This window comes from Paenibacillus kobensis NBRC 15729 (genome assembly GCF_004000825.1).
In the GTDB taxonomy this organism is placed as follows: domain Bacteria; phylum Bacillota; class Bacilli; order Paenibacillales; family Paenibacillaceae; genus Paenibacillus_T; species Paenibacillus_T kobensis.
Map to the genome: position 1 here is coordinate 1 of NZ_BILZ01000011.1, position 57,671 is coordinate 57,671.

The window sequence follows — 57,671 nt, forward strand, 5'->3', positions numbered from 1 at the left end:
CTCGGGGCAGCTCGCCGATGGTTCGGCGGCGCTGACGAGCGGCGTCGGCCAATTGGCCGACGGGTCGGCTGAGCTGGCCGACAAGCTGGGCGAAGCGTCCCGCGAATCGAACGTAAGCGGAGATAAGAACCAGCAGGCGGATATGTTCGCTGCGCCGGTCGAAGTGAGCGAGAAGAAGTTGACGACAGTGCCGAACTACGGCACGGGCTTCGCGCCTTACAGCTTGTCGCTCGGCCTGTTCGTCGGAGCGCTGCTCTCGACGATCGTGCTGCCGATGCGCGGCAGCGCGGGACGTCCGAGGGGAGGCGGCAGTTGGTTCACCAGCAAAGCGCTCCTGTTCGTACTCGTCGGCATCATTCAGACGCTTATAGCGGATGCCATTCTGTTGTACGGCATCGGGCTTGAAGTTCAAAGCACCGGCTTGTTCATCGCACTATCGGTCGTAACGAGCTTGACCTTCATGATGATCATTCAGTTCATCGTAACGATGCTCGACCAACCGGGACGATTCGTCGCGATCATCATTCTGATCCTGCAGCTGACGAGCAGCTCCGGCACGTATCCGAAGGAGCTCGTACCGGTATGGTTGCAGCATGTCGGCGATTGGATGCCGATGACCTACGCCGTATCCGGCTTCAAAGCGGTCATCTCGAGTGGAGATTTCGGCGTCGTCCGCAGCAGCATCGGTACGCTTAGCATTTACGCGATCGCGTTCGCCGTATTGTCGCTCGTGTTGTTCATGGTCATGCATAAGCGGCAGCCGAAAGATACAGCAGGCGGCGGTATGACTGCTGATACGTCAACTGCAACTACAACCGCGTAAAATAAAATAGCGCCCAGACGTCTCCGACAGGAACCGGCTGGGCGCTTTTGCATTATTTATTAATGAAGGCCGTTTTGATCGTACCGCGATACACCACTTGGAACCCGAGCCCGTCGGACAGCGCCGCGAGCGGAAGATACGTCTTGCTCTCCTTGCCAACCTTCTGCAGGTAAGCAGGCGTTTCGACTGGAACGGCTTTGCCGTCCACCGTCATCGTTTTTGCACCGATTGTGAATGCGACGACTTTGCCGTCTAGCGTAACCGTGGCGGTCTGAGTCGCGTTATTCCATTTCAAGTCGGCGCCCATCGCATCGGTAATGTCGCGCATCGGTACGTACGTCTTATTATTTTTCAACACGGGCTTGTTTGCCGTAACGAGTTCCTTGCCTGCAACGACGACGGAGATCGGCACGCTGGCTTCGCGCTGGGCGACTGTGCGGTAATCGCCCCAGACCGCTTGCGCGAACGATTGGCCCATCGCTTCATAGCCTTGTGCGTTCGGATGGAAGTCGCCGGATATAATAGTTGTATAAGAAAGCTCTTTACCGACAAATTTATTACCAACATAGGCAACTTGCACGTTATAGCCTTCGCCCTTCAGCTTGCCGGCAACCGTTTCGATTTTGCCGCGGACAGCGGCGCTGGCGTCCGACAGCTTCTTATAGCCTGCCTCGGTGATGACCAGCTTATTGTTCGGCACCGGATTGTACAGGTCAGCGACGACGATTTCCGCTTGCGGATTGACGGCGATGATGGCGCGCAGCGAAGCTTCGAGTTGCTGCTCGTAGACCGGCAGCATGTCGGTTACGATCTGGTCGGCCTCGCCTTTGACCAACTGGTCGAATACGGACAGAAAATCATTCGAGCCGATCGTCACCGTCACAAGATCAGCTGCCTTGAGATCGGCGAGCAGCTGCGGAGTGGCGGCAGCAAGCTGTGCAATGCGGGGTTCCTTCGTTGTTCCGTACGGAAGATCGTCCGGCGTGACTTGTTCACCCTTCTGGGCGGCCTCCACATAATGTTGAAGGCCTTCGGTCGTTAAGCCGAGAATGCCGTAATTCGATACGGATGCTCTCTCGCCATGGAACAGCGCTTGCTCATAGACACGTTCGACATAGCCGTAAGGCACCGGATTCTTCTGCATTTCCAAACCTTTCGTATAGCCGACGGTCAGCGAATCGCCTACACTGACGATATGATAGTCTTCGACCGCTGGCGACACGGCTGCGCCAGAGTCGGAATTGGAAGCCGCATAGGAGACCGATTGGGCGGGCGCAGCATACACCGACGGCGCAGCTGTCAAAATCAGTAAAGAAGCAAGCGCAGCCGGAATTGCAGAATAACGCGTTTTTTCCATGAACTTTTTGTACAAAACTTTTCACTCCTCCGTATAATGTTAAAAAAATTGAACTTAAAAACACGAACATAATAATGTACTATGTAGTTAATGTTCGGATTTAAGGCGAAGAATCGTTTATCAGGGCTATTAAAATAAATAAATTGCGTCTAATTTGCTTCAATGATAAAATAATTAAATAATCGTCGAAATCGACAAGTTGTCGGAAGTTGCAAAATCCAAGATGGGAAAAACAATCGCGATTCATTTCCATTCTATGATAAAACCAACCGGAATTGAAGTGCTTAATGTCTCAAGTCCGACTTGCCGACACGTTCAATTAAATCTTCTATATAGAAAGGGTGCGTTGCGATGAACGAGAACATCATGGGCTTGCCGCCGAAGCAAGGTCTGTATAGTCCGCAATACGAGAAAGATGCCTGCGGCATGGGCTTTGTTGCGAACATTAAAGGCCGGAAGTCACACACCATCATTCGCCAGGCGCTGACACTGCTGGAGAACATGGAGCATCGCGGCGGACAAGGCAGCGAGCCGAATACGGGAGACGGCGCAGGCATTATGCTGCAAATCCCGCATGACTTCTTCAAGCTGGAGATGAAGGCGCAAGGAATCGAGCTGCCGCAAGAGGACGAATACGCAGTCGGCATGCTGTTCCTTCCACTGGAGGACGATATTCGTGCGGAGCAGGAGAAGAAGCTGGAGGCCATCATTCGTGAGGAAGGCCAGACTTTAATCGGTTGGCGTACGGTTCCGACGAATGACAGCAAGCTTGGCCAATCGGCGCTCAAGGTGAAGCCTTATGTCCGCCAAGTGTTCATCGGCCGCAATGCCGCATTGAACGGCGAACTCGCTTTCGAACGGAAACTGTATGTCATTCGCAAACGCGCTGAGCTTGCGATCCGTTTCGGCGGCGGCGAGGGCGCGGACAAGTTCTATTTCTCGAGCTTGTCGACGAAGAAGATCGTATACAAAGGGATGCTCACGACGGAGCAGGTTCGCTCCTTCTATATTGAGCTGAATAACGAAGAAGTCGTAACGGCAATGGCTCTCGTTCACTCGCGCTTCAGTACGAATACGTTCCCAAGCTGGGAGCGCGCGCATCCTTTCCATTATATGATTCACAACGGCGAGATCAATACGCTGCGCGGCAACGTGAACTGGATGCACGCACGCCAGTCGCTGTTCGCATCGGAATTGTTCGGAGACGATCTGGACAAAATCAAACCGATCATCAATCCGGACGGCTCGGATACGGCAATGTTCGATAACGTGCTTGAATTTATGTACTTGTCGGGCCGCTCGCTGCCGCACGCTATGATGATGATGGTGCCGGAGCCATGGGCAGCGCATGAGACGATGAGCGACGAGAAGAAAGCATTCTATGAATATCATGCATGCCTGATGGAGCCGTGGGACGGACCTGCCGCTATGGCATTCACGGACGGCAGCATGATCGGCGCAACGCTCGACCGCAACGGTCTGCGCCCTGCCCGTTACTATGTAACGAAGGACGATCACATTATTCTCGGCTCTGAGGCGGGAACGGTCGAAATCCCGGCAGAAGATATCGTGTATAAGGACCGTCTGCGTCCAGGCCGCATGCTTATCGTGGATACGAAGGCTGGCCGAATCCTGACCGATGAAGAAGTGAAAGCGGCAATCGCTAACGAGAATCCTTACCGCGAGTGGCTGAACGAGCATCTCGTGGGCTTGGACGACTTGCCTGTAGCGCCGGAGCTGCCAGAACCTGATCACGAGACGGTTGAGCAGCGCCAGCAGGCGTTCGGCTTCACGTTCGAAGATATCCGCAAAATTATTGAACCGATGGCGACGACAGGCCAAGAGCCGATCGGCTCCATGGGCTACGACGCGCCGCTGGCCGTTCTGTCGGAACGTCCTCAACGACTGTACAACTACTTCAAGCAGCTGTTCGCGCAAGTAACGAACCCGCCGATCGACGCGATCCGCGAGGAGCTTGTTACGTCGACCATTACGACGATCGGCACAGAGCGCAACCTGCTGAACCCAGAGCCGGAGAGCGCGCGCCACGTGACGCTTGAGACGCCAATCCTGAGCAACGAAGAGTTCGCGAAGCTGCGCCATATTCGCCGTCCAGGCTTCAAGGCGATTACGCTGCCGATCTTCTTCGAAGCAGCGAAGGGCGAAGAAGGACTGCGCGAAGCGGTGCAATTGCTCTGCGAAGCGGCTGACCGCGTCATTGCGAAAGGCCATAATATTCTTATTCTGTCCGACCGCGGCATCGACAAGGACAATGCAGCGATTCCGGCATTGCTGGCCGTATCGGCACTTCATCACCATCTGATTCGCGAAGGCACGAGAACGCGCGCGAGCATTCTGCTCGAGTCCGGCGAGCCGCGTGAAGTGCATCACTATGCGCTGCTGCTCGGCTATGGCGTCAGTGCGGTGAACCCATACCTCGTGTTCGAGACGCTCGACGACATGATCCGCGAAGGCATGATGCGCGGCGTGAAGCATGAGAAAGCCGTGAAGAACTACATCAAGGCAGCTACGAAAGGCGTAGTCAAAGTACTGTCGAAGATGGGGATCTCAACGATTCAGTCGTACCGCGGCGCACAAATTTTCGAAGCGGTCGGCTTGAAGAAAGATCTGATCGACCAATACTTCACGTGGACGGAATCCCGCATCGGCGGCATCGGCCTCGACGTCATTGCCGAAGAGACGCTGAAGCATCATGCCCGCGCATTCTCGAAGCAAGAAGGCGCTGAGAGCGAGCTTGACTCCGGCGGCGAATATCAATGGCGCAAAGACGGCGAAGACCATCTCTATACGCCGCAGACGATTCATACGCTGCAGATGGCTTCACGCAAGAACGACTACAAGCTGTACAAGAAGTTCTCCGAACTCGTTCAAGGCGAGAACAAGAAGCATCTGACGCTTCGTTCGCTGTTGACGTTCAAGCAAGGCCGCACGCCGGTTGCGCTTGAAGAGGTTGAATCGGTTGATTCGATCGTGAAACGGTTCAAGACGGGCGCTATGTCGTTCGGCTCGATCAGTAAGGAAGCGCATGAGAGCCTCGCAATCGCGATGAACCGCCTCGGCGGCAAATCGAATACGGGTGAGGGCGGCGAAGATCCGGCGCGCTACATTCCGGATGCGAACGGCGACTCCCGCCGCAGCGCGATCAAGCAGGTAGCATCGGGACGCTTCGGCGTAACGAGCCAATACTTGGTCAATGCGGACGAAATTCAAATTAAAATGGCACAAGGCGCGAAGCCAGGTGAAGGCGGCCAGCTGCCAGGCCTTAAAGTATATCCATGGGTTGCGGAAGTGCGCGGCTCGACGCCAGGCGTCGGTCTGATCTCGCCTCCGCCGCATCATGACATCTATTCGATCGAAGACTTGGCAGAGCTCATTCACGATCTGAAGAATGCGAACCCTCGCGCTCGCATTAACGTGAAGCTCGTATCCGAAGTCGGTGTCGGCACAATTGCAGCAGGCGTTGCCAAAGGACGCGCTGACGTCATTATGGTCAGCGGCTATGACGGCGGTACCGGCGCATCGCCGATCAACTCGCTCCGTCATGCGGGTCTGCCATGGGAGCTCGGTCTTGCGGAGACGCATCAGACGCTCATCATGAACAACCTGCGCGACCGTACGATTCTCGAGACGGACGGCAAGATGATGAACGGCCGCGACGTTGCGATCGCTGCGCTGCTCGGTGCAGAAGAATACGGCTTCTCGACTGCACCATTGGTCGTTCTCGGTTGCGTTATGATGCGCGTTTGCCAACTCGATACGTGTCCGGTCGGCGTAGCGACGCAGAACCCTGAGCTTCGCAAGAAGTTCATGGGCGATCCGAGCCATGTCGTCAACTACTTGCGCTTCATCGCGGAAGAGCTGCGTGAAATTATGGCAGAGCTCGGCTTCCGTACGATCAACGAAATGATCGGCCGCGTCGACATTCTCGAGTCGAAGCTGGTGGTTGATCATTACAAAGCAAAAGGCATCGATCTGTCTTCGCTGCTGTATCAGATGGAACTGCCTGAAGGCTCCGCACGTTATAACGTACAAGAGCAGAATCACGGCTTGGAACTGTCGCTCGACATGCAGCAGCTCGTTCCGGCGGCATTGCCTGCGCTGGAGAACGGCACGGCTGTTACCGGCACGTTCCCGATTCTGAACACGAACCGCGTTGTCGGTACGATTCTCGGAAGCGAAGTGACGTCGCGCTACGGCGCGAAAGGACTGCCTGCGGATACGATCAAGTTCCACTTTGTTGGTACGGCAGGACAAAGCTTCGGCGCATTCGTACCGAAGGGCATTACGCTCTCGATCGAAGGCGACTCGAACGACTATGTCGGCAAAGGTCTGTCCGGCGGCAAAATTATCGTCGCTCCGTCGCCGAAAGCGACGTTCGAAGCAGAGAACAACGTCATTATCGGCAACACGGCATTCTACGGCGCGACGAGCGGCGAAGCTTATATCCGTGGTATTGCCGGCGAACGGTTCGCGGTGCGTAACTCGGGCGTTAACGTCGTCGTAGAAGGCGTAGGCGACCACGGCTGCGAATATATGACGGGCGGACGCGTCGTTGTACTCGGCGGCACGGGACGCAACTTCGCGGCTGGTATGTCTGGCGGCATCGCGTATGTACTCGATGAGAACCGCGAGTTCTACAGCAACTGCAACCTCGAGATGGTGCTTCTGGAGCCTGTAGAGGAAGCAGGCGACCAAGCTGAGCTTCGCGGCATGATTGAGCGCCACGTTGAGCTGACGGGCAGCGCACCAGGACAGCGCGTTCTGAGCGACTGGGAAGGCTCGCTTAGCAAGTTCGTGAAGGTTATTCCGAAGGACTACAAGAAGATGCTGGAGCAAATCCGCAAAGCCGAGAACAAAGGCTACAAAGGCGAAGAGGCGCTTCTGGAAGCATTCGAAGCGAACAAGCGCGAATTGGCCCGCGTGTAAGCATAAGATAAGCAATGCAACAGCCCAGTACCGATCCGGTACTGGGCTGTTAGTGTTGTGTTGAAGCCGGCTTATTAGGATATCGAAGACTACTATTTAAATGAGAAGCCGGCCTGTAACGAAATATGACCCTTAGAATGGACACTTCCGGCTAAGTGTCTATTCTAAGGGTCATATTTTCCAGGTTATTCGCAATTTTTATCTGTAACCTCTGGCTGGCTTTCATCCTGCTCCGCCTGTTGGTTAAAGTCATGCCACTTGGATTCATCGATTCCGAGTTGGGATAGAATGTCGCGAATGTCCAATGTGATGACTGGTTTCGTCAGCTTCGTATCCATTTCGCTCTCCTTTTTCATCTCATTCTCTCCGCTCCATTAGATTCTCTATCTTATTCTTATGTATTTCATGTGTCATGTTATCTTGCACATACTGATCAGTATAGTCTATTCGACATGAGAAGTATGTCATAAAGTGCGGTGATTAAGTTCTATTTATGGTAAATCTTGTCGAAAATCTTAATTAAAGCCTACTTCCGATGAACTATTGGATAGAGTCTGAGTAGAGTGGGGGAGAAACGATAAAATGCAGTCTGCCCGTTAGAGGGAGACTGCATTTTATATAAGGGATCTGATATCCTGCTGTATGGTCTAGTTGAAGTATAGTCTGGGGTCAATATTGCTACAAATCGGATATTAACGCATGGAACGCTCGGCACGAATGAAAGCGATAAACCGCTTGGCTTCTTCCGGCGTCAATTCCATTCCGTCAATCGTAAAGGCGAATTTCTCCGTAATATCTTCCTCTGAGAGCTCAACTTGATCGGCTTGTTGGACGAAGTCGCGAACTTCCGGATCGAGTAGTTGCTCCGGACTGTTCGTACGTCCAACCAAATAATCGATGGATACATGAAACAAATCCGCGAATTTCGTAAGTGTCTCCGTATCCGGCTCACGCCGATTCTTCTCGTAATGGGACAAGGCAGCCCGCGAAATTCCGAGTAGGTGCGAGGTCTGCTCCTGCGTCCAACCACGCTGCTCTCGCAGGTGTGCGATGCGCGTTCCGATGTCCATCATTCTCCTCCTAACGCTCTATAATCTCATATTAATACTTAATGAAGAGAATTGCATCGCTTGCAACAAATCGTCGCAATTATTGAAAATAATTATGAAAACCGCTTGACATGTTACGTTTCGTATCGTAAAGTTGGAGATAAGCTTGATACGAATTGTATCTAACGTTTCGTCAAAATTATGCCCCTTATTCGATTCCTTTATACATAATTTGCCGCTCTTAAACAAAATACAACAGTAAGGTGAAGAAATATGATCGAAATTCATTCCCATATACTGCCAGGTTTTGACGATGGTGCACAGAGTAGGGATGAAGCACTAGAGATGGCTCACCAAGCTGCTCAGCAGGGGATCACGGATATCATCGCGACTCCGCACCACGGCAATGGCGTGTATATGGCACCGAAAGAATTGGTTGTTCAGGCAGTTGAAGAAATGAACCGGGTTTTTGAGTCATATGAGTTGCCGATTAAGCTGCACACCGGTCAGGAGATTCGGGTATACGACGGATTAATAGACGACTGGGAGAACGATAAGCTGCTGACGCTTGCCAAGAGCAGGTACATTCTGTTGGAGCTGCCGCATAGCCATGTGCCGGGTTACTTTGACGAAATGGTGTATGAACTATCGATACGCGATCTGATTCCGGTGATTGCCCATCCCGAACGTAATAAAGAAATTATAGAATCACCTGAGCTTCTGGAAGGGTGGATCGAGAATGGAGTGCTATGTCAAGTAACATCACATTCCTTGATTGGCTTATTCGGCCGGAAGATACAGAAAGCTACTATTCAACTATGCAAAAGTAGGTTGAATCACTTCGTTTCATCCGATGCCCATAACTGTAAGGAGCGTGCATTTGCACTTAGAGAGGCTTACCGGATGGTCGACCGCTCGCTGGGCAGGGGGATTATGAACCGTTACAAAGAGAACAGCAGGCGGTTGCTAAGTAACGAAGATGCCTTATCAGATGAGCCTGTAAGGGCGAAGCGCAAACTTTTATTTTGGTAAACATTTAGGAGGCTGGAACAGTGGAGTTGAAACACTACTTTCGCATTATTCGTAAAAGGCTGTTGCTCATATCGTCTATCGTGTTGGTTGTGTGTGTGTTAGCCGGAATAAGAAGCTTTGTGTATACAAGTGACATTTATCAGGCCAACGCCAAGTTAATCGTGAATCAGTCCGTTAACGTTAATGGCGTCCAGAGGTTGGACTGGTCGAGCATTCAGAGCAATATCATGCTCATTAATTCATATAAAGAAATTGTTCACTCTTCGGCAATCTTAAATAAAGTTGTCGATCAATATCCGGAGCTTAACATGACGCCGGTGCAACTAAACGGGATCATCTCCGTCAGCGCGGCGAATGATTCGCAAGTGATGAATATTACGGCAGTGGACAGTTCTTATGAACGTGCAGTCGATATTGCTAACGCTGTGTCCACCGTCTTCAAGAAAGAGATTCCTTCTATTATGCACGTCGACAACGTCACGATTCTGTCAGAAGCGGATGCATCCGTAGGCGGCGCACCGATTAACAGCAGCCCAATAGTAGCAATAATTATTAGTTTCATCGTGTCTCTCATGCTGGCAGTTGGATTAGCGTTTCTGCTCGATTATTTGGACGATACGGTCAAGAGCGAAGAGGACATTGTTCAAACGCTTGAGCTTCCGATGTTGTCCTATATTTCGAAAATTAATAAATCAGACATGAAAGTACGCCGGTCACGCAGTGTCCAGCAGAAAGCAGGTGAAGGCGCATATGCGGCAGCCAAGCAGTGAGCATAATCTCGTTACTCATGTAAATCCGAAATCTCCCATATCCGAAGCATACCGTTCACTACGCACGAACATTCAGTTTTCGACCCTCGATCATCAAATTCGAGTATTAATGGTAGCATCGGCGAAGTCCGGTGAAGGCAAAACGACGACGATTACGAATCTTGCCGTCACGTATGCACAAGAGGGCAAAAAGGTGCTGCTAATCGATGCTGACCTTCGGAAGCCGTCGCTTCACCATTTGTTCCAGCAATCGAACCGCGTCGGCTTGACGAGCTTGCTCTTTGGACAGCATGCCTTGTCTGAAGTGATTAAAGATACGAATGTCGATAACTTGTCGATACTCCCTTCCGGTCCTATTCCTCCGAATCCTTCCGAAATATTAGGCTCTCAGCGTATGCAGACGCTTCTTGAAGAGCTGAAGGATATGTTCGATATCATTCTGTTCGATACGCCTCCGATTCTAGCGGTGACCGATAGTGCAATCGTTTCTTCCTATTGCGATGGCGTCATCCTTGTCGTTCATGCTGGAAAAGTGAAGAAGAGCCTAGTAGCGAAAGCGAAGTCGAATTTGGATCATGTCAAAGCCAAGCTGTTGGGCGTGGTGCTTAATAACAACAGCAGAACGAGATCAAACGATCATTATCACTATTATTACGGCGGTAACGAATAGATAGATAAGCGTAAATGTGCTTAAGGTAATGTCTACTGGACCTTTATCACTGTAGGCACTCGGTCACGCTGTGGGTCATCGACCTTAGACATGAATTGTCAAAGGCGTGATGTGAGGCGGGGTTTGATGCCCCTTCATAATTAGTCAGAACGCATAGAAACGCGAGTTAGACCGCTTTCATGGAAAGTGGTTTAACTCGTCTTTTTATACATGGAATAAAAGAGAAAGATAGGGTGAGGAATGATGAAGAAGGTTCGCAAAGCAATTATTCCGGCAGCAGGTCTTGGAACAAGATTCCTCCCTGCCACGAAGGCGATGCCCAAAGAAATGCTTCCGATTGTCGACAAGCCAACCATTCAGTACATCGTAGAAGAAGCCATCGCATCGGGTATCGAAGACATCATCATTGTGACCGGCAAAGGCAAGAGGGCGATTGAGGATCACTTCGACACCGCATTCGAGCTCGAACACAATCTGCAAGAAAAAGGAAAGCTTGACCTTCTGAATGAGGTCCGCAAATCGTCCAACGTTGAAATTCATTACATTAGACAGAAGGAAGCAAGAGGACTAGGCCATGCAGTCTGGTGTGCGCGCAATTTTATCGGGGATGAGCCGTTCGCGGTGCTGCTGGGGGATGATATCGTCGTTGCGGAGGTCCCAAGCACGAAGCAACTGATTGAACAATACGAAACGACGGGCAAATCGGTCATTGGCGTTCAAGCCGTATCGATTGAACAAACCGATCGTTATGGAATCGTTGATCCGATTGATGAGTCGGGCAGGCTGGTAAAGGTAAAAAGATTCGTCGAGAAGCCGCCGCTGGGCAGTGCACCTTCAAATCTGGCCATAATGGGCAGATACGTGCTGGCACCGAAAATCTTCGAGTACTTAGAGAAGCATGAGCTAGGAGCCGGTGGAGAGATTCAACTAACTGACGCCATTCAAAGATTGAATGAAGATGAGGGCGTCTTTGCGTATGACTTTGATGGCAAACGATATGATGTAGGCGAAAAACTAGGTTTTATTACGACCGTACTCGAATTTGCTCTTCAGAATAGTGAATTAAGGTCGCCGCTGCTAAGTGTTCTGGACGGAATTATCCAGCGTGAACAGGCTGACAAACTAATTCTTGATCGGTAAGAAAGGGGAAAGGCGAATGACACCGCAAAGGAATGAGGCCGAAGTCGCGTTGGAAGGGACAGCGTACTATACGCTGCATGCTCTGGAACGGAACAAAAATATCCGGACGTATCTGATCTTGAAGAGGGCCATGGACATTATCGGTGCAGCAGTCGGAATTCTCATTCTTTCCCCCGTATTCATTAGTGTTGCCATTCTGATTAAGTTAGAGGATCCGCGCGGTCCGATCTTCTTCCACCAGAGTCGGGTTGGGAAGAATGAAACCGGATTTCGAATGTACAAATTCAGATCGATGGTATCGAATGCCGAGGAGTTGCTAGAAGGCCTGCTCAGCCAGAATGAGATCGAAGGCGCTATGTTCAAGATGAAAGAAGACCCTCGCATAACCCGAATCGGCCGGTTCATCCGGCGAACGAGCATTGATGAGCTTCCGCAGTTATGGAATGTCATTCGCGGAGACATGTCGCTTGTAGGTCCACGGCCGCCGATTCCGCGCGAAGTAGCGGAGTATACCAATCATGACAAGATCCGGTTGAAAGTGACGCCAGGCTGCACAGGCTTATGGCAGGTCAGCGGGAGAAATGAATTGACCTTCAAGCAGATGGTTGAACTCGACATCGAGTACATACAAAATCGGACCATACTATTTGATATTAAGATCATGCTGCGGACAGTGAAAGTGTTGTTCGGGTCAAAAAATGCATTCTAATGCAATAAAGGAGATATAGAGAGATGAGAATCGGAGTGGATGCGCACGTACTGGCCGGTAAGTTCCAAGGAAGCAGAACCTATCTGTTGAATTTGTACCAGCAGGTGCTTGAGAAGCAAAGCAATGATGAGTATCTCTTCTTTGGTCACTGGGACAGTGAGCGTCCATACGGTGATCAGGTGGAATATGTAAATTTCAAATCATCTTCGCGACTCAAGAGATTGACTTATGAAACGAATCCGTTGCTAAGAGACCACAATATTGAACTGTATCATAGCACTTATATTTCCCCATTAAGAATGAATTGTGATTCGATTGTCACGATTCACGATATTTTATTCGAGACCCACCCTCAATTCTTCACCCCGCAAGAGGTGTGGCGCAACAAGCTGCTCGTCAGACGCTCTGCCAAGAAGGCGAAACAAATCCATACCGTATCAGAGTTCTCTAGGCAGGCACTGATCGAATTGTACGATGTACCGGAACATAAAATTTTTGTCGTGCCTAATGGGGTAGATCTTAGCCGTTTCACTTCAGGCAACAAGGAGGCGGCACAGCGTAATATCTCCGATAAGTATGGCGTTCAAGATTATATCTTAACAGTTGGACGGATTGAGCCAAGAAAGAACCATATTGCTTTGCTGGAGGCTTATAAGCAGCTAAGGGAGCGAGCCGGAATCCAGCAAAAACTCGTCATAGTAGGCAAGCCCGACTTCGGATTCAAAAGTTTCTTCGAACGAATGGAGCAGCTTCAGCTGCAGGATGATGTACAAATTATAGATTCGGTAGACGATGCCACGTTGCCTGATATTTATCGGGCTGCGCGGCTTTTTGTTTACCCTTCTTTCGCAGAAGGCTTCGGTATTCCTCCGCTGGAGGCGATGGCATGCGGTGTTCCCGTTGTTTCTTCTAATCGTACTGCAATCCCGGAGGTCATTGGTGAATCTGGTATGTTAGTCGATCCGACTAACATAAATGACCTTTCCTCCGCCATGGAGAGAATGTTATCGGATGAAGAGCTTCGAGCGGCTTCTATAATTCGGGGATTAGAACAGTCGACACGTTGGACTTGGGAGAGCGCAGCTGAGAAATTCATAAATGCTCTTGATGCAATTTAGACCATAAATGCTTGAATGGGGCGGGAGAGTTTATGAAGAAAACAATCGCTTTCTGTGGAACGAGAGGAATTCCGGCGAATTACGGCGGCTTTGAAACGGCTGTAGATGAGATTACAGCTAAGTTAGTGGATCAAGATGTAGAATGCCATGTATTCTGCAGAACGGATCAGAAGCAGCAGCCGTCGTCCACTGTTGATGGGCGAAAGACAATCTATATTAAAGGCAGCGCCTCCCGTAAGCTAGATACTTTTGTATCTGCGATTAACACCGGCTTGTATTTATTGAAGCATCGCAAAGAATACGATTATGTATTCTGGTTCAATAATGCGAATTTGCCTGGGATACTATTAACGCTGTTAGCAGGAATACCGACGGCTGTGAACACAGACGGATTGGAGTGGAGACGGGCCAAGTGGTCATGGCCCTTCAAGCTTTACTACTTTTTGTCATCATGGATGGTTACTGTTCTGTGCAAGACGCTTGTCTCTGACTCTTCCGCGATTCAACGCTATTATTGGGACACGTTCGGTACAAGGACGGAGATGGTTCCATACGGCATTCCAAAGGAAAGACAGATTGACGATGACTTAAAGCGTCAGGTACTGGAGAAGTATGACCTGCAGGAAAATAAATTTTTCCTGCAGATTACAAGGTTCGAACCGGACAATCTGCCGCTCGATATCATTAAAGGATTTATTCAGTCCGGTATTTGGGAGCAAGGGTATAAGTACGTACTGATCGGATATAAAGATGATACCCCGTATTCACTAAGCATAAAACAATTGTCAGGTGAACATGGAGTTTGTGTGCATCCGGCTAACTACAACGCATTAGAATTGGCGACCTTACGTAAAGCGGCTTTCGGTTATGTACATGGGAACTCTGTTGGCGGAACGAATCCTGCTCTAATTGAGGCGATGCAAAGCTGCAAGCGGATCATGGCGATTAAGGGACCATTCAGTGACGAGGTACTTCATGGATCGGGTTTACAGTTTACGGTACAGTCGCTCGCAGAGGATTTTAAGAACGTGTTATCCATGCCCGAGCAATCGGCAGCCATGCAGCAACGCGTCAACAGCTACTACAATTGGAGCGAGGTCGCTTCATCCTATTTGAGAATTGCAAATGGTGAACGTGCAAATTACAATCGTCGAATTATTCGAACAGGTGTGAATACAGCCCAGGTTGGCAGCATTCTTGTGAATTACAACGGATATCAAGATTCTGTGGAATGTATACAATCGTTGATTCGGCTGAATTACAATAACCAGAAGATTTATGTTGTCGACAATGCATCGCCAGATAGCTCTGGTACATTACTCGAAAGCTACATTCGGGAGTTGGGGATGGAGCAAATCGAGTTCTTTCAGCTGAAGGAGAATTTAGGGTTCTCAGGCGGAAATAATGTTGCAATAAGGAAAGCGATTCAAGACGGTTGCGATTATATTTGGCTCATCAATAATGACACAGTTGTGCATGAGGATGCATTGACTCATCTCGTTCATGCTGCCGAGTCTGATCCTAATGCTGGTATTGTGGGGTCCAAGATTTATTTCTACAAATCGCCTCGGCTATGGTTCGCTGGTGGACGTGTAAACAAGATGGGGATCTGTGGTCATATTGGAGACTCCGTCGAGGATCCTGATAACAAGTTGTATGCGGAGAGTAAAGAGGTCGACTTTATTACGGGGTGCAGTCTTCTTGCTAGGGTAGACATGGTCAATCAGATCGGCTTGTTGGATGAGGAGTTCTTTCTATACTTTGAGGACGTAGAGTTCAACATCCGAGCAAAAAGGTCAGGATGGAAGCTTCTATATGAGCCAGCTTCATTAATCTGGCACAAGGTGAGTGCTTCAACTAAAGGCCAATACCGAGATCATGCACCTATCGTAGATTACTACGACACTCGGAACTATTTGATCTTTATTAATAAGTGTTACTCCAAATTTAATAGACTGCTGCCTTATGCCGGGTTTGTGTATAAATTTATAAAGAAGCATGCTCGATTAATGTTGAGAAAAGAATCAAACAAGTTCAAGAAAATACAATTGATTTATGCTGCACTCCTGCATGTAGTCACAAATAAAAAAGGAAAATTGAGTGGTTGAAAAAAACGTATTAATTCATTCATCTATTCAAATCATTAGTAAGTGTTTCTGGAGGAATGTAAATGTATATAATGTACCGGACTATCCGAGGTGATAAGTGTAATGAGAGCACATAGTTTACAGACTAATATATTATATCTTCTGATCGCCATAATACTCTCGTCACTCATTACACTTACCAGACTGGACATAGTCACCCAGCTTCTAATAAGTCTTGTTCTAGTGAGTGTAATCATCTACCTCATGAATCCTCAAAAGATATTTTGGTACTTTATCGTGCTGATGCCTTTACTTCCTCCATATTTAGCGTATAAAGCAGGAGGAGCTCCTTTTGTTAATGGGTTTCGGATACTATTGCTGATATTTATATTCGATCAGTTGATACTTAAAAGACGAGTATCTGAATTCATTAGTTCAATAAGAAGTGACAAATTTAAAGTGGTCGTTTTGATCTATGCATTCGGAATAATAATTTCAGGCCTTGTCAGAGCGTCAATGTTTGATATGTCTTCAAATCTCATCAGTTCGACAGCTATTATTGTCGAAAAGGTAGTGTTTTATTATTTAATACTTATGAACATTAATATAGAAGTCCAAAAGGGAGGGCATAGAGAGTTTATTAATAAGTTTTTACATCGAATAAGTGTAGTAGCATTTATACTTGCGATCTTGGGGATACTTGAATATTTTTCCCAGTTCAATATATTTAGTCTATTGGATGTCTCAAACTATGAGGGATTAAAATACCATCCTTTTATTCGTTCCGGACAGCTTCGAGTTAGCAGTAGCTTCTCACACACGCTAGGATATGTAATGTACTTACTCATAATGATACCGATCGTTTTTTATCAAGCTACGTGGGCAGCAAAAGAGGGGAAGAAAAAGAGGGTATTTTATTTTTCTTTGATTTTACTTTTGATTCTAAATTTGTTTATGACACTTTCAAGATCTGCTATGCTTGCGGCTACCGTGGCGGTGGTAACATATGCAGTTTTTTCTGTTGCAAAGAGTAGGATGAAATTCATATTTGCTGTTTTTTATATTGTGTTCCCATTGCTCTTTTTAAGTTTAACGCCGGTTGGAAAAGATATTCCTGGCGTATCCACGATCGGATCCAATATTAATGCACTTTCAGATGCGCTCTTAGGAACTCAAAAGGTAGAGAACTTTGGCAATAATGAGGACCCGTTCGTTTACCGGAATGCCCTTATTAAATACTCTTTTCAACTAAAAGGAAATGAGGCTATCTGGGGAAAAGGTATTGGGTTCATCGAAAATGAACCCCTAGAATTCTACCTTCCTGAAATAGCTCCTTTTGTGGCAACAATATCCAGGTCAATAGATAACTACTACATTTTAACTAAGTTGGAACAAGGATGGGTCGGTCTTGTTGTAACGTTAATTTTATTCATCACCGTAGTATTTACAGCAATCAGGTATAGAAGAAAAAATAACCTAAACTTAATGATATTAGTATCTTTTTTAGCGTATTTTGTGCAGTTATTTATGGTAGCAGATTTAGATACAATTAAATACTTTTGGATGTTTTTGGCGGTCTTATCAGTGTTTCATTCTTATAATGCTAATGAAGAGCTTCCTAAACGGGAGAGTAGGAATACAATATGTAATCAAATGAAAAACAAGGAAGGAGGTAATATGAATGACTCGTCTGTATATCATACATGAGAATGGGGCTCCACGTCATTTTGAAGCTTTGTACCACATGAATAATGATACACAAATGTATGATTCAATAATATCACTTGAGTTCACCTTCTTAAGGCAATTTGTGAAGGGAATCACTAGAAGAAAACCTGATCTAATCTTGAGAGCTATCAGGAATGCTTGTCTAATGGTTTATTTATTATTCAGTCGAAATAAGACAGTCATTGTAGGAGCTGCACCATTTGATTCATTCATTTACTACTTATATTTTATGAAAATAGGAAATGAAATTATCTACTACTCTTCTTGGCCATACTGGGATTTATCCAAGTATCCAAAGAAGTTACGGTATTGGGGTCAATTGAGGTTGTGGCAAAAATTTTTGCATAATGTGCAAGTTGTAGGGGTTACGGAGAAGGTGACGGAAGGGCTTAGACAATACACACCGTATTCGACGGTTATTCCGCACTGCATTAATGAAGTCTTTGCTCCCGATACAATACGAGAAAATGAACCATTTCGTATCATTTATGTAGGACGATTAATTGAGGAGAAAGGCATGAAGACAATTCTTCAGTTAATGAGCGAATTGCAGAATGACACAAGATTCGAATGGTGGATTGTTGGTGATGGTCCTTACCGAGATACGATCCAAGACAGAGTGAATCAATATAATAACGTGCAGTATTTCGGTCAAGTTAAGGATCAGAAGAAACTGGCGAATCTTTATAATCAAAGTCATGTGCTACTGCTTCCTTCGCAGACGATAACAATATGGGAGGAATTGTTCGGCATCGTAATAATTGAAGCTATGGCATGTGGAGTTATTCCAATATCGTCAGATGCAATTGGACCTAAAACCATTATCGAACAAGATAGCGACGGCTACTTGGTGAAACCGGATGATATAAATTCGATGAAAGAAAAATTAACTCAGCTAGCTGACAATCGGTTGAAGTTTCAGTCGATGTCCAGCAAAGCAATTGAGAAAGCCCAACAGCGATATTCCATTACAACTACTTCTCGATTATGGGAAAGGGTAATGAGTGAATCGTTATCAAAAAAACATGAAATGCAGAATGTAGACCGAATGCCAATGGGTGGTTAAACATGTCATTAAAACAAAAGGGAGCAGCTGCGTCGAAATGGACTTCATTATCGACAATCGTCGTAACGTTGATCCAATTTGGGCAGTTAGCTATACTGTCTCGATTGCTGCAGCCATCCGATTATGGATTAATGGGTATGATCACTGTTGTGGTAGGGTTTGCACAAATCTACAGCGATGTTGGCATATCCAATGCGATTATTTATCGCCAGCATATTAGTAAGCAACAATTGTCTAGTCTTTATTATCTTAATGTCCTTTCAGGAGTATTTGTATTTATTCTCGTGATAGGCATATCTCCATTAATCGCGATGTTCTATAATGAGCCAAGACTATTGATACCGTTGTGCGTTATTTCACTGATGTTCGTAATAATCCCAATTGGTCAGCAATATCAAGTACTGAGCCAAAAAGAGCTTAGGTTTAATCAGTTAGCGAAATTCGATATGCTGTCTTATACTTTGGGTTTAATTGTTGCAATAACTTCAGCATGGTTGAATGCTGGTGTTATGTCGCTTGTACTTGGTCAACTTACGACATCTACTGTAAAGACGGTTTGCCTTGTTCTCGTGGGCATGCGATTATGGAGGCCCGGATTCCATTTCAAGTTTCATGAAGTTCGTGAATTTATTGCTTTCGGGGCATACCAGATGGGCGAGAAGACGATTCATTTTTTTAGTACGAATGTGGATTATATCATAATTGGAAAATTTTTTGGTGCGCAAGTGCTGGGCTATTATACCTTCGCTTATCAAATTGCAACCATCCCGGTTATGAAGATCAATCCGATGGTAACACAAGTATCACTGCCGATTTTTGCTCGAATTCAGAATGAGAAGAAGCGGTTGAGAGAAGGGTATCTTACCATCATTCGATACTTAAACATGATCAATTACCCGCTTTATGTGGGGCTAATTGTAACAGCGCCATTACTTATACCTCTGGTCTTCGGTGATAAATGGCAAGGCGGGATACTATTTCTTCAGATCTTATCTGGTATGGGGCTTATTCGATCAACAATTCAACCGAATACCTCACTATTAATCTCGATTGGGCGTGCGGATTTGAGTTTCAAATGGACGATATTATCGATGTCGATATTGCTTCCTTCAATTGCAGTAGGCGCCTACTTGAACGAAGCGACAGGTATCGCATTGGGATATGTTGTAGCACAGTTCATTTTGACATACTTCAACTATCGGATGCTTAAGCGAGTTCTAAGTGTAAATTGGCTGGAGTATGGTTGGGCGCTGGTGCAGCCGCTTTTATACTGTTCTGGTGTAGCGGCTTATGCATGGTTAATACATTGGATTAGTGACGACACATCATATTTAAATTTAGGACTTACAATCGGAGGCGCAGTTGTCATCTATGTAGTATTAACATGGTTGTTCAATAAAAGATTAGTGAGGGAGCTATTGCAGTTGGTGTTCAAAAGACAACAACTGGCAACTGCTAAACTATCCTCCTAATTTTTTTAATTACAAATAAATATATAACAGGGAGTGTTGAGAAATGAAAGGTATTATTCTTGCAGGCGGTACGGGTTCCCGGCTTTATCCATTGACGAAGGTGACGAATAAGCACTTGCTTCCGGTTGGTCCTTATCCGATGATTTATCATTCGATTCACAAATTGAAAGAAGCTGGAATCGACGACATCCTCATTGTCACGGGACGTGACCATATGGGCGATGTCGTTAATTTATTAGGCAGCGGTTATGAGTTCGGTGTTTCCTTCTCGTACAAAGTACAGGATCAAGCTGGGGGGATTGCTCAAGCACTGGGCTTGGCGCGCAGCTTCGTTCAAGATGAGCCGATTGCGGTTATCTTAGGGGACAATATTTTCTCCGATGATATCTCTGAGTATGTAGACAATTTCAAACGTCAGGGTTCTGGCGCCAAAATATTGCTCAAAGAAGTTCATGATCCGGAGCGTTACGGTGTGGCGGAGTTGGATGGCAGCCGGATTCGTTCGATTGAAGAGAAGCCGAAGCAGCCGAAGAGCAATTATGCTGTGACGGGTATTTATATGTATGACTCGCAAGTATTCGATATTATCAAAACGTTGAAACCGTCCGGCCGGGGCGAACTCGAGATTACGGACGTGAACAACGCCTATATCGAACGTGGTCTGCTATCCTATGATGTATTGAATGGTTGGTGGACGGACGCAGGAACGCATGAATCATGGAACAAAGCGAACGAGCTGCTCCGTAACGAGAAGTTCGATCTCAACTTCGGGCGTCAACCTGTAGCGGCCAAGTAAGGAGAAGAGAAGACGGATGAAAATTATAGAGACGGTATTGGACGGAGTCCTGGTGATTGAGACCGATGTATTCGGCGATCACCGGGGCTTTTTTACGGAGAGCTACAATGAGGAGAAGTTTCGCGCAGCCGGCATAGAGCACAACTTTATTCAAGATAATCATTCCTTGTCGACTGAAGCGGGAACGGTTAGAGGGCTGCACTTTCAGCTCGAGCCCAAGGCACAGACGAAACTCGTTCGTGTTGTTGCCGGGGCGATCTACGACGTAGCAGTCGATCTTCGCGGCGGTTCACCAACCTATGGGCAGTGGGTGGGCGTTATTCTGAGCGAGTCGAATAAACGCCAGTTGCTCGTACCACGCGGATTTGCACATGGGTTCTGCACGTTAACCCCTAATACACAGGTGTTGTATAAGGTGGACGAATATTATTCCAAGGATCATGATCGCGGGATTCTGTGGAACGATCCGGATATCGGCATCGAATGGCCGACCGATCGCGTCGTATTGTCGGATAAAGATAAGCTTCACCCTGGCATTCGTGAAGCCAACATCCAATTCTAGAACTAAGGGAGCTGTAAGACATGAATCTATTGGTGACAGGCGGCGCCGGGTTTATCGGAAGTAATTTCGTACGTTACATGCTGGAGAAACATTCGGAATATAACGTAGTGAATCTTGATCTTCTTACCTATGCCGGCAACTTAGAGAATCTGAAGGATGTCGAGAACAATCCGAGGTATCAATTTGTGAAAGGCGACATTGCGGACGCTGCGATGGTCCATCGCCTATTGGATGAGCATAAGATCGATGTGCTGGTTAACTTTGCTGCCGAATCGCATGTTGACCGGAGCATTACGGACCCAGGCGTATTCGTGAGAACGAACGTCATCGGCACACAAGTGTTATTGGATGCCGCACGAGCGAAAGGCATTCAGAAATATGTTCAGATCTCGACGGACGAAGTGTACGGCTCGTTGGGAGAAACAGGTTACTTTACGGAAGAAACGCCTATTGCTCCGAACAGCCCGTACTCCGCGAGCAAGGCAGGAGCTGACTTGCTCGTTAAGGCTTATCACGAAACGTATGGCATGAATGTGAATATAACGCGCTGCTCGAATAACTATGGTCCGTACCATTTTCCAGAGAAGCTTATTCCGCTTATGATTACGAACGCATTAGAGGGTCAGACGCTGCCGGTATATGGCGACGGCTTGAACGTGCGGGATTGGCTGCATGTGCAAGATCATGCCGCTGCGATCGATCTCGTCATTCATAAGGGAGAGCCAGGTGAAGTGTATAACATCGGCGGACACAATGAACGCACGAATATCCAGATCGTCGAGCTGATCCTGGAGAAGCTCGGTAAGTCCAAGGAACTTATTCGATTCGTTACGGACCGGCTTGGTCATGACCGGAGATATGCGATTGACCCGACGAAACTGTCTGAGAAGCTAGGGTGGAAGCCAGATTACACGTTCGAGACCGGTATTATGGAGACGATCGAATGGTACCTGGCCAACGAAGAATGGTGGCGCCGCATCAAGTCTGGCGATTACATGAACTATTACAGCAAGCAATACGGCGAGGCGTTATATGGCTAATGAGCGAATTCTAATCACTGGCGCGAAAGGCCAGCTGGGTGTTGATCTTGTTGAGCGATTCCACGGCTGTGAAGTATTTGGCTATGGCAGAGATGAGCTCGACATTACGAATCCTCGTCAAGTGCAAGAGGTTGTGCGGGCTGTAAAGCCGGATGTCATTATTCATGCTGGTGCTTATACCAAGGTGGACCAGGCAGAAGCTGAGCCGGATCTGGCTTATCTGAACAATGGCTACGGTACGGCGAATATAGCGTCGGCTGCACAATCGGTCGGGGCGAAGCTCGTCTATGTGAGTACGGATTATGTATTTAACGGGGAAGGGACGCGTCCATACGATGAGTTCACCCCAATTGCCCCTATTAATGTGTATGGCCGCTCGAAGTGGATGGGAGAGCGGTTTGTAGAATCGCTGCATACAAGGTTCTTTATTGTTCGAACGTCCTGGGTATACGGTTTGCACGGCGCTAACTTTGTGAAGACGATGTTGAAGCTAGGTCAAGAGAAGGGGCAAGTTTCTGTCGTCCATGATCAAGTCGGCTGTCCGACGTATACGAAAGATCTTGCCTCTTGTATTGCAGCCTTAATAGAGACGGAACAGTTCGGAACATATCATGTCTCGAATTCGGGTAGCTGCTCCTGGTATGAGTTCGCGTCTGCTATATTCCGTCTTGCTAATATGGAAGTAGAGTTGACCCCCGTCACATCCGATCAGTTCGTTCGTCCGGCGCAACGTCCAGCTTATTCGGTATTCGATCATATGTCGCTGCGGCTTGGCGGTTTCCCCGCGATGCGTCATTGGGAAGTCGCGTTGGAACAATTCGTGAATGAGCTTAAGATTGGAGTGTAGCGAATGAAAATCGTATTGCTATCGGGTGGTTCCGGTAAGAGACTCTGGCCGTTGTCTAATGATATGAGGTCCAAACAGTTCCTTCCGCTGCTGCAGCATCCGAGCGGAGGGACCGAGTCGATGGTGCAGCGGGTATGGCGGCAGTTGAAGTCGGCTGGATTGTCCGCTAGCAGCTACATCGCAACAGGCAGAGCGCAGGTGGAATTGCTGCAGAGCCAGTTGGACAATGAAGCTTCTATTATCATAGAGCCGGAACGGCGGGACACGTTCCCTGCGATTGCATTAGCTGCAGTGTACCTATATTCCGTTGAAGGTGTATCGTTGGATGAGGTTGTAACGATTATGCCGGTCGATCCGTATGTCAGCGAAGATTTCTTCGAGCACGTGAAGCAACTGGAACCAGCATTGAGGCAGTCCGGTGCTCAGCTAGCACTAATGGGAGTTGTTCCCGACTCCCCGTCGGAAAGCTTTGGTTATATCGTGTCGTCCGAGGGGAATAGTGATTCAGTCCGGCGCGTGGAATGTTTTAAAGAAAAGCCCCGTAAGGAAGAAGCGGAAGCCTTGATTGCAAGAGGCGCGCTTTGGAATTGCGGGGTTTTTGCGTTCCGGCTGGATACGATGATTAACCTGCTGATCGGCATGAACCTGCCGATTCAATATGAAGAAATGAGCAAGCAATACCGCAATCTGCCGAAGAATAGCTTCGATTATGAAGTGGTAGAGAAGCTGGAGCATATTGTGGCCACTCGTTATACGGGACAATGGCGGGATCTCGGAACATGGCAGACGTTAACGAGTGAGATGGTATCTCCGGTATACGGGAAGGGGGTTGTGACTGCTGACAGTAACAACACCCATCTGGTCAGTGAGCTTGAAATTCCAATAACGGTCATCGGCTTGTCGAATGTCATTGTGGCTGCGAGTCCGGACGGTATTCTAGTGTCGGACAAATCGCAAAGCCCTCGAATCAAGGATTTGTCGGGCGAATGGAATCAGCGTCCGATGTACGAGGAGCGTCGGTGGGGCCAGTATAAGGTCGTCGACTATATTCGGTATGATGACGGGCGAGAGGTGCTGACGAAGCGTATCGCCATTACGGCAGGGCGTAATTTAAGCTACCAATATCATCTGAACCGCAGTGAAGTATGGACAGTTATTGGCGGCGAAGGTGAGATGGTGCTAGATGGACGGTACCGCCGGATTGCTGCTGGTGACGTCATACAAGTGCCTGCAGGAATGAGGCACAGTATCCGGGCGATATCGGATCTGGAGATCATTGAAGTGCAAAGCGGCGGCGAATTGGTGGAAGAAGATATTGTTCGATTGTGCATGGATTGGTCTGAGATTATTAGTTACATCCATTAAAGACAAAGCATAGGAGTGGGTTAGATGAAACTGGCGGTTATCGGCACTGGTTATGTCGGTCTTGTGTCCGGCGTTTGCTTCGCGCATCTGGGGAATGAGGTCATTTGCGTTGATAAGGTGAAAGAGAAGATCGAAATGCTGGATAGAGGAGAAGTACCCATCTATGAGCCCGGTTTAAAAGAGCTGATCCACACGAATGTAGAAGCGGGCAGATTGCGATTTTCAACTAATCTTGCCGATGCCGTTCAAGAATCGGACATCATCATCCTTGCTGTAGGAACACCGTCGCTTCCTAACGGCGAAGCGAACCTTTCGTATATCAAGCAAGCTGCTGCGGAGATAGGTGCAGCTATCAATCAATACAAAGTTATTGTAACGAAGAGCACTGTACCTGTCGGTACGAATGAGAAAGTAGCCGCAATCATCGCAGAGCATACGAATCAATTGTTCGATGTTGCCTCTGTGCCCGAGTTTCTGCGGGAAGGCTCAGCGATCCGGGATACATTGAACCCGGATCGAATTGTCATTGGAGCATCAAGTGAGAAGGCTCGGGAATGGCTTAGACAGCTCCATTCGGTGTTGACTGATAATATTCTCGTAACGGATATCCGTAGTGCTGAGATGATCAAGTACGCCTCCAACGCATTCCTGGCCACCAAGATCTCGTTCATTAATGAAATTGCTAATATCTGCGAGAAGGTCGGCGCAGATGTTACGAAGGTAGCTGAAGGAATGGGACACGATAAGCGAATTGGCCGTTCGTTCTTGAAGGCGGGAATCGGGTATGGCGGCTCTTGTTTCCCTAAAGATACACAAGCGCTTATTCAAATTGCAGGGCATGTTGATTATGAGTTCAAACTGCTGAAGTCTGTTGTAGAGGTTAACCAGGATCAAAGATTCAATGTCATTCGTAAGCTGGAAGCTATTTTGGATAGTCTTCAAGGAAAAACCATCGCGGTGTGGGGGCTGGCTTTTAAACCGGATACAGACGATATTCGTGATGCTCCAGCAGTTGAGATTATCCAGACATTGCTTCAACGTGGTGCCAGTGTGAAAGCCTATGATCCGGTCGCGACTGCGAATTTTAGTCAACTTATAGCTCATCCGAAATTAGAATATTGTGAAAGCAAAGAGGATGCTGCTGCAGGCGCAGATGCACTCTGTCTACTGACAGAATGGAATGAATTTGCCGAAATCTCATTAGCGGAACTCGAGAGTCTGCTTCGAAAGCCTATTCTGATTGACGGCAGGAATGTATTTAGTGAAGAGGAGCTTTCACAGACATCCTTTATTTATTACTCAGTTGGACGCCCTAGCTTGAATAATGGCATACGTGATGAGAGTCCTGTTTTGTTTTTTTAGACGGACTTAATAGGAGCAGATTATGCGGAAATATTCTATATTTCTCTTAGTATTTATTCTCCTAAGCTCGATCGGAATTGTTACGAATGAATCACAGGCAGCTGAACCGGCACAACAACCAGCAAGCACAAAGGTGCTGTTGTTTACCAAGACGGAAGAATTCAGGCATGATTCCATTCCTACTGCGATCGAGACGATTAAAGCGCTAGGAAAGTCCAACGGATTTGAAGTAGAAGCAACAGAGGATAGCAATGTGTTCACGGATCAGCAATTATCGAAGTACAAGGCTGTTGTATTTTTGCTTACAACTGGCGATGTACTTAATGAATCGCAGCAAGCTGCCTTCGAACGTTACATTAAAGCCGGAAATGGTTACGTCGGTGTGCATGCGGCTGCCGACACAGAGTATGGCTGGAAGTGGTATGGCGGACTCGTCGGAGCATACTTGAAGAAGCATCCGGTTGATCAAAAGGCGACCGTCATCGTGGATGATCGGACACACCCGTCGACCTCTGCATTGCCTCTGCGTTGGGAAAGAACGGATGAATGGTATGACTACCAACTGAATCCTAGAGGAAATGTTCATGTTCTTGCTCGTGTGGATGAGGGGTCTTACAGCGGCGGGACGATGGGGGCCGATCACCCAATATCATGGTGCAGTCGATATTCAGGCGGGCGTTCTTGGTATACGGGGGGCGGGCATACTGCCGCATCGTTTACGGAGCCGTTATTTCAACAGCATCTGCTTGGCGGTATCGAATATGCGGCAGGTCTGAAGTATGGGGATTGTGATGCTACGGTCGATCGTTCATTTGAGAAAGTAGTACTGGATAATAATACAACGGATCCTATTCAAATGTCTTTCACACCGGATGGCCGTCTCTTCTATATCGAACGGAATGGAGCCATCAAGTTATACAATCCCAAAAATTCAACAACGAAAATAGTAGGCAAGCTAAACGTATCGGTCATTGGAGACGATGGCCTAATGAGTGGAATCGTCGATCCTCAATTCGAGCGTAATCATTGGTTCTATATTCTGTATTCTCCCGCTGGTGAGGAGAACATTTATCGAGTGTCTAGGTTCGTCATTAAGAACGATAAATTGGATAAGGGTTCTGAAAAAGTGATACTTCGTATCCCGATTCAAAGAACGGATTGCTGCCATGGCGGTGGAGGGATGGTATTCGATTCGAAGGGGAATTTGTATATCCCCATTGGAGACAATTCGAATCCATTCTTCTCGGACGGATATGCCCCGTTAGATGAAAGACCAGGTCAGACGGTGAAAGACTCCCAGCATACGGCGGCTAATTCATTCGAACTTCGCGGTAAAATATTGCGGATAAAACCAACGGAGGATGGTTCATATACCATTCCCGCTGGGAACTTGTTCCCGGCAGATGGAAAACAAGGTCGTCCGGAGATATACATTATGGGGGTTCGTAACCCATTCCGAATATCAATTGATATGAAAAATGATCGTCTATACTTCGGTGATGTTGGTCCGGATGCAAATACTGATGATCCGAACCGCGGGCCGAAAGGTTACGATGAGTGGAATTATGCTGACTCGGCGGGCAACTATGGATGGCCGTATTGTATAGCCGACAATAAGGCCTATCGGGATTTTAATTTTGCAACGCGTTCATCCGGAGGTTTGTTCGATTGCAGTCATCCGGTTAACGATTCCCCGAATAATACGGGGGCAAGGGAATTGCCAGCGGCTAAACCAGCATGGATATGGTACCCCTATGGAAATTCAACGGAATTCCCGCAATTGACGAACGGTACAGGAAGAACGGCAATGGCGGGACCTATATACCGTTTTAATCCAAAACAATCGGATAACAAGCTTCCTAGGTACTACAATAACAGCTTGTTCATGTACGATTTTTCACGCGGCTGGATTAAAGAAGTGAGGTTTGACGAGCAAGGGAAAATGGTATCGATCCTTCCTTTTCTATCTTCGATGAAGTTATCCAATCCTGTAGATATCCAGATTGGACCTGACGGTGCAATGTATGTGCTTGATTATGGCGCATACGGTACGCCTTCGGAGGGGAAAGCCCAACTTGTAAAAATTCGCTATACACTAGGAGTAAATGCTCCAGTCGCGGTCGCAAAGGCAAGTGTTATTTCAGGTAAGACGCCGCTAACCGTAAAGTTCTCTAGTGAAGGGTCGTACGACCCGGATGGAGATAAGCTCACTTATATGTGGAGCTTTACCAAGGATAAGATCGTGAATTCCAAATCGCCGAATCCTACATTTACTTTTCGGAAGTCTGGAAACTATGTAGTGAAATTAAAGGTTTTTGATTCAACGGGCAGATACTCCATTGCGAGGATACCAATCACCGTAGGAAATACAGCGCCGTCAATAAGAGTTGAGGAACCTGTTGACGGAGGGTTCTTCGAGTGGGGTGAGCAAGTCGATTACCGTATAAAGGTGACAGATGCTGAGGATGGCAGTACGACCAATGGGCGTATTCCTTGTTCATCGGTCACAGTCGACGCAATGTTAGGCCACGATCAGCATACGCACACGACGAAAGAACAGACGGGTTGTACAGGTCAATTCACTGCGCTTAACGGTCATTCCGAAGGGGATAACTTGTTCTACGTCGTTAATGTTAGTTACACGGATAAAGGAGCAGCTCAATCGACTGCATTAACAGCAACACGTCAGATTACGCTTCAACCGAAGCGGAAACAAGCCGAGCACTATACAAGCATGGAGGGCGCCCAATTAAGGGACGTGAACGGGATTAAGTATTTGGGCTTTATCGACCATGGAGATTGGATCTCTTATAGCCCTGTAAATTTGAAAAACATAAGCTCGATTCAGTATCGCGTGGCATCTGCCGGTACTGGTGGATTCATCGAAGCTAGACTGGATGCCCAGGACGGCCCGCTTATTGCAAATGTTGCTGTACCTATAACAGGAGGGTGGCAAAACTTTGTGGATATAAGTGTCCCGATCACCGCTTCGGAAGGAACACATGAACTGTTTTTCGTATTTAAGAATCACGACGGAGATCAAAGTTTATTTAATCTCGATTGGGTTCAATTTAACGGCGCAGGGATATCTCATCCGTAAGAGCTAGGTAAAGCTTACAGCATGAAAATAGTGATAGACACAATATGATGATAAGGAGCTATTGGAATAGCTATGAAATCGACAAGATTGGCTAGTTCTCTGCCGTTCGAGCTGCAATTGCTTTTATTAATATTAAGAACGGAAGATACTCCCGACTTAAACAAAGAATTACATGATCTTGCGGTAAAGGGTATTGACTGGGAACAGTTTGTTCAATTAGCTAACCGGCATCGTGTCTATCCGACTATCATGACGAAGCTTCATGAATTGGAGGAAGAGTTAAAACTCGGCTTCATGGAATCTTTGCAGCTAATGAGTCGCCGCAATACATTCCAGATGCTGTTGTTGACGGCTGAGATGGAGAAAGTGTGCAAAGCTTTTCGCGAACAAAACATAGATACACTCGTACTTAAAGGGCCAGTATTAGCGGAAGCATTGTATGGCGATCTCTCGAGTCGAACGTCTAAGGATATTGATATGTTGGTATCTGCAGAACATGTTGAACAAGCAGAGATCGCCATTCGCCAGCTTGGTTATGTACCGGATGAGGAAATTCCACGTATCCTGAATGATATGATTCAGAAGTGGCATCATCTTGGTTTTACGCATCCCCGCACAGGAGTTCAGATTGAGTTGCATTGGCGGATGAGCCCTGAAACATTCAGGGAGCCGGCCTTCTCAGAACTATGGGAACGCCGGCAGACGATGAAGCAAACCACCGAGCCTGTCTATTATCTTGGCCAAGAGGATTTATTCGTATATTTGACATTACACGGCGCTCGCCATGGCTGGTTCAGGTTGCGTTGGTTAGTAGATATTGATCGCATGATCCGTATGAATAATATGGATTGGAAAATTGTAATCGAACGTTTTCGAGAATCTGACAGCTTGCATGTGTGCGGACAGACGATGATTCTGTTGTCCCAGTTATTCAACTCTCCAATTCCATCCGCATTGCAAACCTTTGCTGATAATGACCGTTCTCAAAGGCTCGCTGAAGAAGCAGTCCGCATCATTCGAGAGCTCGTCTATATCAAGGAAAAACAAACTCAGAAAGAAGCACTGAACTATTTTAAAGTGTACGATAAACTTCTCTCCACGAGGCAGCAACGATTGAGATTGCTGTTGAACCGGCTCTACCCGAGCTCCCTTGACGCACAGATGCTTCCTCTTCCTAAGCAACTGCACTTCCTTTACTTCCCTTTAAGACCTTTCCTATGGGCATGGCGCAAGAAGAACAGCAAACATCAGCATAAAATCGTCACAAAGAACCACGCGGCGACGAAGCAAGAACCAAAAAAAGTTAATGTTCTATAAACAAATAGTTACAATCTGTATCATTAACGTGTATAATGGATACAATAAGTATCGTTTTTTAGTCGTTGCTTGATCCACAGGAGGGCATATGGGCGCAATTGCAGGCATTCATCATTTCTTACAAGATCATATCCCCAGCGACGAAAGTCACATGCTCACGGAATCGCTGCGTGATTATCAGATCACTCTGCTCGGCAACTGGCAGAGGAACAACACGATGCTAGTATGCGGTGAGCAGCGGCTGTTGTCTGAAGAAGGGTATATTCCGATGCCCCATACGGATGAGAGCAGCGGCATTGTCATTACAGCAGACGTCATTCTCGATAACCGGGATGAGCTGTTCGAACGGTTGGGCGTTGCATCGGGCCGCCGGCGGACAATTGCCGATTGCGAGCTTCTTGTTCGCGCCTATCTCAAGTGGGGGCATGATTGCCCGCGGTATTTAATAGGCGACTTTGCTTTCGTCATTTGGGACCAGCGGGAGCAGACGATGTTCGGCGCCCGCGATCTGATGGGGACGAGGACACTCTACTTCCATCACAACGCGGAGCTGTTCGTGTTCGCATCGACGATGAAACCGCTGCTGTCGATGAGAGGGGTCTCGAAGGCTGTCCGCGCAACTTGGCTGGCTGAGTTCATGACGATCCCGCTCGTGCTTGATTGCGTGGATACGAGGGGAACGGTTTATGCGGATATCGAACAGCTTGCGCCTTCCCATCGTTTTATAGTGAAGAACGGACGGCTCGCGATATCCCAATATGCGACGCTCGAACCGGAGCAGAAGCTGAAGCTGAAATCCGACGCGGAATATGAGGAAGCGTTCCGGGACGTATTCGCTCAAGCGGTGAAAGCAAGGCTGCGGTCGGACCGTCCGGTAGGCGCGACGCTGAGCGGCGGATTGGATTCGGGGTCGGTCGTAAGCATCGCCTCGCGGGAGCTGGCCAAGAACAACAAACCGTTACATACGTTCAGTTACATTCCCCCGGAAGACTTTGTCCCATGGACGAAGTGGACACGAATTCCGGATGAGCGGCCATTTATTAATGAAACCGTTCGCAATGCGGGCAATATAGCGGATCATTATCTCGATTTCAACGGCAAGAGCTCGCTGACCGAGATGGATGACTGGCTGGACATTATGGAGATGCCGTACAAATTTATCGAGAACTCGTTCTGGGTCAAAGGGATCAAAGAGTACGCGGCCAATCGTGGAATTTCACTCATGCTCATGGGGGCGGGCGGCAACTACTCGATATCCTGGGGAGACGCTCTTGATTATTACGTGTACTTGCTGCAAAGGCTCCGGTTTCTTAAGTTCAATCAGGAGATCAAGCTGTATGCCCGAAATATGGGAGTCGGCCGTAAGCGTCTGTTGAAGCTTGTCGGACAGAGGGTTCTCCCTCAGCTAGCGGCAGCGTCCGAGGCGGATGATAATGGGCTGCAATTTATTAACCCCGACTTTGCGCAAGCAACGAACGTATATGAACGTCTGAAGCCTTATGAAGTCGGAATCGGCGGTTTTACGCTAACGATCCATAATGAGCGGGAGAAATTTTACGACAATCTAGCGATTGTCAGCATGCAGGGAACGGTGGCCACGAAGCTGTCGCTTCGATACGGCGTGACGGAGCGGGATCCGACGAACGACCCGCGCGTGATCCGCTTCTGCTTGTCGCTTCCGTATGACCAGTTCGTGAAGAACGGGATGGACCGTGCGCTCGTTCGGCGCTCGATGGATGGGCTGCTGCCGGATGCCGTTCGGCTGAATCAACGGACGCGCGGCGTGCAAGGTTCGGATTGGGTCCATCGGCTGCTTCCGTCTTGGCAGCCGTTCGTGGAGGAGATCGAGGAGTTGTGCAGCAGCGGCATCATGCCGCAGTACGTCAACATCGGTCATATCCGGGCATCGCTGGCGAAAGTAAGGCACCAGCCGAAGGCAGAGCTGGCGAACGATCCGACGATGCGGGTGCTTATGCGGTCGCTTGTCATTTACCGTTTCTTGAGACGGCTCGCTTAAACAGCGAATGCACGCCTGAAAGGGGGTGAGAAAGATGGAGAAGAAAGTGTGGCAAGCTCCTGCAGTAGAAGTACTGCAAGTTAGCATGACGATGGCTGGCTTCGGTATTAAGGACACGGACAGCGTCGTGTTCGACAAAGACGGCAAAGTAATCGACGCCGACCTGTACGATCCGCCAGCAGCATCCTAGTCCTTATGGTTTAATACTTAACCGGCGGTCTAATGCAGCGCCAGCATCTTGCTCGTATTAGACCCCTCGAAATAAGGAGGTACCTTAGATGGCTCGTTCGGAGGTTTCGGTCTATAACGCCTTCGGAATGACGATCATGAGCGAAATTCCGTTTCCGGAGCTATGTACGCAAAGCCAATACGCAGGATCACCCGACGTCGAAGTCATCCGGGGCGATCTGGCGCCGATATGGGAGCAGTTAGGCGTACAACGAGGCTACTTCGCTTATGTGGACCATTGCTACTATTTTAACGTTCCGGACGTTGCAATCTATCGAGTAGAGAAGAATGGCGTGATCACGGTGTCGCCGGCAGACGGCTGCAGCACGAGAAAGCTCCGTTTATTCCTGCTTGGCAGCTGCATGGGCGTCATTCTATTGAACCGGGGCATTCTGCCGCTTCACGGAAGTGCAGTTGTCATCGGCGGCAAAGCTTATGCGATAGTCGGAGAGTCGGGCGCCGGCAAATCGACGCTTGCGGCAGCATTGCTGCACCGCGGCTATAAGCTTCTGACGGATGATGTTATTGCAGTGACGATGGACCCGGACAATAACAGGCCGGTCGTCATCCCGTCTTATCCGCAGCAGAAGCTGTGGGAAGAGAGCGTGGAGAGTCTGCAGCTGGATCATAACGGCTTGGAGACGCTGTATCAAGAGAAATCCAGATCGAAGTATGCGGTGCCTGTCCATGACAGCTACATAAGCGATAACATTCCGTTAGCCGGAATCGTCGAGCTGGTGAAATCGGACGGCGACGCTGGGCCTAAGCTTCAACGATTGAACGGGCTCGAGCCGCTTCCGCTATTATTTCAGCATACATACCGCAATTATCACATTCCGATGCTCGGGTTGTTCGAATGGCATTTTAAGTATACGACGCGTTTGTCCGAAACGACGGACATATTCCGGTTGAACAGGCCGGCGTCCGGACTGACGGTGAACGAATTGGTGTCCATTATTCTGAATGAAGCAGGGGAAGGGGTATCTGTCTGATGAACATTTCTTTGAATGAAACGGTCGTTCAAGCGGCAGGCAATCTGGCCAGTAACATGAATGGGGAAACCGTCATGATGCGCATTGAATCCGGCAAATATTATAACCTTGGCGAGATCGGCGGCCGAATCTGGAGTCTGATCGAAACGCCTATTACCGTCGAAGCGCTCGTTGCCGAGCTGATCCAAGAGTATGAAGTAGCCGCTGCCGAATGTGAGCCGCAAGTCATCGCTTTCTTGGAGAATCTGGCGAAAGAGCAGTTAATTCTTGTCGTTCAAGCGGCTTCTTAATGCTGGCCGACCATTCTAACGAGGAAGGGGAAATTCCCCTTGTGGAAGAAACTGAGAGCTTTTGCGGCATGGCCGATGGCACGGAAGAGGCTGTATGCAGAAGCCTTTTTTTATTTGGGATGGGCGCGGATATTGAAGCTTATTCCGTTCGCCCGCGTCGCTCCGCAGCTCGGAACGCGGATGGTGGAAACATCGTACGAGCATCCCGGTACGGATGAGGCTACGATCCGCAACATCTCTCGGGCGGTTCGAACGATGAGCCGCTATACGTTCTGGGAGAGCATGTGTCTAGTGCAAGCGATCGCAGCTCTCAAAATGTTGGAGAGGCGCGGCGTCGCGAGTACGCTCTATCTTGGAACGAGCCGGGGCGCATCCGGCGAGATGCTCGCGCATGCGTGGCTGCGCAGCGGTCCGATCTATTTGACGGGCTTTGAGCAAATGAGAAAGTTTACGGTCGTTGCTCTGTTCGGCAAGACAACCAAATGGCAGCGGGATGACGTCCAGGCGAGGGGGTGAGGGAATGAAGGGTCTTATTTTTTATATGAAAAGAATGCATAAGTTATCGGGCAGCAAGCTGTACGTGAACTTGATCGTGATGATGCTGATCAGCTCGATCGAAGGGTTCACGATCTACTTGTTAGTACCGCTGCTGGGCATTACGGGTCTGGTCCAGACCGGATCGCTGTCGATTCCGTTCCTTGATGTAGTGACCAAGGTCGTGAACGAGATTCCCGAGCAATCCCGGCTCCTTGCCATGATCGGCGTCTATGTCGCGCTGATTATTGCACAGTCGGTTGTTCAGCGAGGCCAGGCGATTCAAGGCAGCCGCATTCAGCAGGCTTTTATTCGTGCGATCCGGCTGGAAACGTACCGGAATTTGCTGCAGGCGGATTGGAGCATGTACCTTCGTACGAGAAAGTCGGATATTAACCATATCCTGAACTTTGAGCTCGTCAGAATCATCATGGGCACGAACCTGGTGTTGAAGCTGGCGACCACGATGATTTTTATGGGAATTCAGATTACGTTCGCCTTATGGCTGTCGTTCAAGTTAACGTTGTTCGTTATGCTGAGCGGATTGCTGCTTGCTGTATTCTCGCGGCGGTTCACAAGACGGGCGAAGCAGCTTGGCGAAGAAACGACCGATTTGAACAAAAATTATGTCGCGAGCATTACCGATCACTTCAATGGAATCAAAGAGATTAAGACCAATATGCTGGAAGCCCAGCACTATGGTTGGTTCAAGGCATTGTGCATGCAATTGGAGACGAACATGGTCCGGTTCGTGAAGCTGCAGTCGAACACCCAGCAATTTTATAAAATAACATCCGCTATCTTGATTGGCTTCCTGATCTATTTCTCATTCGAGGTGCTGCACTCGCAAGGCGGACAGCTGCTGCTGATCGTCGTCATCTTCTCCAGGCTGTGGCCGAAGTTTCTCATGATACAGAACAGCTGGGAGTCGCTCGTCTCATCTCTGCCGGCATTTACAAGTCTGATGAACTTGCACAAGGAGTGTGTGGAGGCGAGAGAGATGAACCTGTTGAAGCAGCAAAGCACCTATAAACCGATTGGTGCGCTTCACGGGATCGAATGCCGCGGCCTGTCTTATCGTTACGAAGGAAAACAAAGCGAATATGCGCTTAAAGATATTAATGTGTTCATTCCGGCCAGAGGCATGACCGCGATTGTCGGCAAGTCAGGGGCGGGGAAAAGCACGCTGATCGACTCTCTGATCGGGCTTATTCAGCCGGAGAAGGGTGAGGTGCTGTTCGACGGCATTCCATTGTCATCCCGTAATCTGCTTGCGATCCGGCGGATGTTCAGCTTCGTCTCGCAGGATCCGTTCCTGTTCCATGCAAGCATTCGCGACAACCTGCGGCTCGTCGATCCAGACGCTACCGAGGAGCAGCTGTGGGAGGCGCTGAGCTTCTCCGCTGCCGATGAGTTCGTGAGCAAGCTGCCCGAAGGGCTCGATACGGTTATCGGCGACAGAGGGATCCGGCTGTCCGGCGGCGAACGGCAGCGGATCGTACTCGCGCGGGCAATCCTTCGCAAGCCTTCGATTCTCGTGCTGGACGAAGCGACGAGCGCTCTGGATAACGAGAATGAGGCGAGAATTCAGGCGGCGCTTGAGCGGTTGAAGGGTAAAATGACCGTCATCGTCATTGCGCACAGACTGTCTACGATCCGCAACGCGGATCAGGTCATCGTGCTGGAGCAGGGTCAGGTTGTGCAAGAAGGTTCATATATGCAGCTGTCGATGGAGTTAAGAGGCTCCTTCAGCAAGCTGCTCGCTTATCAGCAAGGAGCTATGTAGAACATGCATCATATTCCGATTCATACAGGGGGCCAAGTCTATTAAACGCAAATGGAAAAAAACATTGATCTGGGTTGCTGCTTCCGCAGCGACCCTTATTTTATTGGCGGGCGCTTATCTTGCCTACGTGTACTCACAAATTAAACATACGGCGAACGTAATCTACGAGGAACCGAGCCGTCCCGTCTACGTCAGCAAGGACCCGGAGGCAGCCAAGAAGAACGAGGCTGAGCTGAGCAATGAGGACCCGCTGACGGTGCTGATGCTCGGCGTTGATCAGCGAACGAACGATGTCGGCCGCTCGGATACGATGGTCGTGCTGTCCGTCAATCCGGCCAAGCATTCGATTCTTATGTTCAACATTCCGCGCGACACGAGGACGGAGATCATCGGACATGGAACGACGGATAAAATCAATCACGCGTACGCATTCGGCGGGGTCGATATGTCCTTGCAGACGGTAGAGCATTTTCTCGATTACCCGCTGGACTACTACGTGAAGGTGAACATGGAAAGCTTCAAGAGGTTCATCGATCTGCTAGGCGGCGTTGAAGTGGACAATCCGTTCCCGTTCGATTATGAGGGGCATTCTTTCCCGAAAGGATACTTGGAATTGAACGGCGAGAATGCGCTGTTGTATTCCCGGATGCGTTATGACGACCCTCGCGGGGACTTCGGGCGGAATACGCGGCAGCGCGACATCTTGCAATCGGTGCTGCGCCACTCGGTGAACATTCAGAACATTACGAAGATCAATTCGATGCTGGGCGAGATCGGGGATGGCGTGAAGACGAACGTATCGTTCGATGATATGAAGACATTCATGAATAAGTACCGTTCGGTCATCGATAAGGTCGATACCGTCGAAATTACCGGCACGGGCAAGACGATTAACGGCATCTGGTATTACATCGTAAATTCGGAAGAGCAGACGCGTATTCATGATTTGTTGAAGAAGCATCAGGAAGCAAATGCGAATTAACGGGTTTGCTGTGTCTGTGAAGATACATTTTGTATCAAAATCTAATGAAAAGGGTGATTAGACATGATCATTGGATCAAGAAACCGGAATCAATATGTAATGCCCCAAATGAGCCGGATGCGGGTCAGCATGTCCATTAACAGTGTCGGTGGAGCGGCTGTAGAATCCCGGCAGATCGAAGTAAAGCCGGCTCATATCCATTCGTTCGGGATGCAGTTCGTTACGAAGCTTGATCTGCCGGTACACGGCCGGTATACGCTTCGGCTGGAGCTGTCGAGCCGCCATTACCGCAGAGCGATGACGGCGGTCGTCGTCTGGAAGCGGGAGACGGAGGACGGATTCTTGTACGGCTGTACGTTCAGCAACGGACAGCGCCTGCACATGAGCGTCAGACACTCGTGGGAAGAGGAGCGGGCGCATACGTCGTCGGCGGGCGACTGCACGACGTATGACAGGAAGGGTGTTATTCGCGATACTCACCCTAATCATGGCAGCATCATGGACGTGACCGGATGATGCCGCAGCCGAGCAGCGCAAGTCCGGCAAGCAACCGCGCAATCCGTATCCGCATGCAAGCGGGAACGGTTGCGCGGTTGTCAGTATATAGCGTTAACGGCATTGTCGTGCAGTCGAAAGAAGCGGTTGTATTTATACACCGGATGAGCACCGACAGCATCGAGTTCATGTCGCATTTGCAGTTTCCGGTCGGTCCGAAAGTGCTGCTTCAATTCGATATCGCTTTTCTCGATTGGCAATTTCGGCTAATAGGGCGTACCGATTGGCAGCGGCGCGAAGATAATCAGTATTTGTACCGCTGTACGCTCACCCCGGAGCCGGCCATTCGCCAGGCTCTCGTGCAGGCGCTTGGCGATATGATGCAGCGGATGAATCCGGAAGGGGCGAAAGTTCACTTCATGTACCGGATGCTCGCAAAGTAGCGGATCGGTTGTCATGGAACTGAGGACTTCCCTCATACACTGGTAAGGGCATGTCTTCCGGACAGGAAGAACGCATGCGCGGCCTTGTAAGGAGGGAATAGCATGGCTTGGCGAGCTCGGAGAAGGAGACCGGTAAGGAAGCTGTTGTTCGTGCTCCTATCTATTATTCTATGCTTTTGGCTCACGATCAAAGGCTTGCATACGGCTGCTTCAGCAGGCCGTTCCGAAGCGGCTGAGAAGGTCGTAGACGAATTTTACCAACTTGAGCAGGAAGGCGATTACGGGAGCTCGTGGGAGCTGTTTCATTCTTCGATGAAAGAGAAATATCCAAAGGACAAATATATTCAGACACGGGCGCATATTTTTATGCAAGATCTGAATTCGAGTACTTATGAATATACGGTCGGGCAATCGAAGGAAGTAAGCGGCTTTCGGCTGAAAGATCAGGAAACAGCATGGGATGATGTCTACTCGGTAGAAGTGAAGCAGCACTTTGAGACGCTGTATGGTCCTATCGAATTGGTGCAAACCTGTTATGTTGCGAAAGAGAATGGCAACTGGTCCTTCTTATGGAGGATAGAATAACGACACAAATCGCGGTCCTCTATTGACATTCATCGATATTTGTCATAAATTAAACTTAAAAGATACGTAACGTATCATTAATGTTGATTATGATACATAAAGTATACAGACTGTGATAACAATAGGGAGATGAATAACCGTGCAACAATTTGGCGACCGGTTTTATTGTGTGTCCTGCGGGCAATTAATGGAAATGAAGAATGCCGAAATATTGTTCCGCACAGGGTACTTTCGTGTAGTACATCCGCTCGGCTGCTGCATCGCTTGCGAGATGGAGCAGAGTTATGCGGATGCGCTTCCGGATCATCAGCGTCTGAATGCCGACCGCAATACCGCGCATATCGGCCCAACGGCCGTAGGACTTGCGGGTGAGGAAAGCAGTGCAGCGTGCGAATTGCCCGGTCTGTCCGGAAGCTGGTACCAGCTGAACGAAGAGGACCGGCTGCCGGTTATCCATATGAATCTCCATTAAAGGTCCGCCGTCCGCTCGCAAGAGTATGCCGGCGGACCTTAAGTTTATTTAAATCGGCTACTGGATTCTTCCAATTCGTGTATAATAATAAGCTGAAAGTCTAAATGAAGGGGAAGATGCAATGAGTGCACCGATCGTTCAGTTGTCGAACGTTACGAAGCGGATCGGCAAACGAACCATTATCGATCAATTATCGCTCGACCTGCATGCTGGAGAAGTATATGGCTTCTTAGGCCCTAACGGCTCCGGCAAAACAACGACCATTCGAATGATGGTCGGCCTGATGAAGCTGTCGGGCGGAGAAATTACGATTAAAGGCAACAGCATCCAGACGAGCTACGAGAAGGCGATCCGCCAAGTCGGTGCGATTGTCGAGAATCCGGAGATGTACAAATATATGTCCGGGTATAAGAATCTGATTCATTTCGCCCGAATGGTACCAGGCATTACGCGCCAGCGGATTGACGAAGTGGTGAAGTTGGTAGGACTTCAGGCCCGTATTCACGATAAAGTGAAGACGTACTCGCTCGGGATGCGTCAGCGTCTCGGCGTAGCGCAGGCTATTCTGCATAAGCCGTCGCTCTTGATTCTCGACGAGCCGACTAACGGTCTGGATCCGGCGGGCATTCGCGAGCTTCGCGATTATTTGCGTAAGCTTGCCAAGGATGAAGGCATTACCGTATTCGTATCGAGCCACTTGCTGAGCGAGATGGAACTGATGTGCGACCGTGTCGCCATTATCCAGAACGGCAAGCTGATCGATGAGCGGGTCATTTCGCAAGAAGGACCAGCGTTGGATGCTGTGAGCAGACACCGGTTCGAAGTCGATCGTCCGGCAGATGCGCTGGCTCTGCTGAAGCAGCATTCGGGGGCCATTGTGCAGGATGGAATCGAGCTCGATATCGACCGTGAGACGGCTGCATGGGTTAATGCGCAGCTGGTGTCCGCCGGTATCAAAGTGTACGGTTTCCGCGTGCATACGAAGTCGCTCGAAGATCAGTTTATCGAAGTAACTGGAGGTGAGACGGTTGGGTAACTTTATCGACTTGCTTCGCAATGAGAATATGAAGATTTACTCGCGTCCGCGTACTTGGATTATGCTCGGCATTATGCTGGTGATCATGCTGGCATCGGATATTATCGCCGTTAGCGTCGGTGCGGATACCAAATCGATGTGGGAAGCATTCATGCTGCAGTCGATTCTAGGTTTCAACGCCGTCGTTATTTATTCGGTTGTCATCGCAGCGGACAGCGTGGCAGGAGAGTTCTCCGCTGGCACAATTAAGCTGCTCATGATTCGTCCTTGGTCGCGCTCCAAGATTCTGTTGTCCAAATATATTGCCATTATTGGCTTTGCGTTGTTCTTCTTCGCGGCGTTGTTCGTCTGGAACTATCTGCTCGACGGCATCTTCTTCGGCTTCAGCAGCGGTACGGTCCAAGAGATGATCGGGGAAGATTCGACGAAGAACATCTGGAACTATATGCTGTCTGTGTATGGACTCCAGCTGCTCGCAACGACAATGATGACGATTACGCTCTCATTCCTGCTGTCGACGGTATTCCGGAGCGGCGGATTGTCGATCGGATTGTCGCTGCTCTTGATGTTCATGAGCGGCACGTTGTCCGGCGTACTGTCGATGCTCGACAAGCCTTGGGTCGATTACTTCTGGTTCATGAACGAGAATTTGACGCAATATTTGCTCCCGGGAGACTACGATCATACGCTTGGTTTCTCGCTTGGCGTGTTGGCTGTCTATTACCTCGTCTTCATTGCCGTCACTTGGACCGTATTCAACAAGCGCGATATCGCTTCTTAAGTTTTTATACAGAGAAACAGTCCGGTCTCGATGAGACCGGACTGTTTTTTGCGTTGCGATAAGTAATGGAGGCGGCCGTTAACCAGCTTGCTGCTGCCGCTTGTCTTTCTCTTTCGAATTCGGCTGCTGCGTCTGCTCTTTCGAATTTGGCTGCTGCGTTTGCTCCTTCGCGGTTGGCTGTGCCTCGGTCTCCATTATCGGGCGGGAGCGGGACTGCTCCTGGGCGCGGTCCATCCGGCAAGCGCCGGTGAAGATGCCGCCGTCCTGCATAATGAACGTCTGAGCATTAATGTTGCCGTGCAGCTGTCCAGTAGCCGTAATCGTTAGACGGCCTTTCGTCACAACATCTCCGTACACTCTGCCGGCAATCGTCAAATCGCGGGCGCTAATGTTGGAGCGGGCGATGCCGCACTCGCCAATGATGACATCGCCGACGCACTCGATGTCTCCCCGGAATTCCCCCTCAATCCGAAGACCTGATTCGCACACCATCTTCCCTTCGGTATGCGTCCCTTGGCCGATCAACGTATCGGTCAAGCTAAGACGCTTCGATTCTTTGAACATGGAGACCTCCTGAAATTAAATTATGGATAATAGCCGCATCTTGCAGCGACGGCGGCAGCTGCAGCCTGAAGTGTTAACTGTCCAAATATCGCATCGGGTTAATCGGCTCGTCGTGCTGCATAATTTGAAAATGGAGGTGAGCGCCGGTGCTTCGTCCGGTGCTGCCCATCAGCCCTATTTTCTCGCCGCGCACGACTTCGTCGCCGGCGCTTGCCTCGATGCGGGATAGATGCATATACTTCGTCTTCAGACCGTTATGATGATTAATCACGATATAATTGCCTTCGCTCGCGTCTCGTCCTGTCTCCTCGACCGTACCGTCTGCTGCGCTGAACACAGGATCTCCTGTGCTCCCGCCGATGTCGACACCGGCGTGGAAGGTCGATTTATGTGTGAACGGATCGCTTCTGTACCCGAAGCTGGATGTCAGCTTCGAAGGCCGCTTCGTTGGCCAGCCTGTCGGCAGCGCATCGAGTATGGCCTGCCGGGCTTGCGCCTGCTTAACCGATTGCTCCATGGCGGATTCCATACTGTCGACGAGCGAGCTAATCTCGCGGAAGTCGAGACCGGATTGCTCCGCCATCGCGATTAAGGATTTCGCCTCCTGCACGGTGGGAGAGGCAGAGGCAGAGGCAGAGGCAGAGGCAGAGGACGAAAGCGGAGAGACCGTCTGATCCGCTTTCGTACGGGTGTCTGCAGGCGTGCTTGCTGCGGACGTCTCCGTCAGCCGCCCGTACTGCTCGATGAAGGTTTTCAGCTTGTTCTCCAGCTCACGCAAATCGTTGATCTTGCCCTTCATTTCTTCGGCTTGCCGATTGAGCCTTCTGATTTCTTCCTGGAGCGTCCCGATGGAGTCGTCCTTATTGTTCACGGTATGCGTGAACGAGTTCGACTGCTGCGACATCTCGTCATGGAGGGAATCGATCTTGAAAGCGGATCGGATCTGAAGCGCCGCGATGCAGCCTGACAAAGCCAGGACGGCAGCGGCGGGGGCGGCGACGACAGACCGTTTGGACACCTTGAACTGTTTGACCGATTTGTCGGCGCCGCGCATCAGGACGAAGGACCATTTCGGCTTTGGCGACCGTTTCACTAAGCTGTACTCCTTTCTGCCGGCGATTGCGAATTCGAACGTTCTAATCCTATTTATTCGGTCTGTCTACAATTCATGTCTGCAAAATGTGAACGCTGGCTGAGGGTAACGGCCGCAACGCTCGTCTTGGCGGCGGCCGTTATGGAGAGAACGAACGGCTGACGAATTCATAAATCGGCTTCAACTGCTGGCGTTGAGCGTGTGCCAGCAGATCGCCATTGGTCCGCAGCCGCTCGCCAATTGTGAGTAAATTATAATCTGCAATTCGGGCGCCGCTTCTCGCTTCGTCCCAAGTAAGCGGCGTCGAGACGGATGCGGCAGGACGTGCGCGAGGGGTATACGGTGCGGCAATCGTCTTGCCCGGGTAATGCTGCAAGTAATCGACATAGATACGGTCGCCCCGGTTCGCCTTCAGCCGTTCGATCGTGAACAGGCCGGGGTGCGCCTGTGATAGAAAGCTCCCGACGAAGTGTCCCATCGTACGAAGCTCTTCGAACGTCGTATCGCCTGCCGACGGTATAATGAGCTGGACGCCTGTGGCGCCGGACGTCTTCGGAACCGACTCCACGCCGATGCTGCGGAGCAGATCGCCGACGATGACGGCCGCTTCCATTATACGCGGCTCCTCTTCTAATGAAGGATCGAGATCGATGACCCATTCCGACGGATACACCGGCTCGCCGACCCGCTCGAATGAAGCATGGAATTCGAGGCAGGCCAGATTGCCGAGCCACAGCAGGGTTGGCAGCCGATCGAGTTCGACATAACGGATGCCGGCCGTCTCGGCGGTTCGGACGAAAGGCGGAGCGGGTTCGGGACAATTTTTCTGATAGAACGATTGCCCGTGTATGCCGTCAGGCCAGCGGATCGTCGTCAAATACCGTCCGGCGCAGTGGTGAATCAGATACGGGGAAAGCTCGACCAGCTTCTCCAAGTAGGTCAGCTTCGTAATGCCAAGCTCCGGCCACAAAACTTTGTTCGGGTTCGTAATCGTAATACTCTCTCCGTCGACGACGATGGTTCCTTTGTTGCGGGCGGCCATCCTGCACCTCCTTCTTCGTTCCGAAGCTTATCTATCAACAGCATATCCGTGCCGACGGCCATTCTATACGGTTGCTGCTTACTTCGATTCGGCCTGTATGCGGTCATTCCGCCTCTTACGTATCCTGTCCCGTTCAATGGGAAATAGCTGTTACTACAAGGAAAGAGATGAAGAGTAGGAGGGTAGGCTTGTGGAGGCTATTATCCCGTTCGAGCCTGTTTCGACGGACCGTGTTCCGCAGGGGAGCAATTGGATCAGCCAGATCAAATGGGACGGAGTTCGAATGCTGACCTATTATGACGGCAGCCGGGTTCGATTAGTAAACCGAAGTCTGAATGAACGCACTATGCAATACCCGGAGTTGATCGAGATCGGGAAGTATTGCAGCGCGCAGTCCGTTATTCTGGATGGCGAGATTATTGCTTTGGACCAAAGCAAGCCTTCCTTCAACCAAGTGATGCGGAGGGACGGCATTCGCAAGGCAGACCGGGTCCCTAGCGCCGTTCATGAGGTGCGAATCACTTATATGGTGTTTGATATCTTGTATTTGAATGGCTCCTGGGTAACCAAACAGACGCTGCAGCAGCGGCAACGGCTTCTTGAAGAGACGATCAAGCCTGCCGGGGATGTGCAGCTCGTACCGAACTTCCAAGACGGAGAGAATCTGTTCGCGGTCATGAAGCAGCACGGGATGGAAGGGATTGTGTGCAAAGATCTGAACAGCACTTATGTGATCGACGGCAAAGATGCGAGGTGGCAGAAGAAGAAGGTGATCCGCGACCTCGTAGCAGTCGTTGGCGGCGTAACGCTGCGGGACGGCAGGGTTAACGCGCTCCTTCTCGGACTCTATGAGGACGACGGGTGTCTGGTCTATGTTGGGCATGCGGGTACAGGAAAGCTGACGGCGAACGATTGGACGGCGGTTACAGCTGTGGCCGATACGATTAAGATTTCTTCTAGACCGTTCAAGAATATTCCCGAAAGAGCGAATACCGCAGTGTGGATTCAACCTCTTCTTAAAGTCAAAGTCAATTATATGGAATGGACGCCGCATCGGAGTTTGCGCCAGCCGAGCATTCAAGCCTTCGTCGAGAAACCGGATTCCGAGTGCACCTTCGATCAAACGTAACAACCGATTCGTTGAATCGCGAAATTTGCAATTTTATAGACAAAAAATTTGGAAGATACCGTCACCTTTTCGTATTTCGTAGCGTCTAATTAGTAGATAGCGTGAATAACAGATATTGGCTCCGGATTTGATAGGTTGAAGCGGTTCGGAGTATAGCTATTTATTGCGCTCATCTTACCAATCTCTTTGAGGTGAAAGATGAAGACGATCTCTACGACATTATTGGGCATGGCCGTATTCTTTTTGTTGTTCGCAGGTATAGTACCGAATCCAACCGCTGTTGCTGCAGAGGATCGTTATAGTCTCTATCTGGATGGCAGACTGCTTAACGCGGACAGTCCTCCTCAGCTAGTGAACAATACGATGCTGGTTCCGCTGCGGATTGTATCGGAGGAGCTAGGCGCCGACGTCATTTGGAATCAAGCGCAAAAATTGATTACCGTACATAAGGATGACCTCAATCTTCAACTTGGCATCGATAAGAAAGAAGCTCTTGTCAACGGACAGACGCAGTTGCTGGACGCTGCGCCGCTCTTGATGAACAAGCATACCTTGATTCCCGTACGATTCGTCAGCGAGAATTTGGGGCTTATCGTAAAATGGGACAGTCAAACGCAATCGGTTCTGCTCAAGAGCACAAGTACCGCGAGTACGAACGCTGCCGATTCAGCGAGCGATAAGAAAACATTGCCGGACATTAACGGAATCGGATTAGACGGCAATATATTAAAAATCACGACCTCAGGAGGCAGCATTCAGCCTGCCGTAAGTGAAATGAGCGAGCCTGCACGATTGATCGTCGATATACCGGGCGCGGCTCTCGGGCGTACCATTAATGGACAAGAGAATGGCGGAAAGGGCGGTAAAATTTTTCTCGATCATCCCTATGTTAGCAATATTCGATATTCGTTATTTCAAGCGGAGCCTTCAACCGTCCGAATCGTTCTTGATTTGAAGCAGGAGATTTCATATGAAGCTAAGGCAGGAGAAGTTGCTAATGAGTGGCTGCTGAGCTTGAATGGCGACATCGCCGGTGGAGAAACGGCTTCGATAGAATCAATCCATCCAATTGAACAGATGGGCTCTAGTGATCCGGTCGATCTCCTCGATCCGTCGACTCCTGTTATCGATACTGGCAGCATACCCACGCAGCTCCCGGAGGCTGGCCAGGGCCAGTACAAGGTTGTCATTGATGCCGGTCATGGCGGTACCGATGTTGGAACGATTGCCGCTTCAGGGAAGTATGAGAAAGACTTTAATCTGCCAATGGCTTTGAAGGTTGCAGATCTATTAGGGAAAGAGAAACGAATCTCCGTTTATTTGACCCGAAATGACGACACCTATCCGGGGTTGGATGATAGGGTCAAAATGGCGAATGAGTGGAAAGCGGATATCTTTGTCTCCATCCATGGTAATAGTTATACGGAGAACAGAAACGTTGTCGGCACGGAGACCCACTATACCCGTGATGACAGTAAGCCATTAGCTCAGATCATCCACCGGCATCTGCTTGCAGGCACTGGCTTCAAAGATAGAGGCATTATCCAAAATAACTTATTAGTCACCAAGAAGACTACAATGCCTGCCGTATTGCTCGAAGTAGGCTTTCTATCCAATTCGCAGCAAGAGCAGGCCATGTGGGACGAGCAGTTCCAATGGAAAGTAGCTCAGTCCATTGTGGATGGAATCAAGGAATACCTTGGCGTGAACTGAACTCATAAAGTTGAATTGGGCTAGCCGGATGCTCTGGCTGGCTCTTTTTTCTTCATTCAACCTAGCGTACCATTGTTTAACAATTCGTCGATCACGTTAATAGTAGATGGATGGTTAATTATGCTAAATATAGGGGGATGTCCAGGTTGATCGCGAAGAAGAAGATTATGGTTGTGTTCGGAACCCGGCCGGAAGCGACGAAGATGTGTCCGGTCGTGCAGGAGCTTCGGCGGTATTCGGATCGGTTCGAGACAAGAGTCGTCGTGACGGGGCAGCATCGAGAGCAGCTGCATCAGGCGCTCACTCATTTCGGCATACAGCCGGATGTGGACTTGGAGATCATGAAACCGAATCAATCGCTTGCTTACGTTACTGCTGCGGCTATTACGGGCCTTGATCGAGTCGTAGCCGAAGAGAAGCCGGACATGATCTTAATCCATGGCGATACGCAGACGACGATGTGCGGCGGGATGGTTGCTTCATTCCATCGGATACCGGTTGGACATGTGGAAGCGGGACTCCGTTCGCATAATAAATATTCGCCTTGGCCGGAAGAAATCAACCGCAGAATCGTTGATGTCGTAAGCGACCTGCTGTTTGCGCCAACTTCGGTCGGCCATCAGAATTTGATCAGAGAAGGCTATAGCGAAAAGCATATTTACGTTACGGGCCAGACGGCAGTCGATGCAGCGATCCATACGCATATGCCGAGCTACAACTTTCAAGAGGCGCGGCTGAACGATTTGGTGCAATTCGACGGCCGGATCATCACGGTTACCGCACATCGCCGGGAAAATTACGGAGCACCGATGGAGCAAATGTTCCGTGCTATCCGCCGGGTCGCAGACGAGCATCCGGACGTTGCAGTAATTTATCCCGTTCACTTAAGCCCGTACGTACGTGAGCTGGCGGGTACGATGCTAGGCGGTCATGAGCGGATTCATCTGATCGATCCGATCGAATATCCGGACATGATTAATTTGCTGTCCCGGTCGTACTTGGTGCTGAGCGACTCCGGCGGCCTGCAGGAGGAAACGCCGGTGTTCCGCAAGCCGCTCGTTCTGATGCGCGACACGACAGAGCGACCGGAGGCGGTAACAGCTAATGCGGTCTATCTGGCTGGAACGGAAGAAGCGGCCATCTATGACATCACGACGAGACTGCTGACTGATTCGGAACTGTACGATGCGATGGCGAATGCCGGCAATCCGTTCGGAGACGGACAAGCATCTGCTCGGATCGTTCAAATCATTGCTCACTACTTCGGTTACACGGACGAACTTCCGAAGCCTTTCGGGGGATAAGGTTGGTCTAGTATGCGGCAAAAGCTTCGACAAAGGGTGGAGTAACAAGGTGCAGTCAAGCGCTCCTTGATCGCCGTTATTGAGCACCGAAGTTTAAGTTCAGCCGACGTTAGGTTCCTGCACAAAATGCAGTTATTTCACCACAGGTATGGATACCGGAACAAATTACTGCACTTCATACAGCGAATAATCCACCAATTGGCTCGATGCGCAACCAGTCTTTCGAAATTCCTGCATTTTGTACATTCATTGCGCAACGCGTGGTGCACGCAGCGGGAATTACTGTACGAAATGCAGGAAAGGACATCGCCTCACACTATGCACCCAATTCAAAATAGCCGCGACAGCAGTCGCGGCTATTTGCGTGCTATGCAAACCAGCCGTCGTCTGGCTCTTTGTGACACGCGCGGTCTGGTGTGACACAAAAAGGGATGCAAGAGAGCCTCCGGGTAGACAGACGGGTGTGACACAAAAAACAAAAAGTGTCACACCCGTCACAAATTCTAAGTAGGCAAAGCCCCCTAGCCGCCCTTAACTTCCCCTGCTCCCCCGCTACGCTTGCTTCTTCGCCGCGCGCGTCTTGCGCGGCGGCTTCACCGCCGGCACGGCTGCGCCGGTGCCTGCGTCAGAAGCCGCTGCTGCGGGCTCCGCCCCCGCAGCCGTATCGCCAGCGGCGGCCTTGCGTGCGCCGCCGCTGGCTTTGCGCTTCGCGGGCGGCTTCGCCGCGCCCGCGCTGTCTGCGCCGCTGGCCGTCACGATCGGCCCGGCGGCAGGTGCTGGCGGCGCATCCGCCGCAGGCGTCTGGCGAGCCGCCTCTAGGCTCGCTTGCAGCGCCGCCATCAGGTCGAGCACATTCGTCTGCTCGGCCGCAGGTGCAATGCGGACATCTTCGCCCGCAATTTTGTGCTGGATAAGATCCATGAGCTGCGCCCGGTAATCGTCCGTATACTTGTCCGGCTCGAACGGGGTCGACAGCTGCTCGATGAGCATTTTGGCCATCATCAGCTCTTTCTCGTTGACGGCCTTCGCTTCGCCAAGCCCTGGCACTTGCGTGACGGAACGGATTTCGTCCGGATAGAATATCGTCTCCATCACAAGGCAATCGTCCATGACGCGAATGGCCGCTAGCGAGCTTTTCTGCCGGATGGACACTTTGGCGATGCCGATTTTGCCCGTCTGTCTCATCGATTCGAGCAGCAGTTGGTAAGCGTTGCTCCCCGCTTGGTCAGGCGACAGGAAATACGTCTTCTGAAAATAAATCGGATCGATATCCGACAACGCGACGAAGTCGAGGATCGTGATCGTCTTCGACCGTTCGCCGCCGATCGATTCAAGCTCATCCTTGTCGAGCAGGACGAACCGTCCTTTCTCGAATTCGTAGCCTTTCACGATGTCGTCCATTGCCACTTCCGTTTCGCAGGCCGGACATGATTTGACGTAGCTGATCGGACTGCCGCAAGCCTTGTGGATCATCCGAAGCGATATATCTTTGTCTTCCGTGGCGGAGAACATTTTGACGGGAACATGAACGAGTCCGAAGCTGATGGCGCCTTTCCATACGGTATGCATGCGATGCACCTCCAATGGTTTTAATACCATCGTTCCCGGAACGCATGAGATTCAACCGTTACGGGCATATTTTTCGAGAAGGATATCTTCATCCCATTCGAACCCGCTCAAGGAGGACAACACACGCAATGGCAATCGATCGCACAGCGAATACAGGTGACAACAACGCGTCGGAACAAGCGAATGACTTGTGGCATGACGGCCGGAGCAACTATGAGATGGATATCGACCGGATGGTGAATGAGGGACTCGGCGGCGGTCAAGTAACGGTTCATAACGGACTGATTGACGAGTCGACGACCGACTATATGAACAGCTTCGAGGTCGATTATTTGAATGATGGAGAGGAAGGCTGACGTTGGATATTAAGAGAGCCAAGCAAATTTACGAATCGTCCGCTACGATCGGCGTTCATCTAGAGGGTGAACCGGTATGGATCGAAAGCGTCGATGAGGCGAATGGAATGGCAACGGTCCAAGTCGGCGGAACGCCGCAAAATACGCACACTGTCTCGGTTGACCGGCTCGTGGAGGATGGCAGGTAACAACGAAACCTAGGCTGCAGAAAATAAAACAGCGCCGTCGTCGTGCCCTTTGCGGCACCACGTACGGCGCTGTTCTGCTTTACGGTTCGGTGTGACTTGCGTCTGCGGCTTGCGCGTCCATTGATTGCGTCCGGCTCCGGTCATGATCGCCATTGCTTTGTCTTTCTCGCTGCGGCTCTTTGCTTTGCTTTTGTTGTTGCTCATTCTTATTATCCCTCCAGATCGATGCTGCAGCATGCCGGCTGGCATGTATCTGCTATTCATCAGCATAAGCGACTTTGAGGGCGGACGCAATCCTTATTAGCCTGCAGGCTCTTCCTCTTCTTAACCTTCGGTTTTATCTCATTCCAAGAATGTACGAAGTCCAGAAGTGAAGGCAAATGAGAGTGAATATGACAGTAGGCGGGATGACGACGATCGTGACCCGCACATATTGTTTCCAGCTGACCTTGATCCGGTGCTGTTTCAGAAGATGCAGCCAGATCATCGAGGCAAGCGTGCCGATTGGCAGAATGAGCGAGCCGATGTCGCTGCCGATTACGTTCGCAAGGTAGGTGACATGCAGGGTGTTCATATCCAGATGCATGCCCGTCAGCGTCAGCGTGCCGATCATGAGCGCCGGATGGTTGTTGAACAGCGTGGACATTGCGGTAAGCAGGCCGCCCATAATGAAGCCCGCATGCATCAAGCTGGCCGTGATAGACGGCTGCAGCCATTCGATCATCCATTTCGTCAGACCGACATTGTTCAGACCGATAATGACGACATACATGGAGATCGCGAATACGAAGATGTGCCAAGGCGTTTTTCGCAAAATGTCATAGGGCGGCGTACCGAGCGAGTACCATCGCCAGCTAAGAAGCGCGAGTGAACCGGCAACGGCGACATATTCGATCGGAATGCCGAAGTAGGAGGCTGCGAATAGACCGATTCGGATGACGAAGACGAACAGAAGAATGCGAATCATGCGCCGCTCGTTATACACGGGCGGATCGTTAGGGGACCGTTTGAGCGGATGGTGGAACGGGTCTGCGCTTGCGTGACTGCTACGCCGCGATTGATGCAAGGTACGGGGCAGCTCTTTGTAAACAGACAGATAGATCGCGATTACCATGAACAGCAAGCCCAGCATAGCCGGCACAAACATCAGCTTCATATTCAGGTACAAATCCATTCCGATCATCCGCATCGAAATTAAGTTGACGACGTTGCTGACGCCGATCGGCGCGCTGGAAGCTGTCGCGACTAATGCGCCGGATAACAAATAAGGCACTTGCTGATGCGGTTTAATGCCCAGATTGCGAAGCAGAATAATAAGAATCGGCGTCGTGATCAGGATGCTGCCGTCATTATTGAAGAACAGCGTCATCAGGAAGCAGAGCAAATTGACGAGCCAGAACAGCCGTACGCCTGAACCGCGCGCTCTAGCCGCAAGACCTTCCGCCGCCCAATAGAAAAATCCGATGCTTTCCAGCACAATAGCCATTACAATCGTTGCAATAATGGTAATTGCCGCGCCGCTTACCGTCGTCGCAATATGGCCCAGATCGGCCAACGATACGCTGCCGGTGGCTAATACGATAAGTGCTCCCACGGAAGCGAAAACGGCTTCATTGATGCCTTTAGGCCTCCATAGCACGAAGACAACGGTAGCTAAGAAAGCGGCAATCGTGACGAATAAGACGACCGCGTCCGTCAACGGTTATCACCTCTTTGTGTCGCCATATGCATCGTGCCGTACGACGGATGGGCCGGATAGCGGCGCAGGCATCCGCTCTACGGGCGATAGCTCGGCTCGCGTTTGTTCCGCGTTTGTCCCGTGCTGCGTCGTGCTCGCTTTATGGGCTGCTGGCGGTTTTAACAAGATGTACAGCAGCGATCCCGCAATGAGGATCGTAGCCAACTCCAGCAAAGCGCCCTCCTCCTTTCCGAGAAACGGTTCTAGTATCCCCGGTCGTTATACCTCCCTATCAGCTGTCATTGAAGGGGACTCATAGTGTAAAATATGCTCGTTTTGCTGCCGCTGCACCGATGCTGAAGCCCTTTTCATCCTGCAAGCCTAGCGGAAATCAGTTGCGCCGCTTTAATGAATAGCTAGAATTTGAGAGAGGCGGCGTTTGATTCTGGAGAAAATCGGACGTGCTGAAGAGCTAGTGAACGATTAATCCAATGATTCGGGCTGTTCCTTGCGAATGCAGGGAACAGCCTTTCTTTTCTGGAAATCGCAGTCTGCGAGGAAAAGCAAGTGTGAAAACGTAAGATTGGACTCAATAACAATCGATAATTCAAGATCAGATGATTTTTTAATCATAAAATGAGCGAATTTGAGCTAAATTGAGTATTTTCGGTTCAAATTAGGCCGAAATTCCTGTATACTAGTGGTAGGAAAGCGATACGAAGGGAAAGGAAGGAGCATCTTATGGTACAAACACAGCACAGCAGACTTACGAAAGTCGAGTTCACCCGGCGCGCGGTATTTATTACAATAGGCGCGATTTTAATGGCAGTCGCACTGGAAATTTTCCTCGTGCCGAACAACATTATTGACGGCGGCATCACAGGTATTTCTATCATTCTCGGACATCTGTCTGGCGTTCCAATCGGTGTATTTCTATTCCTGCTCAACTTGCCGTTTCTGTTCATCGGATACAAGCAAATCGGTAAGACGTTTGCGGTATCAACCTTGTACGGTGTCCTCATTATGTCGATCGGCACATTCTTGCTTCACCCCGTGCCGGCGTTTACGGATGATACGTTTCTAGCCGCAATATTCGGCGGCGTTATTCTTGGCATCGGCGTGGGTCTTGTTATCCGGTCCGGCGGCTCGCTTGACGGCACCGAGATCGTCGCTATTCTAATCAATAAGAAGATTCCGTTCTCCGTCGGCGAGATCGTCATGTTCTTCAACTTCTTTATTCTCGGCAGCGCAGGCTTCGTGTTCGGTTGGGACCGCGCGATGTACTCGCTCGTTGCGTACTACTTGGCGTTCAAGCTGATCGATATTACGATTGAAGGCTTTGATGAGTCGAAGTCGGTCTGGATCATTAGCGAAGATTCCGAAGCGATCGGCGATGCCATAATGAGCCGGCTCGGCCGCGGCGTCACGTATTTGCACGGCGAAGGCGCGTTCTCCGGCGGCAGCAAGAAAGTCATCTTCTGCGTCGTGACCCGTCTGGAAGAAGCGAAGTTGAAGTCGATTGTACAGGAGATCGACGAATCGGCCTTCCTGGCGGTCGGCAACATCCATGACGTGAAGGGCGGCCGCTTCAAGAAGCGGGACATTCACTAGACTTTGGCTGTTAAGGGGCTGTCTCAAAAGTGTTCGCACGATAGGAGAACGCCCCAATTTACACATGCAAGGACCTCAGATTCCACTACAGAGTGGAGGCTGAGGTCTTTTTCTCGAAGAATTTCAGTTCTAAGCGGGGTTTCAATGAGCATTATTAGACTTTTGAGACAGCCCCATTTCTTCGTATCGCATAACCGCTGGCACCTAGCCCAGAGCAACTGATCTTCATTGCATTTCATGCAATGAAAACAAACCGAATGAACCGTGTCTGAAACCCTCATTGCATTCCATACAATTAGAAAAGCTCAGTTAGTGACGAATCAAGCTCAATTGGTGCCTATTCCCCGATTCTCATTGTACGAAATACAATGGAGCTACATTTTCTGCTCTATGCGAGAGTTTTCATTGCATGTAATGCAATGGAAACTTCATAAACGGGTCCTAAGGCAGCGCCATCGCCGGATCGGCTTCAATTTCCGCTTGCTGCAGAGCGCGGCACTGTTGTTGCGGCAGTCGGCACAGCCCGATATAATAAGGTCAACGCAAGAACAGGACGAATGCGGCATGGAGGCGAAGGGGAGTTGGACGAGTTCGCGAGCATCGGCCATTGGACGGCCGGGCGCCAGTCCGCGCAATGGCAGCAGGAACGGGGCGTCGTGCTCGGCATCGGCGACGATGCGGCTGTAGTGGAAGCGGCGGGGGAACCGGCTGCGGCTTGGCAATGGGTGTTGGCTGTCGATACGATGGTCGAGACCGTTCATTTTAACGACACCACGATGTCGGAGCCGGACATAGGCTTCAAAGCTCTGGCCGCCAATGTCAGCGACATTGCGGCGATGGGCGGCTTGCCTCGGCATGCTCTTGTGTCAGTCAGTGTGCCGAAGAGCTGGGGTCCGGAGCGCATGCGGCGGCTATACGACGGTTTATATGAATGCGCTGACCGTTACGGGGTCGCGGTCATCGGCGGCGATACCACTTCGTCGCCGCAGCATCTCGTCATCGCGGTAACCGTCGTCGGTACGGTGGAGGCGGGTCATGCCCTCCGAAGGTCCGGCGCGAAGCCAGGCCATCTCGTCTTTCTGACGGGGCCGGTCGGATTATCCGCAGCGGGCTTGCACGGTCTGCTTCACAGCAGGAACGGAGCGGGCCATGATGGGGAGTTGGGATCGGCGCCGGATACGCTTGTTCGGGCGCACCGCCGTCCAGCTCCATCCGTACGTGCCGGACGGCTGCTGATGCAGCGCGGCACGTGCTCGTCGCTGAACGATGTCAGCGACGGCCTGGCAAGCGAGGCGTGGGAGATCGCCGAGTCGTCGGGCGTACGGCTCGTGCTGCGGGACCGGGAGCTGCCGCGCAGCGGAGCGCTAATGTCTTATGCGGCAGACGCGGGACATGACCCGCTTGATTGGATGCTGCACGGCGGCGAAGATTATGTGCTGCTCGGGACGATTGAGGCGGCGGATGCGGCGGCAGCGAAGTCGGCATTCGCCGCAGAAGGCATTCCTTTCTATATTGTAGGTGAAATTGAAGAAGGATCTCCTGATGTCGAGCTTATCGTCAGCGTGCCTGCTGCGGCAGGAGGGGCGACTGCGGAGCGAAGACGGCATGTGCCGAAGCGGGGATACAATCATTTTACATGAGCGGATTAATAAGGGAACGGTGAACGTATGCGAAATGAAACAAAGGCAGAAGCGGCATGGGAAGGCCATAGCGAAGCGGATACGGTCTGGCTGGCCGAGCGGCTGGCAGGTTGGTCGGAACCGGGAACGGTGCTGGCGCTGGACGGCGATCTGGGTGCGGGGAAGACGCGTTTCTCGCAAGCATTCGCGGCTGCGCTCGGGGTGCCGGGCATCGTGAATAGTCCGACGTTCACGATTATTAAAGAATATGAAGGGCAGCGAATGCCTTTTTATCATATGGACGTCTACCGGTTGTCGCTGGATGAGGCGGACGATCTGGGGTTGGACGAATATTTCTTCGGCGAAGGCGTTACGATTGTGGAATGGGCGAGTCTGATTGAAGAGCTGCTGCCGCCGCAAAGGCTGCACGTCAGACTATCGCATCTTGGCAGCGAGAGCAGACGTTATGAGCTTCGCGGTGTCGGTGACCGCTGTGCGGCTTTCATCCGCGAACTGGCGGCTCAGCGCGGCGGCGAAGTTGGGGAGGAACAGCAATGAACGGAATGAGTAAAGCGCAGACGGCGGCGGCTTCGCCGGTTGTCGTCGCGTTGGATACGTCAACGGCAGCGATGTCGATGGCAATTGTGCGGGGACGCGAAGTGCTTGGCGAGGTGCAATCGATGGCGGACCGGAACCACTCCGTCGAGGTCGTGACGAAGCTGAAGCAGTTGATGGCGTCCTGCGGCGTTGCGGCAGAGTCGCTCGATGCTATAGCAGTCGGCCGCGGACCGGGTTCCTATACGGGGATGCGGATCGGCGTCACGGTCGCGAAGACGCTGGCGTGGGCATGGTCGAAGCCAATCGTTGGCGTGTCGAGTCTCGAAGCGCTTGCATATGGCAGCCGGGTAGAGGACAGCGCAGGTCTGCATTGGATTGTGCCGATTATGGATGCAAGGCGCGGACAAGTGTATACGGCGGCTTTTGCATACGATTCGGGCGGAACGGACGGCGTAGAAGCTGATCACGGCAGCTGGGGGCGACTGGACCGCGACGGAATCCGGATGATGAACGAATGGGCAGATGCACTGTATGAGCGGGTGAAGCCGGCCGAAGTGGAGCAAGAGGAACGAGCTGGAACTCTAGCTCCAACGATGACCGTGTCCGATCGCGGAAGGATTCCGGCTTCGATTACGATTTGCGGCGAGCTGTCGAAGCATGAGGAGGAAGCGGAGCGGCTGAAGCAGCTGTGCGAAGGGGCAGGCGTGCGCGTTGTGCTGTCGCCGGTCTTGATAGAAGGTCGCAGCGTTGCCTTGCTGGGGCTTGAACGGGTATTGCGGGAAGAGCATGACGACGTTCATAGCTTCGTCCCGAACTATACGCAGCTGACCGAAGCGGAAGTGAAGCTGAAGGAGAAGCAGGCGGAGCGTGATGGGCAATGATGGAGGCAAGTATGTATGAAGCGGCAGAGGTTACGTTTCGCGCGATGCTCATGAGTGATGTGCCGGTTATCGTAATGATCGAGCAGGAGGCGTTCACGACGCCTTGGTCGGCGGAGGCGTTCACGAATGAGTTGTCGCATAACCATTTTGCCCGATATATGGTTATGGAAGACGCCACGGGCATCATCGGCTATGGCGGTATGTGGACCATCATCGATGAAGCTCATGTGACGAATATCGCAGTGCGCCAGGACAGGCGCGGCAGAGGGCTCGGCGAGCGGCTGCTGCGGCGGATGAAGGAGCAAGCGGCTGAATACGGCATGCACCGGATGACGCTTGAGGTTCGTGTATCGAACGAACGCGCGCAGCGGCTGTATGAGCGGCTCGGCTTCGAGCCGGCAGGCATTCGGCCGGGTTATTATTCGGACAATAATGAAGATGCGCTCATTATGTGGGTGGAATTAAGCAAGTCCGGACGGGAGTTCAGCGATAATGAATATATCTAACAACCAGATACAGCAGGTGCACGAACAAGGGCAGGGACTGGTGCAAGCTCGGGGGCAGGAAGGAAGCCTTCTTCTTGCGATCGAGACGAGCTGCGACGAGACGTCGGTGGCGGTCGTCCGGGACGGGCGGCATATTATGTCCAACGTCATTTCGAGTCAGATCGATACGCACCGCAAGTTCGGCGGCGTCGTGCCCGAGATCGCTTCCCGGAAGCATGTCGAGACGATCACGCAGATGATGGAAGCCGCGCTTGAACAGGCGGGCGTTCAGCCGGGAGATCTGTCCGCGATCGCGGTGACGCAGGGGCCAGGCCTTGTCGGCGCGCTGCTTGTCGGCGGCGTCGCGGCTAAGACGTATGCGATGGCGCTCGATATCCCGCTGATAGGCACGCATCATATTGCGGGGCACATTTACGCCAATGCGCTTGTGCATGACATCGTCTACCCTTGCGTAGCGCTTGTCGTGTCGGGCGGGCATACCGAGCTCGTCGTGTTGGAGCGGGAAGGGTCCTTCAAGATCGTAGGCCGCACGCGCGACGACGCTGTCGGCGAGGCCTATGATAAAGTGGCGCGGGCGCTCGATTTTCCGTATCCGGGCGGCCCGCATATCGATAAACTGGCGCTCTCGGCAGAGGACGTCATCGAGCTTCCGCGTGCTTGGCTGGAGCCGGACTCGTACGATTTCTCCTTGAGCGGCTTGAAGTCGGCCGTACTCGCTGCTATCAACCAAGCTCGCATGAAGGGCGAGACACTGCGGACGGCCGCTCTTGCACGCGGCTTCCAAGAGTCCGTCATCGACGTGCTTGTCGGCAAAGCGATGCGGGCAGTCGAGGCGTTCGGCGCGCGGCAGCTGTTGCTGTGC

The 57,671-nt window shown here is 50.4% G+C and carries 54 protein-coding genes (1 of these 54 running past the window's edge); 44 read left to right on the forward strand and 10 right to left on the reverse strand.

Annotated elements, in window-relative coordinates:
• Positions 1–823, forward strand: an 823-nt coding sequence (locus tag PKO01S_RS09205) for a YhgE/Pip family protein (RefSeq protein ID WP_164779545.1), incomplete at its 5' end; no start/stop codon positions are given.
• A gap of 52 nt (positions 824–875) precedes the next feature.
• Here PKO01S_RS09205 and PKO01S_RS09210 read toward each other — a convergent pair.
• Complete coding sequence (locus tag PKO01S_RS09210; RefSeq protein ID WP_127531044.1) at positions 876–2,195, reverse strand: stalk domain-containing protein; 1,320 nt, start codon at positions 2,193–2,195, stop codon at positions 876–878.
• Positions 2,196–2,531: 336 nt separating this feature from the next.
• Between PKO01S_RS09210 and gltB the strand changes: the two genes are divergently transcribed.
• Complete coding sequence (gene gltB / locus PKO01S_RS09215; protein WP_127531045.1) at positions 2,532–7,127, forward strand: glutamate synthase large subunit; 4,596 nt, start codon at positions 2,532–2,534, stop codon at positions 7,125–7,127.
• Between the two features lie 185 nt (positions 7,128–7,312).
• Here the strand turns inward: gltB and PKO01S_RS28740 are convergent, their stop codons facing one another.
• Positions 7,313–7,483, reverse strand: coding sequence for a hypothetical protein (locus PKO01S_RS28740; protein WP_164779546.1), 171 nt, complete (start codon positions 7,481–7,483; stop codon positions 7,313–7,315).
• Positions 7,484–7,819: 336 nt separating this feature from the next.
• A complete protein-coding gene (locus PKO01S_RS09220; RefSeq protein WP_127531046.1) occupies positions 7,820–8,197 on the reverse strand; it encodes a helix-turn-helix domain-containing protein in 378 nt (125 codons plus the stop codon).
• 252 nt (positions 8,198–8,449) lie between these two features.
• On the opposite strand from PKO01S_RS09220, the gene PKO01S_RS09225 reads away from it, so the two are divergent.
• The 31 genes from PKO01S_RS09225 to PKO01S_RS09375 all read left to right on the forward strand — a co-directional run bounded on the left by PKO01S_RS09225 (position 8,450) and on the right by PKO01S_RS09375 (position 40,998).
• Positions 8,450–9,208, forward strand: a complete 759-nt coding sequence (locus PKO01S_RS09225; RefSeq protein ID WP_127531047.1) for a tyrosine-protein phosphatase — start codon at positions 8,450–8,452, stop codon at positions 9,206–9,208.
• A 20-nt stretch (positions 9,209–9,228) separates the two neighbouring features.
• Positions 9,229–9,978 carry a YveK family protein gene (locus tag PKO01S_RS09230; RefSeq protein ID WP_127531048.1) on the forward strand — a complete coding sequence of 250 codons (750 nt, stop codon included), beginning with the start codon at positions 9,229–9,231 and terminating at the stop codon, positions 9,976–9,978.
• Positions 9,959–10,648 (forward strand): CpsD/CapB family tyrosine-protein kinase, encoded by a 690-nt coding sequence (locus PKO01S_RS09235; RefSeq protein WP_127531049.1) that lies wholly within the window; start codon positions 9,959–9,961, stop codon positions 10,646–10,648. The genes PKO01S_RS09230 and PKO01S_RS09235 overlap by 20 nt, the downstream gene beginning before the upstream one ends.
• Positions 10,649–10,891: 243 nt before the next feature.
• The gene (gene galU / locus PKO01S_RS09240; protein WP_127531126.1) at positions 10,892–11,788 is read left to right on the forward strand and encodes a UTP--glucose-1-phosphate uridylyltransferase GalU; all 897 of its coding nucleotides are present in this window, start codon (positions 10,892–10,894) and stop codon (positions 11,786–11,788) included.
• Between the two features lie 16 nt (positions 11,789–11,804).
• Entirely contained in the window at positions 11,805–12,497 is a 693-nt protein-coding gene (locus PKO01S_RS09245) for a sugar transferase (protein WP_127531050.1), read from the forward strand.
• 23 nt (positions 12,498–12,520) lie between these two features.
• Positions 12,521–13,615: a glycosyltransferase family 4 protein gene (locus PKO01S_RS09250; protein ID WP_127531051.1), complete on the forward strand. Its 1,095-nt coding sequence runs from the start codon at positions 12,521–12,523 to the stop codon at positions 13,613–13,615.
• 32 nt (positions 13,616–13,647) lie between these two features.
• Positions 13,648–15,723, forward strand: coding sequence for a DUF1972 domain-containing protein (locus PKO01S_RS09255; RefSeq protein ID WP_127531052.1), 2,076 nt, complete (start codon positions 13,648–13,650; stop codon positions 15,721–15,723).
• 102 nt (positions 15,724–15,825) lie between these two features.
• On the forward strand, positions 15,826–17,409 hold the full coding sequence (locus PKO01S_RS09260) for an O-antigen ligase family protein (protein ID WP_127531053.1): 1,584 nt from the start codon (positions 15,826–15,828) through the stop codon (positions 17,407–17,409).
• On the forward strand, positions 17,384–18,496 hold the full coding sequence (locus PKO01S_RS09265; protein WP_127531054.1) for a glycosyltransferase family 4 protein: 1,113 nt from the start codon (positions 17,384–17,386) through the stop codon (positions 18,494–18,496). Before PKO01S_RS09260 ends, PKO01S_RS09265 begins: the two co-directional genes overlap by 26 nt.
• A gap of 2 nt (positions 18,497–18,498) precedes the next feature.
• Entirely contained in the window at positions 18,499–19,968 is a 1,470-nt protein-coding gene (locus PKO01S_RS09270) for an MOP flippase family protein (RefSeq protein WP_127531055.1), read from the forward strand.
• Positions 19,969–20,011: 43 nt separating this feature from the next.
• On the forward strand, positions 20,012–20,764 hold the full coding sequence (locus tag PKO01S_RS09275; RefSeq protein ID WP_127531056.1) for a sugar phosphate nucleotidyltransferase: 753 nt from the start codon (positions 20,012–20,014) through the stop codon (positions 20,762–20,764).
• 16 nt (positions 20,765–20,780) lie between these two features.
• Positions 20,781–21,326, forward strand: coding sequence for a dTDP-4-dehydrorhamnose 3,5-epimerase (rfbC, locus tag PKO01S_RS09280; protein ID WP_127531057.1), 546 nt, complete (start codon positions 20,781–20,783; stop codon positions 21,324–21,326).
• 20 nt (positions 21,327–21,346) lie between these two features.
• Positions 21,347–22,366 carry a dTDP-glucose 4,6-dehydratase gene (rfbB, locus tag PKO01S_RS09285; protein WP_127531058.1) on the forward strand — a complete coding sequence of 340 codons (1,020 nt, stop codon included), beginning with the start codon at positions 21,347–21,349 and terminating at the stop codon, positions 22,364–22,366.
• Positions 22,359–23,213, forward strand: coding sequence for a dTDP-4-dehydrorhamnose reductase (rfbD, locus tag PKO01S_RS09290; RefSeq protein WP_127531059.1), 855 nt, complete (start codon positions 22,359–22,361; stop codon positions 23,211–23,213). Before rfbB ends, rfbD begins: the two co-directional genes overlap by 8 nt.
• A 3-nt stretch (positions 23,214–23,216) precedes the next feature.
• The gene (locus PKO01S_RS09295) at positions 23,217–24,578 is read left to right on the forward strand and encodes a sugar phosphate nucleotidyltransferase (RefSeq protein WP_127531060.1); all 1,362 of its coding nucleotides are present in this window, start codon (positions 23,217–23,219) and stop codon (positions 24,576–24,578) included.
• Positions 24,579–24,602: 24 nt separating this feature from the next.
• The gene (locus PKO01S_RS09300) at positions 24,603–25,940 is read left to right on the forward strand and encodes a UDP-glucose dehydrogenase family protein (protein WP_127531061.1); all 1,338 of its coding nucleotides are present in this window, start codon (positions 24,603–24,605) and stop codon (positions 25,938–25,940) included.
• A 22-nt stretch (positions 25,941–25,962) separates the two neighbouring features.
• The gene (locus tag PKO01S_RS09305) at positions 25,963–29,040 is read left to right on the forward strand and encodes a ThuA domain-containing protein (RefSeq protein WP_127531062.1); all 3,078 of its coding nucleotides are present in this window, start codon (positions 25,963–25,965) and stop codon (positions 29,038–29,040) included.
• Positions 29,041–29,112: 72 nt separating this feature from the next.
• Complete coding sequence (locus PKO01S_RS09310) at positions 29,113–30,357, forward strand: nucleotidyltransferase domain-containing protein (RefSeq protein WP_127531063.1); 1,245 nt, start codon at positions 29,113–29,115, stop codon at positions 30,355–30,357.
• Between the two features lie 88 nt (positions 30,358–30,445).
• Entirely contained in the window at positions 30,446–32,374 is a 1,929-nt protein-coding gene (locus tag PKO01S_RS09315; RefSeq protein WP_127531064.1) for an asparagine synthase-related protein, read from the forward strand.
• A gap of 34 nt (positions 32,375–32,408) precedes the next feature.
• Positions 32,409–32,564: a paeninodin family lasso peptide gene (locus PKO01S_RS09320; RefSeq protein WP_127531065.1), complete on the forward strand. Its 156-nt coding sequence runs from the start codon at positions 32,409–32,411 to the stop codon at positions 32,562–32,564.
• An 88-nt stretch (positions 32,565–32,652) separates the two neighbouring features.
• Complete coding sequence (locus PKO01S_RS09325) at positions 32,653–33,594, forward strand: phosphoenolpyruvate carboxykinase (ATP) (protein ID WP_127531066.1); 942 nt, start codon at positions 32,653–32,655, stop codon at positions 33,592–33,594.
• A complete protein-coding gene (locus tag PKO01S_RS09330) occupies positions 33,594–33,884 on the forward strand; it encodes a lasso peptide biosynthesis PqqD family chaperone (protein ID WP_127531067.1) in 291 nt (96 codons plus the stop codon). Before PKO01S_RS09325 ends, PKO01S_RS09330 begins: the two co-directional genes overlap by 1 nt.
• A 75-nt stretch (positions 33,885–33,959) precedes the next feature.
• On the forward strand, positions 33,960–34,400 hold the full coding sequence (locus tag PKO01S_RS09335; protein WP_127531127.1) for a lasso peptide biosynthesis B2 protein: 441 nt from the start codon (positions 33,960–33,962) through the stop codon (positions 34,398–34,400).
• Between the two features lie 4 nt (positions 34,401–34,404).
• Positions 34,405–36,204 (forward strand): ABC transporter ATP-binding protein, encoded by a 1,800-nt coding sequence (locus PKO01S_RS09340; RefSeq protein ID WP_127531068.1) that lies wholly within the window; start codon positions 34,405–34,407, stop codon positions 36,202–36,204.
• Positions 36,205–36,268: 64 nt separating this feature from the next.
• On the forward strand, positions 36,269–37,186 hold the full coding sequence (locus PKO01S_RS09345; protein ID WP_246070509.1) for an LCP family glycopolymer transferase: 918 nt from the start codon (positions 36,269–36,271) through the stop codon (positions 37,184–37,186).
• Positions 37,187–37,249: 63 nt separating this feature from the next.
• Positions 37,250–37,702, forward strand: a complete 453-nt coding sequence (locus tag PKO01S_RS09350; protein ID WP_127531070.1) for a PilZ domain-containing protein — start codon at positions 37,250–37,252, stop codon at positions 37,700–37,702.
• Positions 37,699–38,124 carry a hypothetical protein gene (locus PKO01S_RS09355; protein WP_127531071.1) on the forward strand — a complete coding sequence of 142 codons (426 nt, stop codon included), beginning with the start codon at positions 37,699–37,701 and terminating at the stop codon, positions 38,122–38,124. The genes PKO01S_RS09350 and PKO01S_RS09355 overlap by 4 nt, the downstream gene beginning before the upstream one ends.
• A 102-nt stretch (positions 38,125–38,226) precedes the next feature.
• Positions 38,227–38,709, forward strand: coding sequence for a hypothetical protein (locus tag PKO01S_RS09360; RefSeq protein ID WP_127531072.1), 483 nt, complete (start codon positions 38,227–38,229; stop codon positions 38,707–38,709).
• A gap of 139 nt (positions 38,710–38,848) precedes the next feature.
• Positions 38,849–39,181 (forward strand): hypothetical protein, encoded by a 333-nt coding sequence (locus tag PKO01S_RS09365; RefSeq protein WP_127531073.1) that lies wholly within the window; start codon positions 38,849–38,851, stop codon positions 39,179–39,181.
• A gap of 121 nt (positions 39,182–39,302) precedes the next feature.
• Positions 39,303–40,217 (forward strand): ABC transporter ATP-binding protein, encoded by a 915-nt coding sequence (locus PKO01S_RS09370; RefSeq protein ID WP_127531074.1) that lies wholly within the window; start codon positions 39,303–39,305, stop codon positions 40,215–40,217.
• Entirely contained in the window at positions 40,210–40,998 is a 789-nt protein-coding gene (locus PKO01S_RS09375; RefSeq protein WP_127531075.1) for an ABC transporter permease, read from the forward strand. Before PKO01S_RS09370 ends, PKO01S_RS09375 begins: the two co-directional genes overlap by 8 nt.
• A gap of 78 nt (positions 40,999–41,076) precedes the next feature.
• Here the strand turns inward: PKO01S_RS09375 and PKO01S_RS09380 are convergent, their stop codons facing one another.
• The 3 genes from PKO01S_RS09380 to ligD all read right to left on the reverse strand — a co-directional run bounded on the left by PKO01S_RS09380 (position 41,077) and on the right by ligD (position 43,697).
• Positions 41,077–41,562: a bactofilin family protein gene (locus PKO01S_RS09380; RefSeq protein WP_127531076.1), complete on the reverse strand. Its 486-nt coding sequence runs from the start codon at positions 41,560–41,562 to the stop codon at positions 41,077–41,079.
• 73 nt (positions 41,563–41,635) lie between these two features.
• Positions 41,636–42,655 (reverse strand): peptidoglycan DD-metalloendopeptidase family protein, encoded by a 1,020-nt coding sequence (locus tag PKO01S_RS09385; protein ID WP_127531077.1) that lies wholly within the window; start codon positions 42,653–42,655, stop codon positions 41,636–41,638.
• A gap of 139 nt (positions 42,656–42,794) precedes the next feature.
• Positions 42,795–43,697 (reverse strand): non-homologous end-joining DNA ligase, encoded by a 903-nt coding sequence (gene ligD, locus PKO01S_RS09390; RefSeq protein ID WP_127531078.1) that lies wholly within the window; start codon positions 43,695–43,697, stop codon positions 42,795–42,797.
• A gap of 190 nt (positions 43,698–43,887) precedes the next feature.
• Here ligD and PKO01S_RS09395 point away from each other — a divergent pair, with 190 nt between their 5' ends.
• The 3 genes from PKO01S_RS09395 (at position 43,888) to wecB (ending at position 47,843) form a co-directional block, all read left to right on the forward strand.
• Positions 43,888–44,826 carry an ATP-dependent DNA ligase gene (locus tag PKO01S_RS09395; protein ID WP_127531079.1) on the forward strand — a complete coding sequence of 313 codons (939 nt, stop codon included), beginning with the start codon at positions 43,888–43,890 and terminating at the stop codon, positions 44,824–44,826.
• A gap of 198 nt (positions 44,827–45,024) precedes the next feature.
• Positions 45,025–46,539: an N-acetylmuramoyl-L-alanine amidase family protein gene (locus tag PKO01S_RS09400; RefSeq protein WP_127531080.1), complete on the forward strand. Its 1,515-nt coding sequence runs from the start codon at positions 45,025–45,027 to the stop codon at positions 46,537–46,539.
• Between the two features lie 137 nt (positions 46,540–46,676).
• Positions 46,677–47,843, forward strand: coding sequence for a non-hydrolyzing UDP-N-acetylglucosamine 2-epimerase (gene wecB, locus PKO01S_RS09405; protein ID WP_218031475.1), 1,167 nt, complete (start codon positions 46,677–46,679; stop codon positions 47,841–47,843).
• A 552-nt stretch (positions 47,844–48,395) separates the two neighbouring features.
• On the opposite strand, the gene ku is transcribed toward wecB, so the two are convergent.
• Positions 48,396–49,412: a non-homologous end joining protein Ku gene (ku, locus tag PKO01S_RS09410; protein WP_127531082.1), complete on the reverse strand. Its 1,017-nt coding sequence runs from the start codon at positions 49,410–49,412 to the stop codon at positions 48,396–48,398.
• Between the two features lie 128 nt (positions 49,413–49,540).
• Here ku and PKO01S_RS09415 point away from each other — a divergent pair, with 128 nt between their 5' ends.
• Together PKO01S_RS09415 and PKO01S_RS09420 are read left to right on the forward strand one after the other, a co-directional pair.
• Complete coding sequence (locus tag PKO01S_RS09415) at positions 49,541–49,768, forward strand: hypothetical protein (RefSeq protein ID WP_127531083.1); 228 nt, start codon at positions 49,541–49,543, stop codon at positions 49,766–49,768.
• Positions 49,769–49,770: 2 nt separating this feature from the next.
• Positions 49,771–49,956: an H-type small acid-soluble spore protein gene (locus PKO01S_RS09420; RefSeq protein WP_127531084.1), complete on the forward strand. Its 186-nt coding sequence runs from the start codon at positions 49,771–49,773 to the stop codon at positions 49,954–49,956.
• 9 nt (positions 49,957–49,965) lie between these two features.
• Here PKO01S_RS09420 and PKO01S_RS09425 read toward each other — a convergent pair whose 3' ends face one another.
• From PKO01S_RS09425 to PKO01S_RS09435, 3 genes are all read right to left on the reverse strand, one after another.
• On the reverse strand, positions 49,966–50,160 hold the full coding sequence (locus PKO01S_RS09425) for a hypothetical protein (protein WP_127531085.1): 195 nt from the start codon (positions 50,158–50,160) through the stop codon (positions 49,966–49,968).
• A 133-nt stretch (positions 50,161–50,293) separates the two neighbouring features.
• Complete coding sequence (locus PKO01S_RS09430) at positions 50,294–51,655, reverse strand: ArsB/NhaD family transporter (RefSeq protein ID WP_127531086.1); 1,362 nt, start codon at positions 51,653–51,655, stop codon at positions 50,294–50,296.
• A 6-nt stretch (positions 51,656–51,661) separates the two neighbouring features.
• On the reverse strand, positions 51,662–51,868 hold the full coding sequence (locus PKO01S_RS09435) for a hypothetical protein (protein WP_127531087.1): 207 nt from the start codon (positions 51,866–51,868) through the stop codon (positions 51,662–51,664).
• Between the two features lie 507 nt (positions 51,869–52,375).
• On the opposite strand from PKO01S_RS09435, the gene PKO01S_RS09440 reads away from it, so the two are divergent.
• The 6 genes from PKO01S_RS09440 to tsaD all read left to right on the forward strand — a co-directional run.
• Positions 52,376–53,245, forward strand: coding sequence for a YitT family protein (locus PKO01S_RS09440; protein ID WP_127531088.1), 870 nt, complete (start codon positions 52,376–52,378; stop codon positions 53,243–53,245).
• Between the two features lie 557 nt (positions 53,246–53,802).
• Positions 53,803–54,885, forward strand: coding sequence for a thiamine-phosphate kinase (thiL, locus tag PKO01S_RS09445; RefSeq protein WP_127531089.1), 1,083 nt, complete (start codon positions 53,803–53,805; stop codon positions 54,883–54,885).
• A 27-nt stretch (positions 54,886–54,912) separates the two neighbouring features.
• Entirely contained in the window at positions 54,913–55,422 is a 510-nt protein-coding gene (gene tsaE, locus PKO01S_RS09450) for a tRNA (adenosine(37)-N6)-threonylcarbamoyltransferase complex ATPase subunit type 1 TsaE (protein WP_127531090.1), read from the forward strand.
• A complete protein-coding gene (gene tsaB, locus PKO01S_RS09455) occupies positions 55,419–56,303 on the forward strand; it encodes a tRNA (adenosine(37)-N6)-threonylcarbamoyltransferase complex dimerization subunit type 1 TsaB (RefSeq protein WP_246070512.1) in 885 nt (294 codons plus the stop codon). The genes tsaE and tsaB overlap by 4 nt, the downstream gene beginning before the upstream one ends.
• A complete protein-coding gene (gene rimI / locus PKO01S_RS09460) occupies positions 56,300–56,809 on the forward strand; it encodes a ribosomal protein S18-alanine N-acetyltransferase (protein WP_407669640.1) in 510 nt (169 codons plus the stop codon). The genes tsaB and rimI overlap by 4 nt, the downstream gene beginning before the upstream one ends.
• Positions 56,796–57,671, forward strand: partial view of a tRNA (adenosine(37)-N6)-threonylcarbamoyltransferase complex transferase subunit TsaD gene (tsaD, locus tag PKO01S_RS09465; protein ID WP_246070513.1) — the 5' portion only. It continues 231 nt past the right edge of the window; 876 of the gene's 1,107 nt are visible here — the first part of the coding sequence; it begins with the start codon at positions 56,796–56,798; the stop codon falls past the right edge of the window. Before rimI ends, tsaD begins: the two co-directional genes overlap by 14 nt.

What these genes read in the sequence shown, in the direction of transcription:
- gltB (WP_127531045.1), top strand. Translation starts at nt 2,532, where the DNA reads ATGAACGAGAACATCATGGGCTTGCCGCCGAAGCAAGGTCTGTATAGT.
- PKO01S_RS28740 (WP_164779546.1), bottom strand. Translation starts at nt 7,483, where the DNA reads ATGAAAAAGGAGAGCGAAATGGATACGAAGCTGACGAAACCAGTCATC.
- PKO01S_RS09220 (WP_127531046.1), bottom strand. Translation starts at nt 8,197, where the DNA reads ATGGACATCGGAACGCGCATCGCACACCTGCGAGAGCAGCGTGGTTGG.
- PKO01S_RS09225 (WP_127531047.1), top strand. Translation starts at nt 8,450, where the DNA reads ATGATCGAAATTCATTCCCATATACTGCCAGGTTTTGACGATGGTGCA.
- PKO01S_RS09235 (WP_127531049.1), top strand. Translation starts at nt 9,959, where the DNA reads ATGCGGCAGCCAAGCAGTGAGCATAATCTCGTTACTCATGTAAATCCG.
- galU (WP_127531126.1), top strand. Translation starts at nt 10,892, where the DNA reads ATGAAGAAGGTTCGCAAAGCAATTATTCCGGCAGCAGGTCTTGGAACA.
- PKO01S_RS09245 (WP_127531050.1), top strand. Translation starts at nt 11,805, where the DNA reads ATGACACCGCAAAGGAATGAGGCCGAAGTCGCGTTGGAAGGGACAGCG.
- PKO01S_RS09250 (WP_127531051.1), top strand. Translation starts at nt 12,521, where the DNA reads ATGAGAATCGGAGTGGATGCGCACGTACTGGCCGGTAAGTTCCAAGGA.
- PKO01S_RS09255 (WP_127531052.1), top strand. Translation starts at nt 13,648, where the DNA reads ATGAAGAAAACAATCGCTTTCTGTGGAACGAGAGGAATTCCGGCGAAT.
- PKO01S_RS09260 (WP_127531053.1), top strand. Translation starts at nt 15,826, where the DNA reads ATGAGAGCACATAGTTTACAGACTAATATATTATATCTTCTGATCGCC.
- PKO01S_RS09265 (WP_127531054.1), top strand. Translation starts at nt 17,384, where the DNA reads ATGACTCGTCTGTATATCATACATGAGAATGGGGCTCCACGTCATTTT.
- PKO01S_RS09270 (WP_127531055.1), top strand. Translation starts at nt 18,499, where the DNA reads ATGTCATTAAAACAAAAGGGAGCAGCTGCGTCGAAATGGACTTCATTA.
- PKO01S_RS09275 (WP_127531056.1), top strand. Translation starts at nt 20,012, where the DNA reads ATGAAAGGTATTATTCTTGCAGGCGGTACGGGTTCCCGGCTTTATCCA.
- rfbC (WP_127531057.1), top strand. Translation starts at nt 20,781, where the DNA reads ATGAAAATTATAGAGACGGTATTGGACGGAGTCCTGGTGATTGAGACC.
- rfbB (WP_127531058.1), top strand. Translation starts at nt 21,347, where the DNA reads ATGAATCTATTGGTGACAGGCGGCGCCGGGTTTATCGGAAGTAATTTC.
- rfbD (WP_127531059.1), top strand. Translation starts at nt 22,359, where the DNA reads ATGGCTAATGAGCGAATTCTAATCACTGGCGCGAAAGGCCAGCTGGGT.
- PKO01S_RS09295 (WP_127531060.1), top strand. Translation starts at nt 23,217, where the DNA reads ATGAAAATCGTATTGCTATCGGGTGGTTCCGGTAAGAGACTCTGGCCG.
- PKO01S_RS09300 (WP_127531061.1), top strand. Translation starts at nt 24,603, where the DNA reads ATGAAACTGGCGGTTATCGGCACTGGTTATGTCGGTCTTGTGTCCGGC.
- PKO01S_RS09305 (WP_127531062.1), top strand. Translation starts at nt 25,963, where the DNA reads ATGCGGAAATATTCTATATTTCTCTTAGTATTTATTCTCCTAAGCTCG.
- PKO01S_RS09310 (WP_127531063.1), top strand. Translation starts at nt 29,113, where the DNA reads ATGAAATCGACAAGATTGGCTAGTTCTCTGCCGTTCGAGCTGCAATTG.
- PKO01S_RS09315 (WP_127531064.1), top strand. Translation starts at nt 30,446, where the DNA reads ATGGGCGCAATTGCAGGCATTCATCATTTCTTACAAGATCATATCCCC.
- PKO01S_RS09320 (WP_127531065.1), top strand. Translation starts at nt 32,409, where the DNA reads ATGGAGAAGAAAGTGTGGCAAGCTCCTGCAGTAGAAGTACTGCAAGTT.
- PKO01S_RS09325 (WP_127531066.1), top strand. Translation starts at nt 32,653, where the DNA reads ATGGCTCGTTCGGAGGTTTCGGTCTATAACGCCTTCGGAATGACGATC.
- PKO01S_RS09330 (WP_127531067.1), top strand. Translation starts at nt 33,594, where the DNA reads ATGAACATTTCTTTGAATGAAACGGTCGTTCAAGCGGCAGGCAATCTG.
- PKO01S_RS09335 (WP_127531127.1), top strand. Translation starts at nt 33,960, where the DNA reads ATGGCACGGAAGAGGCTGTATGCAGAAGCCTTTTTTTATTTGGGATGG.
- PKO01S_RS09340 (WP_127531068.1), top strand. Translation starts at nt 34,405, where the DNA reads ATGAAGGGTCTTATTTTTTATATGAAAAGAATGCATAAGTTATCGGGC.
- PKO01S_RS09350 (WP_127531070.1), top strand. Translation starts at nt 37,250, where the DNA reads ATGATCATTGGATCAAGAAACCGGAATCAATATGTAATGCCCCAAATG.
- PKO01S_RS09355 (WP_127531071.1), top strand. Translation starts at nt 37,699, where the DNA reads ATGATGCCGCAGCCGAGCAGCGCAAGTCCGGCAAGCAACCGCGCAATC.
- PKO01S_RS09360 (WP_127531072.1), top strand. Translation starts at nt 38,227, where the DNA reads ATGGCTTGGCGAGCTCGGAGAAGGAGACCGGTAAGGAAGCTGTTGTTC.
- PKO01S_RS09370 (WP_127531074.1), top strand. Translation starts at nt 39,303, where the DNA reads ATGAGTGCACCGATCGTTCAGTTGTCGAACGTTACGAAGCGGATCGGC.
- PKO01S_RS09380 (WP_127531076.1), bottom strand. Translation starts at nt 41,562, where the DNA reads ATGTTCAAAGAATCGAAGCGTCTTAGCTTGACCGATACGTTGATCGGC.
- ligD (WP_127531078.1), bottom strand. Translation starts at nt 43,697, where the DNA reads ATGGCCGCCCGCAACAAAGGAACCATCGTCGTCGACGGAGAGAGTATT.
- PKO01S_RS09400 (WP_127531080.1), top strand. Translation starts at nt 45,025, where the DNA reads ATGAAGACGATCTCTACGACATTATTGGGCATGGCCGTATTCTTTTTG.
- wecB (WP_218031475.1), top strand. Translation starts at nt 46,677, where the DNA reads ATGTCCAGGTTGATCGCGAAGAAGAAGATTATGGTTGTGTTCGGAACC.
- ku (WP_127531082.1), bottom strand. Translation starts at nt 49,412, where the DNA reads ATGCATACCGTATGGAAAGGCGCCATCAGCTTCGGACTCGTTCATGTT.
- PKO01S_RS09415 (WP_127531083.1), top strand. Translation starts at nt 49,541, where the DNA reads ATGGCAATCGATCGCACAGCGAATACAGGTGACAACAACGCGTCGGAA.
- PKO01S_RS09425 (WP_127531085.1), bottom strand. Translation starts at nt 50,160, where the DNA reads ATGAGCAACAACAAAAGCAAAGCAAAGAGCCGCAGCGAGAAAGACAAA.
- PKO01S_RS09440 (WP_127531088.1), top strand. Translation starts at nt 52,376, where the DNA reads ATGGTACAAACACAGCACAGCAGACTTACGAAAGTCGAGTTCACCCGG.
- thiL (WP_127531089.1), top strand. Translation starts at nt 53,803, where the DNA reads ATGCGGCATGGAGGCGAAGGGGAGTTGGACGAGTTCGCGAGCATCGGC.
- tsaE (WP_127531090.1), top strand. Translation starts at nt 54,913, where the DNA reads ATGCGAAATGAAACAAAGGCAGAAGCGGCATGGGAAGGCCATAGCGAA.
- tsaB (WP_246070512.1), top strand. Translation starts at nt 55,419, where the DNA reads ATGAACGGAATGAGTAAAGCGCAGACGGCGGCGGCTTCGCCGGTTGTC.
- rimI (WP_407669640.1), top strand. Translation starts at nt 56,300, where the DNA reads ATGATGGAGGCAAGTATGTATGAAGCGGCAGAGGTTACGTTTCGCGCG.